The following is a 57,671-nucleotide window of genomic DNA, read 5'->3' as shown; positions in this document are numbered from 1 at the left end:
CGCCGTACAGCTCCTGGGAGATCAGGCCGAAGTCACCGGTGCCCCGGGCCTCGAGCATGCGCACCACCATGCGGTATTCCTTGCACATGCGGCGCATGATCTGCCCCACCGGGTTGAACTGGCCCAGTTGGCGAGTGATGTCGCGCTCGATGTTCTGGAATTCCAGCTTCACCGCGCCGGAGTCGAAGGACAGCGGGCGGCCTTCGTAATAGGCGCGGTCCACCGCCGGCATTTCCTTGCCCTTGGCCTTGAGAAAACCTTTGCGGATGCTCTCGTCCCACTTCACTGCGTCCAGTACGCGGATCGGTGTCTGCGCCAGCACTATGCGATCGGACAAGGTGCGTATCGTCTGCTGGTAATCGTCCACCGGAAATTCCCTCTGTTGAATCGCTCGAAGCTGTTACTGGCGGCCCGCTGAACGCGCACCGCTGCGACGAAGACCTCGTCGGTCCTGAATTGACCTGGTGCCCGGTCGATCCGTTCCCGGCCGGGACTGCTACCTCATACGGAGGCCAGCACCAGATGCATGTAGCGGGTCAGGATGCCGAGCATTTCCTCTTCGGCCAGGGGCTCGGCATCGTTGAGCAGGCCCTGATATTCCATTCGGCCGATTATAGACGTCAACACCTTGGCATCCTGCTGTGGCTCGCGCGACCCCAGGACCTGGAAGAACTGGCACGTGCCCTGTAGCAGGATCTGCTGGTGCGAGCGCACCAATTGCGCCAGGCGCGGATTGAGCAACGCTTCCTGGCGGAATGCCTGCTCGGCCATCAGGTGCTCGCGGCGGGTACTGAGCTGGCGCTGCACGTAGTCGGCGGTCATCCGCGCGATATCGTCGGCCAGTTGCGAGCGGCACGCCGGGCTGCCGTCGCCATAGGCGACCATTTCCCGCAGCAGCCCTTCATTGTTGGCCCACAGCTTGGCCATGAATGCCGCGCTGCGTTCGACATATTGGGCGAAGGTATCGGTGAGCAGGTCATCGATATCCTTGAAGTAATAAGTGGTGGCCGATAGCGGCACACCGGCCTCGGCCGCTACCGCGCGATGGCGCACGGCCCGCACGCCATCACGCACGACGATGCGCATGGCGGCATCGAGGATCTCCTGTCGGCGTTGTTCACTGCCCTGGCGGCTGGCCTTGCGGCCTTGGTACTGAACACTTTCAGCCACCGCGGTGGCGATGCCAGCTGCACCTTCTTGAGCAATTGCACGGTTCACGACAGGTATTCCCCTTATCAGTCACACAGAATCAAAAGCGGTACGTCAGTTCCAACCAGACAATAAAAAGCCGCCTGGTGAAGGCGGCTTCTTGTTCACGACATCTTAGGCTTGCGGCCGCATGTGCGGGAACAGGATCACGTCGCGGATCGACGGCGAGTTGGTCAGCAACATCACCAGGCGGTCGATGCCGATGCCTTCACCAGCGGTCGGCGGCATGCCGTATTCCAGGGCGCGGACGAAGTCGGCATCGTAGTGCATGGCTTCGTCGTCACCGGCGTCCTTCTCGGCCACCTGGGCCAGGAAGCGCTCGGCCTGGTCCTCGGCATCGTTGAGCTCGGAGTAGGCGTTGGCGATCTCGCGGCCACCGATGAACAGCTCGAAACGGTCGGTAACAGCCGGGTTTTCGTCGTTGCGACGGGCCAGCGGCGACACTTCGAACGGGTACTCGGTGATGAAGTGCGGCTGCTCCAGCTTGTGCTCCACCAGCTCTTCGAAAATCATCACCTGCAGCTTGCCCAGGCCTTCGTGGCCCAGCACCTTGGCGCCGGCCTTTTTGGCGATCTCGCGGGCGCGGTCGACGTCCTGCAGGTCGGCAGCGGTCAGCTCGGGGTTGTACTTGAGGATCGAATCGAACACCGACAGGCGGGCGAACGGTTCGCCGAAGTGGAACACCTTGTCGCCGTACGGCACGTCGGTGCTACCCAGGACCAGCTGCGCCAGCTCGCGGAACAGTTCCTCGGTGAGGTCCATGTTGTCGCGGTAGTCGGCATAGGCCTGGTAGAACTCGAGCATGGTGAACTCGGGGTTGTGACGAGTCGAGACGCCTTCGTTACGGAAGTTGCGGTTGATCTCGAACACTTTCTCGAAGCCACCCACCACCAGGCGCTTGAGGTACAGCTCCGGCGCGATACGCAGGAACATGGCCATGTCCAGGGCGTTGTGGTGGGTTTCGAACGGCTTGGCCGCGGCACCACCCGGGATGGTCTGCAGCATCGGCGTCTCGACTTCGAGGAAGTCGCGCTCGATGAGGAACTTGCGGATGTGCGAGATCACTTGCGAACGCACACGGAAGGTGTGGCGGGTTTCCTCGTTGACCATCAGGTCGACGTAGCGCTGGCGGTAGCGCTGCTCGGTGTCGGTCAGGCCATGGTGCTTGTCCGGCAGCGGGCGCAGCGACTTGGTCAGCAGGCGCACGTTGGTCATCTCGACGTACAGGTCGCCCTTGCCGGAACGGGCCAGGGTACCTTCGGCGCTGATGATGTCGCCCAGGTCCCAGGTCTTGACGGCGGCCAGGGTTTCTTCCGCCAGGGTCTTGCGGTTGACGTAGACCTGGATGCGGCCGGTCATGTCCTGGATCACCATGAACGAGCCACGGTTGAGCATGATGCGACCTGCCACCTTGACCGGGATCGCCGCTGCTTCCAGCTCTTCCTTGGTCTTGTCCGCGTACTGTTTCTGCAGGTCGTTGCAGTAGCTGTCGCGACGGAAGTCGTTGGGGAAGGCATTGCCTTTGGCACGCTCCGCGGCAAGTTTTTCCTTGCGCAGGGCGATCAGGGCGTTTTCTTCCTGTTGCAGGTCTTGCGCTTCGGTCTTGAGGTCGCTCATGTCGTCATTCTTTCCATCAGGTGTTCATTGCCCCTGTCGGGCAGGGCGCACGATACCGGCAATGGCCGGTATCGCGGCGGTGGTGTGCGGTTTACAGCCCCTGCTTGAGGCTCGCTTCCAGGTACTGGTCGAGGTCGCCGTCCAGGACCTTCTGGCAGTCGCTGCGCTCGACGCCGGTACGCAGGTCCTTGATGCGTGAGTCATCCAGTACGTAGGAACGGATCTGGTGGCCCCAGCCGATGTCCGACTTGCTGTCTTCCAGGGCTTGCGAGGCGGCATTGCGCTTCTGCATCTCCAGCTCGTACAACTTGGCCCGCAACATCTTCATGGCGGTGTCCTTGTTGGCGTGCTGGGAGCGTTCGTTCTGGCAGCTGACCACGGTGTTGGTCGGTACGTGGGTGATCCGTACCGCCGAGTCGGTGGTGTTCACGTGCTGGCCGCCGGCGCCGGAGGAGCGATAGGTATCGATGCGCAGGTCGGACGGGTTGATCTCGATCTCGACCTTGTCGTCGATCTCGGGCGAGACGAAGACCGCCGAGAACGAAGTGTGGCGGCGCGCGCCGGAGTCGAACGGGCTCTTGCGCACCAGGCGGTGCACGCCGATCTCGGTACGCAGCCAGCCGAAGGCGTACTCGCCCTTGATGTGCACGGTGGCGCCCTTGATACCGGCGACATCACCCTCGGACAGTTCCATGATGGTGGCATCGAAGCCGCGCTTGTCGGCCCAACGCAGGTACATGCGCAGCAGGATGTTGGCCCAGTCCTGGGCCTCGGTGCCGCCGGAGCCGGCCTGGATGTCCAGGTAGGCGTTGTTCATGTCCATCTCGCCACTGAACATGCGACGGAACTCAAGCTGGGCCAGCGCTTCTTCCAGGCCCTGCAGCTCGGTCTCGACGTCGCTCACGGCGCCTTCGTCATTCTCTTCGACGGCCATGTCGAGCAAGTCCTTGCAGTCGGCCAGGCCACCGGACAGCTTGTCCAGGGTCTCGACGACCTGTGCCAGCATGGAGCGCTCGCGTCCCAGGGCCTGGGCGTACTCGGGCTTGTTCCAGACGTTGGGGTCTTCCAGCTCGCGGTTGACTTCGATCAGGCGGTCATGCTTGTGATCGTAGTCAAAGATACCCCCGAATGGACTGGGAACGCTCGGTCAGGTCCTTGATGGTGTTCAGGATCGGGTTGATTTCCATGGATGGCAGCACTCGTTGGCGAACTTTTGAAAGCCGGCGATTATAACGGAATCACAGAATGGCGGCAGCCCGCTTGGCGCCTCAAGGCGGCCGATCCGGCTTTTTTCACTCGATCCCCACCTGATTGCGCCCATTGTTCTTGGCCAGGTACAAGCCCTTGTCCGCCGCCGAAATCAACTGCCGGCAGTGGCTGTTGGGCTGCGGGGTCATGGTCGACAGGCCGATGCTGATGGTCAGGCTGGCCCCTTCCACCGGCGCGATATGGGGGATCTTCAGGGCCTCGACGGTCTGGCGCAGCTTTTCGGCTACCAGGCGTGCGCCACCCGGCGAGGTATTGGGCAGCACCAGCACGAACTCCTCGCCGCCGTAGCGCGCCGGCAGGTCGGATGGCCGGCTGCTGGCCTCGCGGATCGCCGCGGCCACCTTGCGCAGGGCTTCGTCGCCCTCCAGGTGGCCGAAGGTATCGTTGTAGGTCTTGAAATAGTCGACGTCGATCATCAGCAGCGACAGTTGGGTCTGCTCACGCATGGCCCGGCGCCATTCCAGCTCCAGGTACTCGTCGAAGTGCCGGCGGTTGGACAGCCCGGTCAGGCCATCGGAGTTCATCAGGCGCTGCAGCACCAGGTTGGTATCCAGCAGCTGCTGCTGGCTGACCCGCAGTGCCCGGTAGGCGGCGTCCCGCTGCAACAGGGTCATGTAGGAGCGCGAGTGGTAGCGGATGCGCGCCACCAGCTCGATGTTGTCCGGCAGCTTGACCAGGTAGTCGTTGGCCCCGGCGGCGAACGCCGCGCTCTTGATCAGCGGGTCTTCCTTGGTGGACAGGACGATGATCGGGATGTTCTGCGTTGCCGGGTGGTTGCGGTACTCGCGCACCAGGGTCAGGCCGTCCAGGCCCGGCATCACCAGGTCCTGGAGGATCACCGTGGGCTTGATGCGGATCGCCTGGGCAATGGCCTGGTGCGGATCGGCGCAGAAGTGGAAGTCGATGTTTTCCTCATTCGCCAACCCACGCCGAACCGCCTCGCCGATCATGGCCTGGTCATCGACCAGCAACACCATGGCGGCGTTTTCGTCGGTCTTGAATTCGTCGAGCTGTAAATCATTCATGGGTGGTCACCTGAAATGCTACCCGGCCAGGACAGCTGCGTTTATCAGTCATTTGGCGAATATCTCCAGCAAACGTGGAGCGATCTTGTCCAGTGGGCGAATTTCTGCGGCGGCGCCGATGGCAGCGGCCGCCTTGGGCATGCCATACACCGCACTACTGTTCTGGTCCTGGGCGATGGTCAGATAACCCTGATCGCGCATCAGCTTCAAGCCCTGGGCACCATCCCGGCCCATGCCCGTCAGCAACACGCCCACCGCATCGCCGTTCCAATAACTGGCGACACTTTCAAAAAATACGTCGATGGAGGGTCGATAGATCTCGTTCACCGGCTCGGCGGTATAGGCCAGCGTGCCGTTCTTCAACAGGCGGATGTGATGATTGGTGCCCGCCAACAGTACCGTACCGCTCAGTGGCGGTTCCCCCTCCCGGGCCAGGCGCACTGGCAATCCCGATGCACTGCTGAGCCACTCGGCCATGCCTGCGGCGAACACCTGGTCGACATGCTGGACCAGCACGATGGCGGCCGGAAAGTCCTTTGGCAAGCCTTTGAGCAACACCTCCAGGGCTGCCGGCCCGCCGGCGGAGGAACCGATGGCCACCAGGCTCCGGCGCGCCACGCCGTTGCGCAGGGGATGCGGCGCGGAACGCACGCGGCTGCCGCTCTGGCCGATCAGCCAGCCGATATTGAGGATCTTGCGCAGCAACGGCGCCGCCGCCTGCTGGGCGTTGCCCGCCCCCAACGCCGGCGTATCGACCACATCCAGGGCACCATGGCCCATGGCCTCGAACACCCGGTGCACGTTCTGCTGGCGGTCGACGGTGACGATCACGATGGCGCAGGGCGACTCGGCCATGATCCGCCGCGTGGCCTCGACCCCATCCATCACCGGCATGATCAGGTCCATCAGGATCAGGTCCGGAGTCAGCTCGGCGCAGTACTGCACCGCTTCCGCGCCGTTGGTGGCGACCCACACCACCTCGTGGCTGGGGTCGAAGGCCAGCGCCCGGCGCAGCGCCTCCACCGCCATGGGCATGTCATTGACTATCGCTATCTTCATGCCCGCGCACCTCCAATCAGTTCCACCACCGCATCCAGCAGGGCGTCGTCATGGAAACTGGCCTTGGCTAGATAATAGTCGGCACCGGCATCCAGCCCACGACGCCGGTCTTCCTCACGATCCTTGTAGGACACCACCATCACCGGCAACGACTGCAAGCGATTGTCGCGACGCAGCAGCGTGACCAACTCGATCCCATCCATCCGCGGCATGTCGATGTCGGTGATCAGCAGGTCGAAGTTCTCCGAGCGCAGGGCGTTCCAGCCGTCCATGCCGTCTACGGCCACGGCCACGTCATAGCCGCGATTGATCAGCAGCTTGCGCTGCAATTCGCGCACCGTCAGCGAGTCGTCGACCACCAGGATGCGCTTGCGCGCAGCCTGGGCATGCTGCTGATGATGCCGGGCGATGCGCTCCAGGCGACCGGTGTCGAGCAGCTTGTCCACCGAGCGCAGCATGTCCTCGACATCGACGATCAACGCCACCCGGCCGTCATCCAGCAAGGCACCGGCGGAAATGTCCTGGATCTTTCCCAGGCGCTCGTCCAGCGGCAGCACCACCAGGGTCCGCTCGCCGATGAAGCGCTCCACGGCGATGCCGTACATGGCCTCGCGCTCGCGGATCACCACCACCTTCAAGGTCGCAGCGCCATCCTGGGCCGCCGGTCGCTGCAACAGCTGACTGGCCGCCACCAGGCCGACATGCCGGCCCTCGTGCCAGAAATGCTGGCGCCCCTCCACCTGGACGATGTCCTCCGGCTCCAGATCGCGCATGCGCTCGATATGGGCCAGCGGGAAGGCATAGGCTTCGCCCCCCACTTCCACTACCAGGCTGCGTACCACCGACAAGGTCAACGGCACTTCAAGGTGGAAGCGGCTGCCCTGGCCGGTAACCTGTTCCAGCACCACCGCCCCGCGCAATTGGCGCACCATGTGCTGCACCGCATCCAGGCCGACACCCCGGCCGGAAACTTCCGTGACCTTGTCCCGCAGGCTGAAACCCGGCAGGAACAGGAAGGTCAACAGTTCCTCCTCGCTGAGCTGGGCGGCAGTCTCGGCCGGCGATAGATGACGCTCGACGATGCTCAGGCGCAACCGCTCCAGGTCCACGCCATGCCCATCGTCGTTCAACTCCAGCACCAGCAACCCCGCCTGGTGCGAGGCCCGCAGGCGAATCACCCCTTCGGCCGGCTTGCCCGCCAGCAAGCGCTGCTCGGGCAGCTCGATGCCGTGGTCGACGGCATTGCGCAACAGATGGGTCAAAGGTGCCTCGAGTTTTTCCAGCACGTCGCGGTCGACCTGGGTCTTTTCACCCTCGATCTCCAGGCGCACCTGCTTGCCCAGGCTGCGCCCCAGGTCCCGGACCATGCGGGCCTGGCCGCCCAGCACATCGGCGAAGGGCCTCATCCGGCAGGCCAGGGCCGTGTCGTAGAGCACCTGGGCGCGCTGGCTGGCCTGCCAGCCGAACTCATCGAGCTCGGCGGTCTTTTCCGCCAGCAGTTGCTGGGACTCGGCCAACAACCGCCGCGCATCCGCCAGGGCCTCCTGGGCCTCAAGGCCCAGGGCATGCTCCTTCAGATGCAAGTTGAGATTCTCCAGAGCCGCCAGGCTGTTGCTCTGGATCCGCTTGAGACGCTGCAGGGTGGCCAGGTATGGCTTGAGCCGCTGGGTTTCCACCAAGGACTTGCTGGACAGATCCAGCAGGCTGTTGAGGCGCTCGGCGGTGACCCGCAGCACCCGCTCACCGCCATCGGTAACCCTTCGGCCACGGCGCAGGCCCGGGACCGGCTCCGCGGCAGGCTCGTCGGACGCCTGCGCGTAAGGCTCGGGGTCGGCCAGCGCCGGCTCCGGCATCTGCGGCCTGGGCTCGAGCAGTAGCTCCGGCATGCCCGCCGCAACAGGCGCCGGCACCCCAGGCGCTGCCCGCTGCGGCGCGCCAGGTCCCTGGGTCAACAAGCGCTCCATCAGCGCCACATAGGCCTGGATATCCGGGGCCACGAGCTCGGCACCGCCCGGAGTGGCGATGCGCATCAGCAGGTCGGTGCCCTGGAGCAAGGCATCGATGTGCTCGGGTTGCAGATAAAGGCGCCCTTCCTGGGCACTGACCAGGCAATCCTCCATGACATGGGCAACGCTGACACCGGCATCGACCCCGACGATCCGGGCCGCGCCCTTGAGGGAATGGGCCGCGCGCATGCAAGCCTCCAGCTGGTCGGCCTGGGTCGGGTTGCGCTCCAGGGCCAGCAGCCCGGCGCTGAGCACCTGGGTCTGGGCCTCGGCCTCCAGGCTGAACAGTTCCAGCAACGAGGCGTCACGCATTTGGTCAGGTGTCATGTCAGGCTCCGGGTCACGGCCGAGAGCAATTGCTCTTCATTCAGCAAGCGCACGCTGCGCCCTTGCCATTGCAACACGCCACGAGTGTATTTGGCACTGGCCTGGTCACCGGAGGCCGAAGCGTTGTCGAGGATGTGCTCCTCGATGGCATGGATACCAAGCACCTCATCCACCGGAGCCACCACGGGGCCGCCTGCGGCGCCGATGATCAGCATCCGCGGCATCACCCGGGCACTGGAGGCTGTCGCAGGCGTGCTGTCGAGCCCCAGCAACTCGGTCAACGACAGGCAGGCCACCAATGCCCCGCGGACATTGGCCACCCCCAGCAAAGCTCGTGAGCGCTGGTGCGGCAGGGAATGGATCGCCTGCTGCGGCGCCACTTCCAACAGACAGCGGGTAGGCAACCCCAGCCATTCCTCGCCAAGACGGAACATCAACAACGAACAGCTGGCCACATCGCTGTCGGTTTCCTCGGCAACCGAGCGTTCGCGGTCTTGCTGGCGCAGCGAATAACGGTCCAGCAGGCGCGTGGCGGCAGCCGAGTACACCGCACAGTTGCGGCAATGGATGTGCTCGGCCAGCAGTGCACAGGACTTGTCGCCATGGATACCGATGCGATTCCAACAGTCATCGATGACCTGCGCATCTTCACGGGTCACGTCCAACGAATAGGGATGGCTCATCGTTTCAACTCACTGTCGGCGGTGCGCGCGCTGCGGGCGGCGCGCTCCTGCAATCGTTGGGCGGCAGCCGCATCGCCCTGGGAGGCCAGCAACGCCGCCAGGTGGGCCAGGGCCTCGGGGTGCTGCGGCTCCAGGTACAAAGCCTTGCGGTAGAAACCCTGGGCCTCCATGGCGTTGCCGCAGACATCGCTGAGCAGGCCCAGCCAGTAGAACACCTGGGCCGCCGGCTCATGCTGGCGCAGGTAGCGCTCGCAGGCAGCGCGGGCCTCGGCGCTCCTGCCCTCGTTGGCCAGCGTGGCGATGCTGGCCAGCAGGCTGGCGGCACCGCTGGCGGGCGGCACGGGCTCCTCCGTCGGCAACGCTGCCAAGCGGCTGGCGAAAGGACGCTGGCGTGGCGCCGGCGGCACGATATGGCGAGGCGGGATCGGCAGCGGCGGCGGCATCGGTTGCGCCAGCATCGGCACCGGTTCGGGTTCGTTGTGACGCCTGAAGGCGAAGGACTGGGGAATGCCGATCGAGCGCATGCCCAGGCGACCCAGCAGGCTGCCCTCGGCCGGACCGATGAACAACACGCCCTCCTCATGGGTCAGGCGCTTGAGCACCTCGAACACCTGGCGCTGGGTCGGCTGGTCGAAATAGATCAGCAGGTTGCGGCAAAAGACGAAGTCGAAGGCTGGCTCGGAAGCCAGCAACCCGGGATCCATTACATTGCCCACTTGCAGACGCACCTGCTCGCGAACCCGCTCGCTCAGGCGATAGCGCTCGCCCTCGGCGACGAAATGTCGCTCACGAAAGCCAATGTCGTGACCACGGAAGGAGTTCTTGCCGTAGACCGCGCTCTTGGCGCGCTCCACCGACAACGGACTGACGTCCAGGCCGTCGATCTTGAACTGATGGGGCGCCAGGCCGCCATCCAGCAGGGCCATGGCGATCGAATAGGGCTCCTCGCCAGTGGAACAGGGCAGGCTCAACAAGCGCAGGCCACGCAGGCCCTTGAGCTGGGCCAGGCGTGCAGCGGCCAGCTTGACCAGGGTGGAGAAGGATTCCGGATAACGGAAGAACCAGGTCTCGGGAACGATCACCGCCTCGATCAGGGCCTGCTGTTCTTCCCGCGAGCCCTGCAGCCGCTGCCAGTACTCGTCGCTGCCATGGATATACAAGGCATTGCAGCGCTGACGCAGCGCCCGCTCGATGATCGCCGGCCCCACCGAAGCGACGTCCAGGCCGATGCGCTCCTTGAGGAAATCGAAGAACCGCTGTTCGCCGCTCATCGAGGCTCCTCGAGCGCGGCCGGGTCCAGCGGCGGATTGGGAAACAGCAGGTCGCGGACCGGCGCTCCCAGCAGGTCGTCGACCCGCACCCACTGCAGCAGGCCCTGCTCATCCTCCAGCACCGGTCCCAGGTAGGGTGCCTGGGAGTTGTCCAGGCCATAGGGCTGGAACCGCGCCGGGTCGCAGCGCAAGGTGTCGTTGGCCTGCTCCAGCAACAGCCCCAGTACCCGGGCCGGTTGCCCGGCATCGCCGTGATAGTGCACCAGCACCAGCCGCGTGCTGGTGCGCTGTTGTGCCGGACGGCCGAAGGTCAGCTGGCACAGGTCGACGACCGGGACCACCACGCCGCGGTAAGCGAAAACCCCGGCCACCCAGGCCGGGGACTGGGCAATGGGCTTGAGCTGCAGGCGCGGCAACACCTCCACCACGTCCAGGGCGCGCAGCGCATAGCGCTCATCGCCGATGCGAAAGACTAGGAACAGGACGCTCTTGGCCCCGGCAGCGCCATGGCGTTTGTGCGCGAGCTCGTCCATCAGACTTTGAAACGCGAAACGCCGCCACGCAGTCCCACGGCCACCTGGCTCAGCTCATCGATGGCGAAGCTGGCCTGGCGCAGGGACTCGACGGTCTGGCTGCTGGCATCGCCCAACTGCACCAGCGCGTGGTTGATCTGCTCGGCGCCGGTGGCTTGGGCCTGCATGCCTTCGTTGACCATCAGTACCCGAGGCGCCAGGGCCTGAACCTGGTGGATGATCTGCGACAGCTGCTCGCCCACCTGCTGCACTTCGGCCATGCCGCGACGGACCTCCTCGGAGAACTTGTCCATGCCCATGACGCCTGCCGACACCGCCGACTGGATCTCGCGAACCATCTGCTCGATGTCATAGGTCGCGACCGCCGTCTGGTCCGCCAGGCGCCGCACTTCCGTGGCCACCACGGCAAAACCGCGCCCGTACTCGCCGGCTTTCTCCGCTTCGATAGCGGCGTTGAGCGACAGCAGGTTGGTCTGGTCGGCAACCTTGACGATGGTCACCACCACTTGGTTGATGTTGCCGGCCTTCTCGTTGAGGATCGCCAGCTTGGCATTCACCAGGTCCGCCGCGCCCATCACCGAGTGCATGGTGTCTTCCATCCGCGCCAGCCCCTGCTGGCCCGAGCCGGCGAGCACCGAGGCCTGGTCGGCGGCACTGGAGACTTCGGTCATGGTGCGCACCAGGTCCCGCGAAGTAGCGGCGATTTCCCGCGAGGTGGCGCCGATCTCGGTGGTGGTGGCAGCGGTCTCGGTGGCCGTGGCCTGCTGCTGCTTGGACGTGGCGGCGATCTCGGTCACCGAGGTGGTGACCTGCACCGACGAGCGCTGTGCCTGGGATACCAGGCTCGCCAGTTCGCTCATCATGTCGTTGAAGCCGGTTTCCACCGCGCCGAACTCGTCCTTGCGCTCCAGGTTCAAGCGACCGCTCAGGTCGCCGGTGCGCATGATTTCCAGGATGTCGACGATACGCTTCATCGGCGACATGATCGCCCGCATCAGCAACAGGCCGCACAGGCCGGCCGCCAGGATCGCCACCAGCAGCGACCCCCCCATGCTGACCTTGGCGGCAAGCACCGCGTCATCGATCTGCGCGGCGGCCGAATCGGCCACGCCCTTGTTCTCTTCGATGATTTCGTTGAGCTTCATCCGGCCGGCAACCCAGGTGGGGGTCATTTGTTCATTGAACAGGCGGATGGCTTCGGCATTCTGGTTACGCCGATGCAGGTCCAGAATGTTGACGAGGATAGCGAGGAGGTTCTGATGGTGCGTTTCGAACTCGTTGAACTCCCTTAGGTCGCTCTCTCCACGAAGGGTTTCCTTATAGCTGGCCATGTACTTCTGCAGGCGCTGTTCGAAACCCTTGAAGTCGGCCTCGTCCTGCGCCGTGACCCCCTTGCCCTCGTCCAGGCCGAGAATGGCCTGGGTACGCAAGTAGCTGTCGACCCACGAGCCACGGATCATCGAACTGAAATAGACCCCCGGGATGGCATCGGAACGCATGCGCTCCTCTCCGGCCTCGATCTTCAACAGCCGCGAGTACGAGACGACGACCATCAGCAGCATGATGGTGATGATCACCGCAAAGCTCGCCAAAATGCGTTGGCGCAACGTCCAGTTCTTCACAGCCAGCCCTCGAACCCATTCAAAAATGGAGGGAGTATAGCCGAGGACGATCCGGGTTTATGGGTGGTTTAACGACACAGGCAGGACTTTTGCTCAATGGGCTCAGCCGCCCTGGATAGCGATATTGCACGGCCCACCCGCCCTGCACGGGCACTTCGGCAATTCCTTCGGCAAAACCGCCATCCGTGGCCGTTCGTTGCCTCAGGCCACGTCTTGGCGTGCCTGCCGTTCCAGTTCGGCCTTGAGCCCCGGTGCCAACTGCAGTTGGCGCGCCAGCTCCTCCAGGTAGGCCTTTTCCATGAAGTGCTGGTCATCCACCAACAGCAGGCTGGCCAGGTACATCTCGGCGGCCATTTCCGCAGTACTGGCGGCCCGCGCCACATCCGCCGGGTCCAGCGGTTTGTTCAGTTCGGCGTGCAGCCAGCGCTGCAACTGCGGATCATCGTCCAGCTTGCTGAACTCGCCTTCGATCAGCGTCCGCTCGCGCTCATCCACATGGCCATCGGCCTTGGCCGCCGCCACCAGGGCCTTGAGGATCGCCTGGCTGTGCTGTTCGGCCTGCTGCGCCGGCAGGCGATCGAGGGTCTGCGGCTCATTGCCCGGTGCGCCAGCCTGTTGTGCCTGCCAGTTGCCGTAGGCCTTGTAGGCCAGCACCCCGAGCGCGGCCAGGCCACCATAGGCCAGCGCCTTGCCGCCGAAGTTGCGGGCCTTCTTGTTGCCTAGCAACAAGCCCATGGCCCCAGCGGCCAGCGCACCGCCACCAGCCCCGGAAAGCAAGCCGCCCAGGTTGCCGGTCTTGCCGCCAAGCAAGGCGCCCAGGCCCACCGGATCGCCCTGGGGCTTGGCTTGCGGGACCGCCCCTGCCTTGTTCTGCAAAAGCTCCTGGCCCGATTTCAAGAGTTGGTCGAGCAAGCCACGGGTATTCATCTGCCACCTCCCAGGAAAAACGAGTGTACGTCGACATCTGAGGCTGCAAGCCTAGAGAGAAGTGCCCGGTCCCAGGGGACGATAATGCTTCTGGATGTTGCGTCCACCCAGTCTTGCCAGCAGCGCTTTGCCGCGCTGGATTAGCGCCTGGAGTTGCGGCACTATCCGCCGCCATGAACCCCCGGTGCCCATGACCGGCCCTCCTAGACACCTCCGGCAGTAAGGACGTGCCATGTCCCGTCATACCCCCATCAAGGCCTCGCTGGAACGCCAGCGAGCCCGTCGTCTGAACCACGACCACGGCAACCGCGATCAAGTCATCCGCATCGGCATCGGCCTGGCGGTCCACTCGCTGCCGGTACTGCTGTTCTACCTGGCCCACGCCTGGGGCATCCCGCTGTATCGCAAGCTGGTCAATCCAGCGGTGGTGGAACCGATGGCGCAATTCTCGTTTTTCCTGCTGATCCTGGTCAGTGCCCTGCTGGCCCTGCTGCCCAATCGGAAGTTCAAGCTGGGCCTGGTGGCCGCCCTGGTGCTGTTCAATATCTGGGCACTATTTCCCGAGAATCCGGTACGCGGCTCTGTCTACTGCTTCTTGAGCGCAGTGCCGCCACTGCTGGCCGTCTGGCTGACACAAAGGCTGTGCCAACGCTTCGAGCGCCTGGAGCTGGCCCATGCCCATTGATCGCAAGTACGGCCTGGCCGCCCTGGTCCTGGTGCTCGCCTGCGCCGCCCAAGGCCTTCGCGCCGAACCGGTGGCATGCCCATCCGCGGACCTGCCGACCTTCGCCCAGGCCTTTGCCAGCAGCCCCGAGTTGCAACAAGCGTTCAGCCGCTCGCCCATGGTCGAGCAACGCGTGGTCTATGACGAACGAGGCCGGGCAATCACCACCCGACACAAGCTGTACGGCGCCAAGCGTCCGCAACTGACCCTGCTCGCCCCCCAGGCCCAGGCCCGGAGCGACCTGCGGACTTTCTGGGAAGACCAGACCCTGGTGGTGCACGACGCCCAGGGCGATGTGCTCCAGGCCTTCGTCTTCGAGAAGGACAGCTGCTGGCAACTGGTCCGGGTGGAGCAATGGTCCATGGGCGACCTGCTGGACCAGAAGGCACCGCCAGGCGAGACCGAGGTCCAGCGCCAGGTACGCAAGGCCGAGCTGTTCCTGGACTACGGTGCTCGCGAGCAGTATCCGCTGACCGCTTATTTCTTCGAACTGGGCCAGCGCATCTTGCTGGATGCCGCCCGCCACGGTTCCGCCAATGCCGCCGTACAAGCGGTGAGCCTGGGATACTCGGGCATGGCCCCGGAACTCAAGCCAGGGGAGCCGGAGGAGTTGCTGCTGCCCTACGCCCAGAGCGACGCCGAGGCCGCCTTGATGCTGTCCATGTACTACTGCGACCCGCACGCCAATGGCCCGGAAGAAGGCTGCCAGGACCCTATCAAGGCCGAAGCGGTGGTCATGCAGGCACTGCGCAAGCTGGATGCAGGCGTTCTCTACAACACCCTCGGCAGCGCACTGGCCAGCGGACGCTGGGGCACCAGGGACCCGGACCGGGCCGTGGCCTGCTACCAGCAAGCGCTGCAACGCGACTACCTGCCCAGCCTCTCGCCCCTGACCTGGAGCACCAGCCAGGGTCAACTGCCCAAGCAGCCAGTCCAGTGCCTGTCGGAGCCGGCCCGGCAGCAAGGCTGAACGACCTCGAAACCGGGATCAGGCCGATGCCGGTCCCGGGCCTCGTTGACGCTTTTTAACAAGAATTGCATTGCCCGGTACCTGCGCGCCGGAGTTAATTGAGTGGCCGCTCAATTAACTAAAAGGCCCATTGAATGCGTCCCGCCAACCTTGCGCAACGAGAAGCCCGGTGCAACGTGCTGCTCGATGCCGCTGCCCGCTGCTTCGCCGAAAGCGGCTATGCCGCCACCCGCACCGCGGACATCTGCCTGCGGGCCGATATGAGTGCCGGCAACCTGTTTCACTACTTCCCCAGCAAGCAAGCGCTGCTATTGGCGTTGATCACCCGTGAAGGCCAGGAAATCCAGCAGGCCATGGACCAGTTGTTGCTGGAGCAGGCACCGCTTTCGGCCCTGCTGGGGTTTCTCCAGCACGTCTGCCAACTGGCCGAAGATCCGCACTACACCGGCCTGGCCCTGGAAATCGCCGCCCTCAGCCATCGCGACCTGGACATCGCATGGCACGCCCGGCACAACGACCTGGTGCTGCGCGACGGCCTGGCGGCGCTGGTACGCCAGGCCAGCGCACAAGGCCTGACCCGGCCCCAACTGTGCGCCGAGCAGGCCGCCACCTGGCTGGCCGCGCTGATCGACGGGCTGTTCACCCGCATCGCCGTCGACCCACAGTTCTCTCCCCAGGCCCAGGCTCCGGTCTTGAGGCAACTGGCCCTACATCTGCTGCAAGGAGACTGAACATGGCCCAACCCGAAAGCCTGGCACCGACCCGCCTGCAGCACGTGGACGCCCTGCGCGGATTCGCCCTGCTGGGCATCCTGGCGGTGAACATCTGGTCCTTCGCCGACCCCTACTACGCTGCGCCGACCAGCAACCCGGCCTATTCCAGCGCCCTCGATCACCTGGTGCGCTGGCTGGTGTCGGTCCTCTTCGAGGCCAAGTTCTACCTGCTGTTCTCCTTCCTGTTCGGCTACAGTTTCACCTTGCAGATGAGCTCCGCCGAACGCTCGGGGGCGTCCTTCGTGCCACGCATGTTGCGCCGGCAACTGGCCCTGTTGGTCATCGGCCTGGTGCACGGCGCGCTGCTGTTCTATGGCGAGATCCTCTCGCTGTATGCCTGGCTCGGTTTGATCCTGCTGGCGCTGCGCGGGCTATCGGCCAAATGGGCCGCAAGGCTGGCGCTGCTGCTGGTGATCGCCAGCGCGCTGATGTTCCTGCTGCTGGGCGCCGAACTGCTGGAGATCGGCCTCTACACAGGCAAGGCCGACGGTGAATCGCTGCTCAAGGACCTGGCCCTGGGCGGCAGTGCCCTGGACACCCTGGCCTACAACGCTTCGCACCTGTCGGACACCGCCTCGGCCCTGTGGCTGCTGCAAGGCCCCAGCACCCTGGCGATGTTCCTGCTGGGCTACGTGGCCGGACGCAAGGAGCTGCTGGTGGCGCCCTATCGCTTCGGGCCCAGGTTGCCATGGCTGCTGGCGTTCACCCTGCCCCTGGGCCTGGGCGGCGCCCTGCTCTACGGCTACTGGGCCGCTTATGCCCCGGGTGGTGGCCTGGAATTGATCGGCTATGGCCTCAGCCAGTTGACCGCGCCCTTGCTCTCGGCCAGCTACGCCATGCTGCTGCTCAAGGCCTTCGACTCATCCCTTGGCCAGCGCCTGTGCCGGCGCCTGGCGCCCCTGGGGCGCATGTCCCTGAGTAACTACCTGTTGCAATCGCTGATCCTCTGCCTGCTGTTCACCGGTTACGGGCTGGGGTTGATCAACCATTTGCCACCGCTGGCCTTGCCGCCGGTGGTGATCGCCATCTACCTGGTGCAGATGCAGCTCAGCGCCCTGTGGCTGCGCCATCACCAGTACGGCCCCTGCGAATGGCTGCTGCGCGCGGTGACCATCGGCGCCTGGCCGAGCTGGGGCAAACCCAGGCAGATTTAGGCCAGGCGCAGGTACAGGTGAATGTCCTCGGGCTCCAGGCGCAACAGCTCCGGATCCGGGACGTCCAGCAACTGGCAACCCAGGCCCTGGTAGAAATCCACGGTATGCCGCGACGGCGTGGCCGACACGTACAAGCCCTGGCCGCCCATGGCCAGGGCCTGCTCCCGGGCCAGGGCGAACAATTGTCGGCCCAGGCCAAGCCCGCGCCAACCCTGGCTCACATGCAGGAACTTGAGCTGGCGCAGCTGCAGCCCGGCACTGGCGATGGGCAGGCAGTCCACCACCGCCGCCGCCACCAGCCGGGTGTCGTCGAAGGCCCCATGCAGCCAGCCGCCACGCTGGTAACACTGCTGCAAGATCACTTCGTCATGCTCGGCTTCCCCGGCTGGCCAACCGGTCACCACTTCATGCTGGGCATAACGCACCAGCCTTCCATCCTCCAGGCGGTAGAACTCATCGATGAGTTCGGCACGGTCGATGGTCTTGAGCAAGGCGATGTCGTCTTCGACAAGTGGTCGCAGGCACAGCATGGGGCAATTTCCTAGGGCTGGTTAAGTCGTTACCTATGGACACAAGCTAATCATTTTTCTGCCCCAGGCGAACCGATTATTCTACGCGGCATCTGTTTAAGGTCAGACGGGTTCGGCCAACGGCATGGCCGGACCTCATCCACGCGATCCCCCCGAGCGGCCAAGAACGGCTGCGGATCTTTCCCTGTACAAGGCTTACCCATGCATCGTAGGAATCTCCTCAAAGCGTCCATGGCCCTGGCGGCCTATACCGGCCTTTCGGCCAGCGGCCTCCTGGCTACCCGAGCCTGGGCCGGCACTGGCGCCGCCGATGGCGAGGCACAGGCATTCGACTTCGAGCGCCTCAAGGCCCAGGCCAAGCAACTGGCCGCCAAGCCGTACGTGGACACCAAGCAGGTGCTGCCGCCGACCTTGGCGCAGATGACCCCGCAGGACTTCAACGCCATCCAGTACGACGCCAGGCACTCGCTGTGGAATGACCTGAACGGCCAGCTCGACGTGCAGTTCTTCCATGTGGGCATGGGCTTTCGCCAGCCGGTGCGCATGCACAGCGTCGACCCCAAGACCCACCTGTCGCGGGAGGTGCACTTCCGGCCGCCGCTGTTCAACTACCAGAACACCCGCGTCGATACCTCGCAGCTCAAGGGTGACCTGGGTTTCGCCGGGTTCAAGCTGTTCAAGGCGCCGGAGCTGGATAGACACGACGTGGTGTCGTTCCTCGGCGCCAGCTACTTCCGCGCGGTGGACGCTACCGGCCAGTACGGCCTCTCGGCCCGGGGCCTGGCCATCGATACCTACGCCAAGCATCGCGAGGAGTTCCCCGACTTCACCCAGTTCTGGTTCGAGACCCCGGACAAGGACAGCACCCGCTTCGTGGTCCATGCCCTGCTGGATTCGCCGAGCGCCACCGGTGCTTACCGCTTCGACATCGACTGCCAGGCCGAGCGCGTGGTGATGGAGGTCGATGCCCACGTCAATGCGCGTACCGCCATCGAGCAACTGGGCATCGCACCGATGACCAGCATGTTCAGCTGCGGCACCCACGAGCGGCGCATGTGCGACACCATCCACCCGCAGATCCACGACTCCGACCGCCTGGCCATGTGGCGCGGCAACGGCGAATGGATCTGCCGGCCGCTGAACAACCCGGCGACCCTGCAGTTCAACGCCTTCGCCGACAAGGACCCGAAAGGCTTCGGCCTGGTGCAGACCGACCATGACTTCGCCAGCTACCAGGACACCGTGGACTGGTACAGCCGTCGCCCGAGCCTGTGGGTCGAACCCACCACCGCCTGGGGCGAAGGCAGCGTCGACCTGCTGGAGATCCCCACCACCGGCGAGACCATGGACAACATCGTGGCCTTCTGGACGCCGAAGAAACCGGTGGCCGCCGGCGACTCGCTGAACTACGGCTACAAGCTCTACTGGAGCGCCCTGCCGCCGGTCGGCACGCCCCTGGCGCGGGTCCACGCCACCCGTTCGGGCATGGGCGGCTTCGTCGAGGGCTGGGCCCCGGGCGAACACTATCCGCCTGTCTGGGCGCGGCGCTTCGCCGTGGACTTCACCGGCGGCGGCCTCGATCGCCTGCCGGCGGGCACCGGCATCGAGCCGGTGGTCACCGCCTCCAACGGCCAGGTCAAGGACTTCAGCGTACTGGTGCTGGACGAGATCAAGGGCTACCGCATCCTCTTCGACTGGTACCCCACCAACGACAGCGTGGACCCGGTGGAACTGCGGCTGTTCATCCGCACCAACGACCGCACCCTGAGCGAGACCTGGCTGTACCAGTACTTCCCGCCGGCGCCGGAGAAACGCAAGTACCCCTGATGCCCCAACGGCGAGGTGATCCCCTACCACTTCCTTGACTGGCCGGTTTTTCTTGCCTGCAAACGCTCAGTCCCGCAGGTCCGATTCGTGGATCGGCTGGTCCCTGTGGGTCGCCCGCTGGTACTGCGCCGGCCAGGTGGCGTTGCGCCCGCCCAAATCGTCGTCGGCATGCAGCGGCCAGTAGGGATCGCGCAGCAGTTCCCGGGCCAGCAGGATGATATCCGCCTGGCAGGTACGCAGGATGTGCTCGGCCTGGGCCGGCTCGGTGATCATGCCCACGGTGCCGGTGGCGATCCCCGACTCCTTGCGCACGCGCTCGGCGAAGCGCGTCTGGTAACCGGGGCCGGTGGGGATCTCGGCATTGGCCGCCGTACCACCGGACGACACGTCGATCAGGTCCACCCCCAGCTCCTTGAGGCGCCTGGCCAGCTCCACGGTTTCGTCGGGGTTCCAGCCGTCTTCCACCCAGTCGGTGGCCGAGACCCGCACGAACAGCGGCAGCTCCTGCGGCCAGACCCGGCGTACCGCCTCGGTCACCTCCAATACCAGGCGGATACGGTTCTCGAACGAACCACCGTAGCGGTCCTGGCGCTGGTTGCTCAGGGGCGAGAGGAACTGGTGCAGCAGATAACCGTGGGCGGCGTGCACCTCCACCACCTTGAAGCCGGCCTCCAGGGCGCGCTGGGCCGCGGCGACGAAGGCCTGGACGACATCGGCGATCTGGTGCTCGTCCAGTGGCGTCGGTGGCGTGTGCTGGGGGTCGAAGGCGATCCGCGACGGCCCTACCGGGACCCAGCCGCCGTCCTCGGGCTTGACGCTGCCGGACTTGCCGAGCCAGGGCCGGTGGGTGCTGGCCTTGCGCCCGGCGTGGGCCAGCTGGATGCCGGCGACGGCCCCCTGGGCGCTGATGAAACGGGTGATGCGGCGCAAGGGTTCGATCTGCTCGTCGTTCCACAGCCCCAGGTCCTGGGCGGTGATCCGGCCGTCGGCGGTGACCGCCGTGGCCTCGGTGAAGACCAGCCCGGCGCCGCCCACGGCACGGCTGCCCAGGTGCACCAGGTGCCAGTCATTGGCCAGCCCGTCCACCGACGAGTACTGGCACATGGGCGACACGGCAATGCGGTTGATCAAGGTCAGTTGACGCAGGGTATAGGGTTCAAGCAGCAGACTCATGGGGCACCTCTCGGTCAGTGGTCAGGCTCCAGGGATCTGTTTGAACGGTCGACGAGTGACTGCGAAATCGAAGCGCCCGCCCCCGCGGGAAGAGAAAAGGACAAAACGTCACAAGGCCAATCAGACAGTCCTAACAGCCTAGACGACAACATTGGCCGAAGCAGGGTTCCTGATCGCTAGCGGGACGAAAAACCCTGGCGCTGGCCGCGCATCGCTTCGTGTAGCCGCTGCCGCAGGCTGCGCATGACCGCGCAGCGGGCATCGGGCGATCGGCGGCCGCTGCGCGACCGGTCGCAACCTCGCAGGCTCGGCAGCGGCTACAGGGTGCGTCAGCGCGGCTCGATGTGGGCGATCATCAGTTGCACGGATTCCTGGCCACGGAACTCGTTGAGATCGAGCTTGTAGGCCAGCTCCACCCAGCGGATGGTCGGGTTGGGCCAGACCTCGCGGTCGATGCCGAAGGCGATGCCGTCCAGCTTCAGCGAGCCGCATTCGCTGCGCAACACCACCTTCAGGTGGCGTTCGCCGACGATGCGCTGCTCCACCAGCTCGAACACCCCATGGAACATCGGCTCGGGAAAGTGCTGGCCCCAAGGCCCGGCGTGGCGCAGGGCGCGGGCCAGTTCCAGGTGGAACTCCTCCACGGCCAGGGTGCCGTCCGACAGCAGGCGCCCGGTAAGGTCTTCCTCGTTGAGCTGGCGCCGCACCTCCTCATCGAAAGCCTCGGCGAAGGCCGGGAAGTTCTGCTCCGGCAGCGACAGGCCGGCGGCCATGGCGTGGCCACCGAACTTGCTGATCAGGTGTGGATGACGGGCGGCCACCGCGTCCAGGGCGTCACGGATATGGAAGCCCGGCACCGAACGCGCAGAGCCCTTGAGCATGCCGTCGCCAGCGTCGGCAAAAGCGATGGTTGGCCGGTGGTAACGCTCCTTCAGGCGCGAGGCGAGGATCCCGATCACTCCCTGGTGCCAATCGGCATCGAACAGGCACAGGCCGAACGGCATCGATTCCACCGGCAGCTCCTTGAGCTGGGCCAGGGCTTCGCGCTGCATGCCCTGCTCGATGGACTTGCGGTCCTGGTTCAGCTCATCGAGCTGGGCGGCCATGGCCCGCGCCGCCGACGCATCGTCGCTGAGCAGGCACTCGATGCCCAGGCTCATGTCGTCCAAGCGCCCGGCGGCGTTCAGCCGAGGCCCGAGGATGAACCCCAGGTCGGTGGAGGTGATGCGCGAATGGTCGCGCTTGGCCACTTCCAGGATCGCCTTGAGCCCCGGCCGGGCGCGACCGGCGCGAATCCGCTCCAGGCCCTGGTGCACCAGGATGCGGTTGTTGGCATCCAGCGGCACCACATCCGCCACGCTGCCCAGGGCCACCAGGTCCAGCAGCTCGCCGATATTCGGTTGCGGCCGGCTCTCGTAGCGGCCCAGGCTGCGCAGGCGCGCACGCAGCGCCATCAGCACATAGAAGATCACCCCGACCCCGGCCAGGGCCTTGCTGGGAAACTCGCAGCCCGGCTGGTTGGGGTTGACGATGGCGTCCGCCGCCGGCAGTTCCGGGCCCGGCAAGTGGTGGTCGGTGACCAGCACCTTGAGCCCGGCGGCCTTGGCTGCGGCCACGCCATCGACGCTGGAGATGCCGTTGTCCACGGTGATCAGCAACTGCGGCTGGCGCTGCAGGGCCACCGCGACGATTTCCGGAGTCAGGCCGTAGCCGTATTCGAAGCGGTTGGGCACCAGGTAGTCGACATGGGCCGCGCCCAGCAGGCGCAGGCCCAGCAGGCCGACGGTGCTGGCGGTGGCGCCGTCGGCATCGAAGTCGCCGACGATGAGGATGCGCTGGCGCTGATCCAGGGCCGTCACCAGCAGGTCCACCGCGGCATCGATGCCCTTGAGCTGCTGGAACGGGATCAGCCGCGCCAGGCTCTTGTCCAGCTCATCCACCGTCTGCACGCCACGGGCGGCATAGAGGCGGGTCAGCAACGGCGGCAGGTCGCCGAGAAAGGGCAGGACGGCGGGCAATTCACGGGGTTCGATACGCATGGGCTAACGACAGCTTCTCTTGGATACGGTGGATCGATCAGGAACGGGGGAGCGAAGGCTTAGCCACGCTCGCCCAGCAACCATTCCAGCTGCACTTCATGCTGGCCGCGATCGTCGGTGACGAAGAGGGTGCCTTCGCTGATCATCACATCCCACTTGATCACCCGTGGCATGTCCTTGGCCAGGGTCTCCAGCACGTCCTGGGGCACGCCGGCGATGTTGAGGTTCTTCAGGTTCTTCACCGCATCCACCACCCGGGTCTGCCACACCCGCAGACTGCCGTAGGCCAGCAGGCTGGTGCGCTCGGTACGGCGCGAGCACCAGGTCAGGCGCTCGGCATCCGGCTGGCCGACTTCGATCCAGTGCAGCACGCGGTCGTCCAGGCTTTTTTCCCACAGGGCCGGCTCATCCACTTCCGACAGGCCGCGCCCGAACGACAGCTGCTCGTTGTACCAGAGGGCGTAGGCCAGCAGACGCACGGTCATGCGCTCTTCGGTTTCCGAAGGGTGGCGGGCGATGGTCTGCTTGACGCTTTCGTAGACCCCGCGGTCGAGGTCGGTGAGGTTCAGTTCGAATTTATAGGTGGTGGACGGCTGGGCCATGTGCGGGCTTCTTGAGTATGCGAAAAGGCGGCAAGTCTAACCCGAAACCCGCCGCCCTGCCCGACCGCTGACCGGCTCGGCGACCAATTCCCATTGGCCCGCCTTCAACGAGGCGCGTAGCGCTCCCAGAGCTCGTTGAACTCCTTGAGGTAGCTGGCCACCAGTTGCGGGTGGTCGATCACCAGCAGGTTTTCCTCATTGCCGGTGGTGGCGCTGCGGGTCCAGTTGAAGCTGCCATTGAGCAAGGTGCGGCCATCGAACAGGGCGAACTTGTGGTGCATGTGGAACGGCGTGTCGTCGATCCGCACCGGCACGCCGGCTTCCCGTAGCGCGGCGATATCGCTGCCGACATCGAACTGCTTTTCACTGTCGCTGATCACCCGCACCGCCACGCCGCGCTGGTGGCAGGCGCGAATCTCGTCGCTCAGTTGGTCATCGGAAATGGTGAACACGCAGATATCCACCGAGGCGCGGGCCTGGCGGCACAGCTCGCGGATCTTGCGCCGGCAATCCTCGCCGGGGCTGAAGTGGGCGCTGGCCATGTCACGTACCGGGGCGCTGTGGGTGTCCAGGGTCTTGACTACTTGCTCCAGCCATTTCAGCGCCGGCAGCACGTTGGCGCTGTCCGCCAGCGCCAGTTCACGCACCAGATCAAAGGCCCGGTTGCGCAGGTAGCGCACCTGGTCGCTGCCCAATTCGCTGCCCAGCTGGCGCAGCTCGTCCCGTTCTTCGTTACTCAGTTTCAGGTCCTGCAGGCTGTCGCGCAGTTGCTGGTCCAGGTGGGCAAAATCCATGTGCTGATCCTTGGGTGTTCGCCGGCAAGCCGGCTCCTACGGTTGGGGGTCCTTGAGGGTGGGCACATCGCCGTGGCTGAGCATGCGGCTCAACTCATCCACCCGCGTGGCGATGTCGCCAATGCGCTGGTGGCTGTGCAGGTCGACGTCGATCTTCTTGTGCATGACCTTGAGCAGCGGTAGGAAACTCTGCTCCAGGTGCTCGGAGAGGTTTTCCAGCAACTCGCGCACGCCCTGCTGGTCCGCCGGCCGGGCCAGGCCGCGCACGCCTTCCACCAGGTCGTTGAGCTGGGCCACCACGCGGGTGCCGACATCGCTGTCGCTGCCGCCCATGGAGCGATTGCGCACGAAGTCGCGCTTGATCTGCGTCCAGCGCTCGCCCTGCTCCGGGGTCTGGTTGCCGCGCAGCTCGGCGAGCTTGAGCAGGTTCTCCTCGGCGCCGGTGGTCAGCAGCTGGGATTCGCCCTGGTAGTGGTCGGCGATCAGTTGCAGGAGTTCGGCATCGTTCATCACCGCCGAGATCTTTTCCGCCATCTTGTTCATGTTGCGGTAGCTGCCTTGCAGCTTGAACGGCGGCTCGGTGCGGTACTGGTCGGCCTGGGCGGCGCTGGCGATGTACTGCTGGTTGACCCGCAGCACCACGTCGCGCACCTGCATCAGGCGTTGCAGGGTGGTGGTGATCTCGTTGATCTCGGCACCGCTGTAGCTGTGGCTCAGTTCGTTGCTGGAGAAGGCCTTGCCCTCGGCCTTGGCGACGAAACGGTAGACGTCGGCCATGTCGCGAGTGGCCAGCGGCGCCAGCACCGGGTTGGAGGTCAGGCCGTTCTCGATGTAGCTCAGGGCGAAGGCCTCCTGCATGCCGCCCAGGGTGTCGCCCAAGTTATAGATGTCGGCCCGGTTGGCCAGCATGTCGGGGATCTTGAACACCTCGCCGGACTCGGTGTACGGGTTGCCCGACATCACCACGCAGAACTTCTTGCCGCGCATGTCGTAGGTCTTGGTCCCGCCCTTCCATACGCCTTCGATGCGCCGGGTGCCGTCGCACAGCGAGATGAACTTCTGCAGGAACTCGGGATGGGTGTGCTGGATGTCGTCGACATAGAGCATCACGTTGTTGCCCATCTCCAGGGCCAGGTTGAGCTTCTCCAGCTCCTGGCGCGAAGTGGCGTCCGGCGCCTGGGCCGGGTCCAGGGAGCGCACCTGGTGGCCCAGGGCCGGGCCATTGATCTTCATGAAGATCAGGCCCAGGCGGTGGGCCACATACTCCATCAGGGTGGTCTTGCCGTAGCCCGGTGGCGAAATCAGCATCAACAGGCCCATCAGGTCGGTGCGCTTGTTCTCGCCCACGGTGCCCATCTGCTTGGCCAGGTTGTCACCGATGAAGCCCAGGTAGACGTCGTTGATCAGCTTGTTGCGCACGAACGAACTCAGTGGCCGAGGCTTGAACTCGCTCAAGCGCAGGGCCGCACGTTCACCAGCGATGATGCCCTGGCGCAGGTTCTGGTAACGCTGCAGGCCTGGCAGGAAGGTTTCGCGATGAGCGCGCAGGCGGGCAAAGAAACCGTCCACCGTCAGCGCCAGGCTGCGCTCCTCGATGCGTGGGTGCTCGCCCATCAGGTTGTCCACGGTAAAACGCAGGTCGACCTCGGTGAACCGTCGGGCAAAGCCCTCGCCCAGCAGCGACAGCGCCACGGCCTCGGGCACGTAGCCGGCCAGCGGGGCGAACTCGCCCTCGGCGCACAAGGCCGCCAGCCAGTTGCCGGTCAACGCCCACTGCGCTGCGGGGCGCTCGACCAGGCGCGCCAGGGCCTGCTGGTAGTCGTCCCACATCCGCGCGCCATGCAGGCGCAGGGCCAGGGCCTCCTGCAATTGCCGGGCGTACTTGCTGAAGGTGAACTCCACACGGTCCGCAGCCAGCTCCTGTACCAGGTATTCGGCGGCCTCGGGCAACAGCTCGGTGGCCACGGCAAAGCCCTGCATCCGGTGCCAGTCTTCGAGGGCCACGAGGATTTCCGCCTGCAATTGCAGCAACCCCTCGCGCCGACCGAACAGCTGCTGGATGTGCCGGCTGGTACGGGCACGTTCCACCCATTGCCGGGGTTGCGGCTCGGCCTGCTGGCGGTCCCAGTAGAGTGCGGCAAAGGCCCGGGCCGCCGGGCCATGGGCCAACAGTCCGGCACTGTCGCGCAGGGGCAGCAATTGCAGGAGGATCGCCGCCGCGTCGTGGTCGTGGATGCCCTTCTCGTAGCCTTCCTTGTAGCGTGGCGCCGCGAAGTCGCGGATCACCCGGGCCAGCTCCTCTGGGTGGGCCAGCAGCGGCTTGAGGAGTTCCAGGCTCAGGCCTTCCTGGCCACGGTCCGCTGCGTCAAGCACCTGTCCGGCCAGGTATTCGGCGCGATACAACTGTGGCGATTCCGACTCCAGGGCCACCTGCCAGAAGTCGCGCAGGGCGTCCAGCTCGGGGTCTTGCAGGGGTTCGAGGAAATCGGTGCCGGTCAGGTGCAGGTAGAGCTCGTCGCCCCGGGGCATCAGGGTCAGGTCCAGCTCCTGGGTGTTGACGCTGAAACGATGGCGCGGCCCCAGCTTGATGACATTGCCGCCTTCCTCGAACAGCTCGGTCTTGTCCCGCAGGGCGCGCACGGCCTGGTCCCGGGCGCCCTTGAGGCGCGCCTCGACGTCATCGGCCTTGACGCTGTCCTTGAGCTCGCGCAAGCGCTCGGCCAACTCCCGCAGCTTGAGGATCAGCGGATCAGCGGCGAAGAACGCGTTGAGCTCCTCGGCCTGGGTGAAGCGGGCGGTGCGCCGGCCCAGGCTGTCGAGAATCCGCCGCGCCGCGTCCAGCAGGCCCTGGGCCTTGCGCTGGCGCTCATCGAGCAGCGACTGCTTATGGGCCTCGAAGGTCTCCAGCAACTCCTCGCGCTTGCCGAGGATGTCGCCGAGGAACTGCTCATGGTCGCCGAAGCGGCTTTCCAGCTCCTCCAGTTGCACCAGCAACCGTGACAGTTGCTCGTCGCAACGCTCGGGGTCCTGGGCCTGGGCCAGGGCGTTGGTGATGCCCTGGCTGAAGAGTTTGAACTGGGCGCCGAACTGCGCCACGGTCTCGGTCGAGCCCAGGCCCTTGCGCCGCTGTTCGGCGCGGGCCTTGGCCTGGTTCAGCCGGGCGTAGATCTGCGAAATGGATTCGATGATCCGGGTGCGCTGGGTGGCATCGTCGATCTGCAGCGAAGCCATCAGGCTGGAGAGCATGTCCAGGTCGCCGGCCATGGCTTGCAGGGCGCCCAGGGGCTCGCCGAGCTGGGCCACGGTCTCGGCCTTCTGGGCCTGGGCATCGAGGCTTTCCAGCTGGCTGACCAAGGGCAGCAGGGCCTGTTCGCTGGCCAGGAAGGTCGCGGTGCCAGCGGCGGTACGCTCCTGGGCCTTGAGCAGCTCGGCCTCCATGGCGTCGATGCGGGCCACGTCGATGTAGCGATAGTCGCGGATGGTCAGCAGCAGCCCGCGCTGGGCGGTGATGCCGTTCAGGGCATCGACGAAGCTCTGCACCTGGTCCCAGCTGTCCACCAGCAAGCCATCGAGCAGGGCTTTGTGCTTGGCCTCGGCGGCTACCATGGCCTGTTCCGACTGGCGCCGGATGCTCTCGACCTTCTCGTATTCGTCCAGCACCAGTTCCGAGGTGGCGGCCACTTCGCGCAGCAGCGGCGCCAGGCCATCGAGCTCGGCGCTGCCCAGCCAGTGGTACACGTCGAACAGGCGCCGGGTGTTCTGGCACAGCAGCGAGTAGCGCTGGACCGAGACCGCCGGGGTGTCGATCTCGCGGCACAGGTCATAGAGGTCGGAAACGCTGCGCACCAGCTCGGCGTTGCCGATGCGTCCCAGGAAGCCGCTGCGGGCCGGTTGCCGCGCGGCGTATTCCTCGGTAAAGAACGGGGTCTGCCAGACCTGCATCGGATGGACCCGGGTCGGCTCGTCGCCCTCGGCGGCGAAGATCACCATGCGCCCGTCTTCCAGGCGCGCATAACCATGGCCGAACAGCGGGTTCTGCAGCTGGCGGTTGATCATGTTGTAGGTCAGCAGTACCGAGCGCCCCTGCTCCGGGTGGTAGAAGATGTACTGCACATCCTCACCGTTGGGCGAACGGACCGAGCGCTTGAAGCGCATGCCGTCCATGGACTGCTCGAAGGTCTTGTACTCGCCGCTTTGCAGGTAGTAGCCACCGGGGAAGATGATCCCGTGGTCCTCCGGCAGCTGGACGCAGGCCAGGCCCATGGCGTCGATGCGCTCCACCTGGCGAGTCAGGCTGTTGAACACCAGGTAGCGCCACTGCTCTTCGCGATACGGCAGGACCTTGAGCAGGATCAGGCTGCCCAGGCGGGCGAACTCGATCTGCGAGTCGTCCAGGGACTGGGTCTTGTCCAGTACTTCTTCGCGGTAGATGCCCAGGCCCGACTCGGTATTGTTCTCGACCTTGATGGTCAGGTCGCCGCCGATGGTCTCGACGAACACCGTGTCGAGGATGTTCAGGTGCGGGAAACGGCCCTCGACCACCATCTCGCGGGTGGCCTTCTTCCATTCGAAGTCGAAGGGCGCCGGCAGGGCGATGTCTCGCTCACCCCGGTTGTCGATGTAGCGCACGTCCCGGCCATCCGCCGAGATCGACCAGCGGAACACCCGCACATCGGTGACTCGCTCGCCGATCTGGAAACTGGCCAGGAGCTTGCCATCGCGAATCGCCAGCTGCAGCAGGCGGGTGTTCTTGTAATAGGTGTACAGCTCGTTGAAATCGTTGAGGAAGCCCTGGGCTCCCAGGAAGCTGCCTTCCAGGGGCACGGACTCGGCTTCGTAGCCCTCGCCCTCCTCCACCAGCCGGTACAGGGAAAACACGTCGGCGACGCTGGTTTCCTTCTTCAGGCCGATGAACACGTTGTAGCCGAACAGCAGGCAGTCGCCGACCTGGACGATGTCCCGGGCAATGCAGTTGTTCTCGGTACGGATGCGCACCCGCCCGACCACTTCCATGCGGCTGTTGCCGAACTCGTCGAGACGCTTCTGGTTGAGACTGTCCGTGGTGGCACGCAGGCGTTGGCCCTGGTCCTGCAGGCGCTTTTGCAGCACCTCGTAGGCGCCGCCTTCGGCGACAGCCTTGTCCAATACGTCCTGCGGGGGAGTTGCAACTTGAGCGTCCGACATCGTGGCCTTCCTGGATCTACGGCGGTGTGCAAAAAAAGCGGGAGCCTGGAACCCGGCTCCCGGTACCCGGACTCAACCCCTGGAGCCCACCCGGTAGCCGCTGCCCAAGACAGCGGCTACCGGTGCATCAGGAGCTGGGTTCAGGTATTTCAGGCTTCGGCAGAGGGTGCCTCGACCTTGCGCGCGGCGGCGGCAGCCAGCTCGGCGGCTACGGCCGGTGCGGTCTTGCCGTTGAGCAGGCGTGCCAGGACGTCCTGGACCACCGGGCTCTTGCCCACCACGCCCTCGATGGCCTTGCCCACCGACAGCGACTTGGCGAAGGAGTTGAAGAAATCGCCCTCGCCACCGACGATCTCGATCTTGGCCTTGCTGAGGGCGGCGGACAGCACTTCGGCCTGTTCCTTGGCGATGTCCTTGTTGGCGGCGATGGCGGCCATCGCTTCCTCGAAGTTCTTCTCCAGTTGCATGCGGAACTCTTCGTGCTGGCGAGCGCTGTCGCTGAGGGCATCCAGGGCACCGAACTTCTTGCCCAGGCCTTCGGCCTCGGCGTTCAGGCGCTGCAGCAGCACCTCGGCTTCGGCCGAACCCAGGTCCTTGGTGGCCTTGGCCTTGGCCGCGCCCAGTTGTTCCTCGCCGCGTGCCTGGGCACCGAGTTTCTCTTCCAGGACCTTGGCGTCGGCCAGGCCGTCCTTTTCCTTGGCGGCAGCCTGGGCTTCCAGCACCCGGGCGTCGGCCAGGCCTTTTTCCTGTTCGCCACGGGCCTCGGCGATCAACTGCTCGGCACGCACCCGGGCCAGGGCCAGGCCTTCTTTCTCCTGGGCCGCGGCGGAGACTTCCAGTACCCGCGCATCGGCCAGGCCAGGCGCCGCACGTTCGGCTTCCAGGCCTTCGGCCAGGCGCTTCTTGGCCTCGGCCTGCTTGGCCGCGGCTTCCAGCTCGGCCTGGGCCAGGTTGTTGATTTCCACCGCCTTGTGCTTGGAGCGGGTTTCGTCGGCCTCGGCCTGCTTGACCTGGCGCACCAGGTCCTGCTCGGCTTCGGCCTGGGCCTGGATCACCACCACCTGCTTGGCGCGCTCGGCCTCGGACACTTCACGTACTTCCTTGATGCGCTCTTCTTCCTGGGCCACGGTCTTCTCGACCGCCACGCGCTCGCGGATCACCGTGGCGATGTTCTTGCGCTGTTCTTCCAGGGCCTTTTCCTTCTCGATGCGTTGCAGCTCCACTTCGCGCTCGCGGGCCACCACTTCCAGGTCCTTGGCGCGGGTGACTTTCTCCACCTCGATGACCACGGCACGCTGGCGGTTCTGCTGGGCCACTTCGACTTCGCGCTGGTGGTTCTCGGTGCGCACGTCGATTTCCTGCTGGGACTGGATCCGCGCCTGCTCGGCCTTCAGCCGTTCTTCTTCCTTGACCTTGGCGGTCTCGGCTTCCTCGCGGGCACGGATGGTCTCGATCTCGCGCTTCTGCCGGGCCTCGGCATCGGCCTGCTGGCGCTCCAGGGCCAGGGAGGCCTCGCGGGTCTCGACGTTCTTCTTCTGGATCGCCAGCTCCTGGTTGCGCTCCAGCTCGTTGGTGATGACGTTCTGGGTCGCGGTCAGCTCGGTGATCTTGCGGATACCCTCGGCGTCGAGGATGTTGCTCGGGTCCAGGGAATGCTTGGCGGTTTGCTCCAGGTAATCGATGGCCACGTCTTCGAGCACATAACCGTTGAGGTCGTTGCCGATGATCTCGATGATCCGATCGCGGAAGTCCTGGCGGTTCTCGAACAGCTGGACGAAGTCGAACTGCTTGCCCACGGTCTTCAGGGCTTCGGAGAACTTGGCGTTGAACAGCTCATTGACCGCCGAACGATCGGAAGCCCGGTCGACGCCGATGGCCTTGGCCACCTTGAGCACGTCTTCCTGGGTTTCGTTGACCCGCAGGTAGAAAGCCACGGTGATGTCGGCACGCATGTTGTCGCGGCAGATCAGCCCGTCCTTGGCCCGCCGATCGACCTCCAGGGTGATCAACGAGATACGCATGAATTCCTTGAGGTGGATCACCGGGTACACCAGGGCACCGGTGAAATGCACCTTGGGCGTGGAAGACATGTCGTTGACGATCAGGGCCGTGCCCTGTGGGACCTTGATGTAGAAGGCCTTGAACAGGGCCAGCAGGCCGAAGACCACCAGGACGACAAGGCCGAGCCCGAGCAGGATGGGCAGCAGCGACGGTAAGTTCATGCAATCAATCTCCTTTGATTCTGAGGGAGGCCGGGCTCAGAGGCCGCGAAACTCGTCCTCGGTAATGACCCGATAGGCGTGTTGCGCCTCCAGATACTCCAGCAACACGACTCGGTCGCCGCGTTTGAATGCCCGTGCCTCATCGGCACGCACCCGCAGGATCAGCCCCGCGCCACCGTCCTCGAGCACGGCTTCGCCATGCTCCAGGGTGACCCGGCCACTGCGCACTACGGCAGTCTGCCCCAGCACCGACTTGCTGCTGGTGGCTTCCATCTTGTGAAACAGCGGGCGCAACGGAGCGCAGATCGCCGCACTGAGGGGCGCCGCCAGGAACAGCGCGAGCACCGCCAGCAGCAGGCCCAGGGGATAACGCAGCCAACCCAGGGGCAGCTGGCTGAAAATGTAGAGTTCGGTGAAATACGTCAGGAACCAGCTGAAGAACATCAGCAGGGTCAGCACCAGGGTGACCGGTACGCCGTTGAGCTTGAACTTGATCAGCAGCCCGGCCAGGCCTTCGGTGCCGTGGGCGCCGTCGAGCAGCGAGTCGGCCTCGAAATCCAGGAGGTCGACCTCGAGCAAACCCATGGCGACCACGGCCCAGTAGATCACCGCCAGGCAGAGCATGAAGCTGAACAGCACGGTGGGGAACGACAAGACTGTCCGCAGGAAGATTTCCATTGCTTTCCTATCCCTGAAAAAGCCGGGCAAGGCCCATCGGCCCCGCCCCTGACACACAACGATGAATCAGGACTTGCTACGGTCCTTCAAACGCGCCAGAACGTTGTCGGCACTGGTGCTGCCGGCGACGATTCCGGCTTCGCGCAGCTTGGCATCCAGGGCATCGTCGGGGCTGCCAGTGCTGGCCAGTTCGGCCGCGGCTTGCATTTTCGCCGCGCGCTCGGCCTGCTTCTGCTTGATCCGCTCCAGCGACTCCACCGCAGTGTGCAACTTGCTCTGCGAGCCGCCATAGCGCTGGGCCACGGCCTGCTGGGCCTTCTGCACGCTTTCGGTGGCCTTTACCGTATCGACCTGTTGTTTCAAATGCTTAATGTTGCCTTCGGCCTGGGTCACGGCCTTGCGCAACTGGGCGACGCTGGCGGCGAACCCGTCGGCCTGCTCGCGCTCCACCACCAGGTCGTTTTCCAGGTTGGCGATCTTCTGCGCCACTTCCTGGGCCAGGCTTTCATTGCCTGCTTCCAGGGCCTTGAGCGCATAGCTCTCGTATTCGGCGACCTTGGCCGCGGTGGCGTCGGCGCGCTCGGCGGCGAGCTTCTGCCGGGCCATGATCTCGGCCAGGGCTTCCTTGGATTTGCGCAGCTCCTGGTCGGCGTCACGGATTTCCTGATCGAGAATCCGCAGGGCCTGGCTGTCCACCAGGGCCTCGCCCGCCTCGTTGGCGCCACCGCGCAGGGCAGTGAGCAGCTTGCTCCATACGTTCATGTGCATTCCTCCAGGTCAGGCCTGAGCCTTCAGGTAGCCTTCATAGGCCTCGGTGGCCCTGATCACGTTGCCGGCCAGGGTTTCGATCTCGTAGAGCACATTGGAGAGGATCGAGGTGGCGCTCAGGGCGCCGAACATCATGTAGAAACGCTCGCCTGCGGGGCCAGTCTCCAGGCCGATGCTCGACAGCGGGAAGAGCTGGCGGCTGAGCAGCACTTCCTCGTTGAACGCGGCTACGTCGGTGACTTCGCTCTGCGGCCAGAGCAGTGCTTCCACCAGGATCTGCTCGCCGGACACTGCGACGAACAACGGCAGGTCGCCGTATTCGCGCATGGTCACGTGCAAGCTCGGCTCGGCGCCTTCGAGCAGCTCGACGCTGGCTTCACCGCCAGTGAACAACTCGGTGGCCGCCAGGGCCTGGCACAGCGATCGGGCATTCCAGATCTGCGGCATGCTCATTTCTCCATCCTTTTCCACAGGAACCAGCCCCTGGCAGGGCTGGCGCAGTTGGCGTTCAACCGCCAGCAACGCCTTGGCGTTCTCCGGCAGTATCCAGACTTCCTTTTTCACCAGGCCCTGGTCACGCAGGCGCTGGCGGAACAAACGTTGGTAATGGGCTGAGGACTTGTTTTCCATGACGCACAGACTAAAACATCACATGTAATGATCACAATTCATCACATGTAATTTTTGAGTTCGGTATTTGTAACAAGATCATTCAAGATATTGCGACATCTGCGGGCACGACCAACGTCGCCTCGCCGAGCCTGGTTTTCCGAAAAGGACGTCATCAGGCACTGCCCACCAACCCACCGAGAGGCGCAACCGCACAGGGCGCCGACCGGAAAATGCCCGGCAGGAAGCTCCAGGCGCTGCCTTAATGCCGGCCAATGGTCTAGGCTAGGCGGATTTTCCTGCCCTGCGGATGCCTCATGAACAGTTTCAGCAAGCCCCTCGCCGGATTGAAAGTGATCGAACTCGGCACCCTGATCGCCGGCCCCTTCGCCTCACGCATCTGTGCCGAGTTCGGCGCCGAAGTGATCAAGGTGGAATCCCCCGACGGCGGCGATCCGCTGCGCAAGTGGCGCAAGCTGTATGAGGGCACCTCCCTGTGGTGGTTCGTGCAGGCGCGCAACAAGAAATCCCTGACCCTCAACCTCAAGCACCCCGAGGGCCAGGCGATCCTCAAGCAACTGCTGGGCGAGGCGGACATCCTGATCGAGAACTTCCGCCCCGGCGTGCTGGAGAAGCTCGGCCTGGGCTGGGACGTGCTGCACGCGCTGAACCCCAAGCTGGTGATGGTGCGCCTGTCGGGCTTCGGCCAGACCGGGCCGATGAAGGACCAGCCGGGTTTCGGCGCCGTGGGCGAATCCATGGGCGGCCTGCGCTACATCACCGGCTTCGAGGACCGACCACCAGTGCGCACCGGGATCTCCATCGGTGACTCCATCGCCGCCCTGTGGGGCGTGATCGGCGCACTGATGGCCCTGCGTCACCGGGAAGTCAACGGCGGCCAGGGGCAGGTGGTGGACGTGGCGCTGTACGAGGCGATCTTCGCCATGATGGAGAGCATGGTTCCCGAGTTCGACGTGTTCGGCTTCATCCGCGAGCGTACCGGCAACATCATGCCCGGCATCACGCCCTCTTCCATCCATACCAGCGCCGACGGCCGGCATGTGCAGATCGGCGCCAATGGCGATGCGATCTTCAAGCGCTTCATGCTGCTCATAGGCCGCCAGGACCTGGCCAACGACCCGGCCCTGGCCAGCAACGACGGCCGCGATACCCGGCGCGACGAACTCTATGGGGTGATCGATCGCTGGGTCGCCTCGTTGCCCCTGGACCAGGTGCTGGAGCAGCTGAACCAGGCCGAGGTGCCGGCCAGCCGCATCTTCAGCGCCGAAGACATGTTCCACGACCCGCAGTTCCTGGCCCGGGAAATGCTCCTCCAGGCCAGGTTGCCGGACGGCAAGCCCTTCAAGATGCCCGGCATCGTGCCCAAGCTTTCGCAGACCCCGGGCAGCGCCGACTGGGTCGGACCGCAACTGGGCGAACACTCGAGCGAAGTCCTGCAAGGCCTGGGCTACAGCGCGGAGCAGATCCGCGACCTGCGCAGCAGCGGAGCGATCTGAACTGGCCCGCCAGCGCGCGAGCTCCCGCCGGCGGCTGGCGATGCCCCTGGTGGCGCTGCTGCTCTGGCTACCCAGCCTGCCGGGCCAGGCGGCCGAGCTATTGACCTGGCTGCTGCGCGACCTGCCGCCCTTGAGCATTTTCGAAGGCGACCTGAAAGGACGCGGGGTGGTCGACCTGCTCATGCCGCAACTGTTCGCCGAGCTGCCGCAGTACCAGCACGAACTGATGCGGATAAACCGCGCCCGGGGCATGCAGATGCTCCGCGAACCCAGCTTCACCTGTGATCCGTCGCTGATCTGGAGCAAGGAGCGGGCGCAATGGGTGGCCTACTCCATCACCAGCTTGCGGGTCCTGAGCAACGGCCTGGTGATCCGCCGCGCCGACCGCGAGCAGCTGGCGCCATTCGTCCATGACGGCCAGGTCGATTTGCCAGCGCTGCTCGCCAGCGGCAAGCAGCGGCTGGGCATGGTGGCCGAGCGCAGCTACGGCCAGCAGCTCGACCGTCTGCTGCAACAGGCTCCCGCTGACGCCCTCAACGCCCACTATGGCAATGATGCCCTGGGCAGCCTGTTGCAGATGCAGCGCCTGGGGCGCCTGCAACTGCTGCTGGGCTACTGGCCGGAGATCCGCTACCAGGCCGTGCAACAAGGCATCGACCCGCAGCAACTGGTGTTCTATCCGATCCAGGGCATCGACAAGTACCAGGACGTCCATGTCGGCTGTTCCGACACGCCCCAGGGGCGACAAGCCATCGCCCGGATCAACCAGGCCCTGCTCAAGCTGCGTGAAGAGCGGTTGGTGGAGCTCTATGCCGCCTGGCTGGAGCCCGCCCTGCGCGACAACTATCGGGCCGATGCCCGTGCCTACTTCCAGGCCCACCCGAGGCGCTGACGAACGCCGGGCAAAAAGAAACCCCGAGAAGTGGGGAGACGACTCGGGGTTAAACGTGGTCTTCAAGACCCGTACCGGCAAGTTGCAAGCATCGGAGCAAAATGCCTGTTTCTTGCCGGCATAAGGTCTGACTGGAGGGATTGCTGGAAGGTTCCGTAAAAATCAGTTCATGTACGGCGTTCGAAGACCTTGCCCTCGGTGGCATGGCGCAAGGCCGCGAATACACAGGGCTCCAGCCGCCCTTCGGCGATCAGCACGTCACGGTGCAGGCCATCGACCACATCGGTGAGCAAGCGTTTGTCGGTGAGCTGGGCCTGGTTGACCTCGCGCTCCACTACCAGGGCTCCAGCGGCATCGCTCACGCTTACCAGGCACTCGCCGTGGGCGCCCGAAGGGGTCAGGGCCACTTGGTACGGACTGAGTGCCTCGCTCAACAAAAGACTGATACTTTCCATCTAGATCACCACTCAATAGCTCGAATTAAGGTTCGAAAACAAAAATGCCGGTAGCTTTCTGACATTCAAGTGACCGTTGCTCAGAGAGGAAAGTTCGCCAAACCTACCGCTACCGATCTGAGTCAATCGAGCATGCACGGGTAATATGACAAGCAAAAAACGGCCAACCAGGCGCCCGCCATACCTTCCCAGCAATGGAGCCCCGCCTTGATAGCTACGCCGAACAACAGATTGCGCATCATCCTCGCCGACGATCATCCGATCTTCCTGATTGGCCTGCGCGCCGTGCTGGAGCAGGACCACAGCCTGGTGGTGGTCGGCGAGGCCAGCTCGCCTTCGGCGCTGTTCCAACTGGTGCAAGACACCCCCTGCGACGTGCTGGTGACCGATTTCATGATGCCCGAAGAGCAGCAAAACGACGGCCTGCGCCTGCTCGAACAGCTACGCCGGCATCATCCCGGGCTGCCTATCGTGGTGGTGACCATGCTCAACCACGCCGGACTGTTCCGCTCGATCCTCGACCTTGGGGTCATGGGCCTGCTGAGCAAGGCCAGCCTGGCCGAGGAGCTGCCCAGTGCCATCGAGCACGCACGCCAGCACAAGCCCTACGTGGCCCAGGCGATCCAGCGGGCATTGAGCCTGGCCGGCGAGGTGGGCCCCGATCGCCTGGCGTCCAAGGACCAGCTCTCGCCCCGGGAGCTGGAGGTGATCCGCCTGCTCGCCGCCGGCCATGCTGTGGGTGAGATCGCCGCCCAGCTCAACCGCAGCAAACAGACCGTCAGCGCACAGAAAGTCAGCGCCATGCGCAAGCTGGGCCTGGCCAGCGAGGCGGCGTTGTATATCTACGTCCAGGAACACGGCCTGGCCTAGGCACACATCCCGGCGGACCGCACCGCCGATTCCGCGGACTCGCGCTCCAGGGTGCGTGCCAGCCACTGGCGCATGTCGGCGGCGCTCATCGGCGGCGCCAGGAAGCACCCTTGCAGATGGACAGCGCCCATGGTCTGGGCCACCTGGTATTCAGCTTCGGTCTCGATCCCCGCCACCACCACGCCCAGGGCGATACGCCGGGCCATGCCCACCGCACCAGCGACCAGCGCCTGCTTGCGCTCGTCCATGGCCATGCCGGCGACGAATGCCGGAGGAATCTTCAACTCGGTGAAGGGCAATTCCAGCAGGCGTTGCAGACTGGTGCCGCCAACGCCGAAATCCCCGATGGACAACTTGCAGCCGATCATCCGCAGACGCAGCAAGGCTTCCACATGAGCGGTGTCGGTTTGCAAGCACGTGGTATCGACGATCTCCAGGGTCAACAGCCGCGCGGGGATCTCGAAGCGCCGCAGCAGGGCCTCCAATTGGCGCGGGAACAACGGCCGGTCGAGGATGCCCACCGGAACGTTCACCGCCACCGGCAGCGCATGCCCCATCACCAGCCGCACCCCCGCCGCCAGCTCCAGTGCCTGCTCCAGCATGTGCCAGGTGAACACCTCCTGCAGGCCAGCGAATTCGATCAACGGCAAGAACTCGGCCGGCATCAACAGCCCGCGCTCCGGATGCTCCCAGCGCGCCAGCGCCTCGACGCCGTGCAACCCGCCACACCGCTGGATGACCGGCTGGAAGTGCGCCACCCCGTGCCCCAGGATCGCCGCCACGCCTTCCTCCGGGGAGACATCCTCGGGGGCGAACAGGTCCAGGGCCAGCAAGTCCCGGAGCAAGGCCTGGTTGACCGCTGGCGTCTGCCGGGACAGCTGCTGGTAGGTAGTGAGCAGCTCGCCGATCACCGCCACCGACGCGGGCTTGGGCAGGCAGGCGAGGATTTTCAGCCCCAGCTCCCGGGCCATGCCCGCGGCGCCTTCCAGTACATCCGGTTCGGCGTCGCTGAGGATGATCAGGGCCTCGGCCTGCCGTTCCCGGGCCAGTTCGCGGATCAACTCCAGGCCATCGGCCTGTTCCAGGTAGAGGTCGCAGATTGCGATATCCACCGGCCCCTTGCTGGCCAGCGAACGCCGTGCGGACTCCAGGTCCTCGGTAGCCAGCACGTTGTATACGCCATTGGCGTTGAGCATCTGGTGCAGGGCCATCAGCTGGAACGAGTTGTCTTCGAGAATCAGCACTTTAAGCGAATGCATGGGGCAACCTCCGGTACGACACAAGCGGGAACAGTCCACTAAGGGGTCGACACGGTAACCAGACAAACCTTAATCACACATAGGACAAGTCCTAAACGTCCAGGGCCGCCTGGATATCGCCACGCAAGTTGTCGATGGCCTCCCGCAACGCCGGCCATCGGTCCTCGACCCCTTCCCCGGCCTTGATCCGCGCCTCCATCTCGATGCAGGCCTTGGCCAGTGGCAAGGCATCGATCAGGCAACAGACACCCTTGAGCCGGTGCAAGGTGGCGCCCAGGCGCCCAGGATGCTGGTCGTGCATGGCCGCCTCCAGGGCCTGGCGCTCCTGGGCCAGGTTACGCTGCAACTCCTGCAGCATGCGTTGCAGTACCTGTTCGTCGGCCTGGGTCATCGTTCGCAAGGTCTGGATATCGAAGGACGGCGGCGGCAGGAACCGCGCCAGCGTCTGTGCCAGCTGATCCAGGGTCACCGGCTTGACCAGCAGCAGGTCCATGCCCGCCCGCTCGCAACGTTCACGCTCATCCTCGAAGGCATTGGCCGTGCAACCGATCACTGGACAAGCGCCGCCCCCCTGCTGCGCCTCGAACCGCCGGATCGCCTCGGCCAGGGCATAACCGCTCATGCCCGGCATCTGGCAGTCGGTCATCACCAGGTCGAACCCACCGCCCTGCCAGAGCTCCAGCGCTTGCTGGGCGCTGTCGCAGGCCACCACCCGATGCCCGAGGAACATCAACTGCTGGCTGAGGACCATGCGGTTGGCGCTCAAGTCATCCACCACCAGCACTTCGATGCTGCGGCTGGGCGGACGCTCGGCCACCGCGGTCGAAGCTGTGGCGTCCTCCTCCAGCCGTTCCAGCGCCAGTTCGATGGTCACCACCGTCCCGGCCCCCGGGGCGCTGTGCAGCTCGATGCGTCCCCCCATCAGCTCGACCAACTGGCGACAGATACTCAGCCCCAGGCCAGTGCCGCCATGGGCCAGGGAAGTCGTGGCGTCGCCCTGGACGAAGGGCGTGAACAGCTTCTGCTGCTGCTCGGGACTGATCCCCGGCCCGGTATCCACAACGCTGATACGCAGGCTGGCAAGAGCACAGTCCAGCTCCTGGCGCTCGACCTGGATGCGCACCTGGCCTTCGCTGGTGAATTTCAGGGCGTTGCTCAACAGGTTGTGCATGACCTGGCGCAGGCGCAGTGGGTCGAACAGGTAACGGCCCCCGGCCTGTTCGTCGAACACCAGTTGCAGCTGCACACCGCGGCTGCGCGCAGTGGCGTCGAACAACTGGCGAATGCTCTCGAAGAACGGCTTGAGGGCCGTGGCCTCTGGCGCCAGCTGCATGTAGCCGGCCTCGATCTTGGCCAGGTCGAGGCTGTCGCCCATCAGGCTGATCAGCTCCTGGGCGCACTGGTACGCCACCCGCAGGGCTTCGGAAAACGGTGCGCCGCGCACCCTGGCCTGTTCCTTCTCCAGCTCCAGCAGGCCGATGATCGCGGTCATCGGCGTGCGGATCTCATGGCTCATGGTGGAGAGGAAGGCACTCTTGGCCGCATTGGCCTGGTCGGCGGCCTGCCGCGCCTGGACCAGCTGGTTCTCCAGGCGCTTGCGCTCGGTGATGTCGATCCAGCCGCCCAAAAGCCCCTGCAACTGCCCTTCGGCGCTGTAGAACGGCACCGTCCATTGATAGGCATGGATCGGTCCATGGCGGGTTTCCACTTGCCGATCGGCGAACACCGATTCCTCGCAGGCCAGCAGTTGCATGATCTCCTCATGCAACTGGCGGGCGGTGGTTGGCGGCAGCAGATCCAGGTCGATCAAGCGACGCCCCTGGATCCACTCCAGACGAGTGCCCAGTTGCTGTTCGTAGCTCTTGTTGCACGTGATCAGGCGCCCTTGCAGGTCGCGGACGAAAACCGGGTTGGGCATGCCATCGAGCAACGCGCGCTTGAAGGCCAGTTGGTCGTTCAAGCGTTGTTCGGCCTCCAGCCGCTGCTGGATCTGGCGCTTGAGCCGGCTGCTCCAGGCCAGTGACAACAAACCGAACAGCAACGTCGTGCAGATGGCCCAGTAGACCCAGTCCGGCACCCGCTGCCAGACGGGCATGGGCACCGGGGTCGAGCCCAGCCACTTCAGGCGCGTGGCACTGAGCTCGGCCACTGGCAGGGCCTCCAGGGCCTTGTTCAGGATGCTCAGCAATTCAGGCTGGTCCTTGCGTACGGCGAACTCGTCGGCGGACCAGGTCCCCTCGACGCTGCGTCCTACCCGCAAACCTTCATAGGCCAGGTCCAGCGCTTGTACCTGGATCTCGTTCTGGATGGTGGCCAGGGCTTCGCCACTCTTGACCAGGGCCCGGGCCTCCTCGTAGTTGGCCACGCTACGCAGGCGGATATCGGGGTAGTTGCGCCGGATGTAGCTTTCCAGGGTATGCCGGGCCGGCAGCGCCAGCACCTCCCCCGCCATCTGCTTGAGGCTGCCCAGGCGACGATCCTCGGGACGGACGACGAACACCCAGGCGGCACCACCGAAGGCATGGGAGAAGTTCAGGAACAGCCGCCGGTCCTCGCTGTCGGTCAGGGTGGTGTTCATCTGCGCCTGCCCGCTTTCCAGCAACTCCAGGGTCTGGGCGGTGGACGCGCTCTGCTTGTGGACGAAATGCAGCCCGGTCATGCGCGCAATCCGGTTGAGCAAATCGATGTTCAGGCCGACCCAACGGCCTTCCTTGTCCTTGAATACATGGGGCGGGTACTGCTGGGATGCCACCAGGACATGGGGATGCTGCAGAATCCAGGCTTGCTCTTCGGCGCTCAGCTCGATGCGCTCGCCGGAAATGGCCCCCAGGCCCGTGGTCCAGCGCGCCTGGATTTCCCGGCGCAGCGATTCGTCGATGCTCTGCAGCGCCTGTTCCAGCAACTGCGCCAGGCGTTGGTTGTCATCCCGGGTGGCGAAGGCGAAGCCGGTGGGGGGCAAGCGGCTTTGTTCATGGATCTGCACTGCCAGGTAGGGCCGCAGGGCCTTATAGGCGCGAACGATGATCTCGTTGCCGATAAAGACATCGGTATCGCCCTGGTTCAGGGCTTCCAGGCCACTGTAGAGGTTGGGCGAGAGCATGATCTGGCTGTTCGGATAGGCCGCATGGACCTGCGCGGCATTGGCATAGCCATCGAGCAGCACCAGGCGCTTGCCGGCCAAGTCGTCATCGGGTTCCAGCTCGTCACGGCGCACGACCACCACGGCCTTGTCCGGCATGTAGTCACTGGTGAAACGCAGCCCCGGCACGCCACGCTCATACCCGTTGGCGCTGGTGAGGATATCGATGGTGCCGTTGCGCAGGGCCTCGACCGCCTGCTCACGCTCGGAAAACCCCAGCACCTGCATGCTCACCCCCAGCCGCTCGCCCACCAGCCCCAGGTAATCGGCGCTGATGCCCTGGTAGCGGTTGCGGTCGCGGGTGATGTCGATGGGCTGGTAGTCGTCGATGGCGATGCCTACCCGCAGGGTCGGGTGCGCGGCCAGCCATTGGCGCTCGGCTGGCTTCAGGTCCAGCGGCTCGAGGTCGACGAAGGCCGGTACCAGCTTGAAGGGCAGGCTCTGCGCCGCACGGGCCGGCAAGGCATGGAGCATGGCCCAGGCCAGCAGGCCGGCGAGCAGCCAGGACAGCGCGGGGCCACCGCGAGCAGTTCGATGGGACATCAACCGGACCTCCCTGCCCCTGGCGGGCTACAGGTTCGCGAAAAAACAAAGCCCGTCAGGAGACGGGCTTCGTGATCGGCAAGGCCAGGATACTCAGAGCGGCTTGCCACGATTGCCGTGCTGGCTGACAAAAGCCTGCACTGCCTTGAGGTCGTTGGCCAGCACCGTGCAGCGTTCTTCGCGCTGGAACAGGTCGGCCAGGTGCGCCGGCAGCTCCAGGGCCTTGCCAACGCCGGCCTTCTGCACCGCATCGGGGAACTTGACCGGGTGTGCGGTGCCGAGGGTGACCATTGGTGTATCGAGGCTGCGCCGGCATTCGCGGGCAGCGCGCACGCCGATCGCCGTGTGCGGATCCAGCACCTCGCCAGTCTGGGCGAAGACTTCGGCGATGGTCTGGCAGGTTTGCTCGTCAGTGACCGCCAGGGAGTCGAACAGCTTGCGCGCTTCGGTCCAGCGGTCCTGCTCGACGCTGAAGCCACCACCTTGCTTGAAGCTGTCCATCAGGCCGGCCAGGGCCGCGCCGTTGCGACCGTGCAGGTCGAACAGCAGGCGCTCGAAGTTCGACGAGACCATGATGTCCATGGACGGCGACAGGGTCGCGTGCAGGGTTTCCTTGACGTACTGGTTGCCGCTCATGAAGCGGTGCAGGATGTCGTTGCGGTTGGTGGCGACGATCAGCTGGCTGATCGGCAGGCCCATGTTGCGCGCCAGGTAGCCGGCGAAGATGTCGCCGAAGTTGCCGGTGGGCACCGAGAACGCCACGGAGCGAGCCGGGCCGCCCAGCTGCAGGGCCGCATGGAAGTAGTAGACGATCTGGGCCATGATCCGCGCCCAGTTGATGGAGTTGACCGCCACCAGGCGCGTGCCCTTGAGGAAGCCCTGGTCGGCGAAGCTGGCCTTGACCATCTCCTGGCAGTCGTCGAAGTTGCCTTCGATGGCGATGTTGTGGATGTTCTCGCCCAGGATGGTGGTCATCTGCCGGCGCTGCACTTCCGAAACCCGGTTATGCGGGTGCAGGATGAAGATGTCGACGTTGTCGCAACGCTTGCATCCTTCGATGGCCGCCGAACCGGTATCGCCGGAAGTGGCGCCGATGATCACCACGCGCTCGCCGCGCTTCTCCAGGACATGGTCCAGCAGGCGACCCAGCAGTTGCAGGGCGAAATCCTTGAACGCCAGGGTCGGGCCGTGGAACAGCTCCATCACCCATTCGTTGCCGTTGAGCTGGCGCAGCGGCGCCACGGCGCCATGGGCGAAGACCCCGTAGGTTTCCTCGAGGATTTTCTTGAAATCGGCGTCGGCGATGCTGCCGCTGACGAATGGGCGCATGACCCGGAACGCCAGCTCGTGATACGGCAGGCCAGCCCAGGAGGCGATTTCCTCCTGGGTGAAACGCGGCAGGTTCTCCGGCACGTAGAGACCGCCGTCGCTGGCCAGACCGGCCAGCAGTACATCTTCGAAATTCAGGGCCGGTGCCTGGCCGCGGGTGCTGATGTAGCGCATAAGAGCAAACCTTCGGTTTGAGCTGCAAATTGCAAGCTACAAGCGACAAGTCAAAGCAGATCCGCTTCTGACTTGTCGCTGGCTACTTGCCGCTTGCCACTGCATTAATTGAGATGTTCGACGCGGACACGCACCACCGGGCCGACGACGCCCTGCAGGGCCTCCAGCGCGGTGATCGCATCGTTGATGTGCTGCTCCAGGACCCGGTGGGTCAGCAGGATCATCGGCACCAGGCCGTCCTGTTCCTCGACTTCCTTCTGCATGATCGACTCGATGTTGATCCCGCGCTCGGAAAGGATGCTCGCCACCTGGGCCAGTACGCCCGGATGGTCCTTGGCCTGGATGCGCAGGTAATAGGCGCTCTCGCAGGCTTCGATCGGCAGGATCGGATGGTCGGACAGCGAATCCGGCTGGAAGGCCAGGTGCGGCACGCGGTTCTCCGGATCGCTGGTCATGGCGCGGACCACGTCCACCAGGTCGGCCACCACCGAGGAAGCGGTAGGCTCCATGCCGGCGCCGGCGCCATAGAACAGGGTCGAGCCGGCGGCATCGCCGTTGACCATGACTGCGTTCATCACGCCGTTGACGTTGGCGATCAGGCGATCGGCCGGGATCAGCGTCGGGTGGACCCGCAGCTCGATGCCGGCCTCGGTGCGCCGGGCCACGCCCAGGTGCTTGATGCGATAGCCCAGGGCCTCGGCGTAGTTCACGTCGGCGGTGGTCAGCTTGGTGATGCCCTCGGTGTAGGCCTTGTCGAACTGCAGCGGGATGCCGAAGGCGATGGACGCCAGGATGGTCAGCTTGTGCGCGGCGTCGATGCCTTCCACGTCGAAGGTCGGGTCGGCCTCGGCGTAACCCAGGGCCTGGGCCTCGGCCAGCACGTCTTCGAAGGTCCGGCCCTTCTCGCGCATCTCCGAAAGGATGAAGTTGCCAGTGCCGTTGATGATCCCGGCCAGCCAGTTGATGCGGTTGGCCGACAGGCCTTCGCGGATCGCCTTGATCACCGGGATGCCACCCGCCACCGCCGCTTCGAAGGCGACGATCACGCCCTTCTCCCGGGCCCTGGCGAAGATCTCGTTGCCGTGGACGGCGATCAGCGCCTTGTTGGCGGTGACCACATGCTTGCCATTCTCGATGGCCTTGAGCACCAGCTCGCGGGCCACGGTGTAGCCGCCCACCAGCTCGATGACGATATCGATCTCGGGGTTGGTGGCCACGGCGAACACATCGTTGGTAATCGCAATACCGGTCGTTTGGAACTGAGGCTTGGGCGTACGGGTAGCAATCTGCGCTACTTCGATTCCACGCCCGGCACGACGGGCAATCTCCTCGGCGTTACGCTGAAGTACGTTGAAGGTACCGCCACCGACGGTACCCAGCCCACAGATGCCTACTTTGACCGGATTCACTCTGAACTCCCCATAAAACGGCCGACTCGAAGGCCGGCCGTGGAAATCAGCCGCAAACAGCGCGGCTCTCTATTAGATGACCCGGTGGCAGCAACCGCCGGGGCATGATCGTCAAAGGCTAGCGTGACGATGCAGGATTATTTCGCACCCAGCGCCAGTTTGGCGATCTGCGGTGCAGGCTGATAGCCCGGAATGACCTGGCCGTCGGCCAGGACGATGGCTGGAGTGCCGTTGACGCCGATCGACTGGCCCAGGGCGAACTGCTTGGAAACCGGGTTGGCGCACTTGGCCGCCTTGATTTCCTTGCCGTCGACCATCTGGTCCATGGCCGCCTTCTTGTCCGCCGAGCACCAGACCGCCTGCAGCTGCTCATCGCCCGGCGAGCCCAGGCCCTGGCGTGGGAAGGCCACGTAGCGCACTTCGACGCCAGCCTTGTTCAGCGCCGGGATCTCGGCGTGCAGCTTGTGGCAGTACGGGCAGGTGGTATCGGTGAACACGGTGATGTGGGTCTTGGTCTCGCCGATCGCCGGATAGACCACAGTTTCCGCGACTGGAATACCGTTGATCAACTTGGAAATCCCCAGGCGCTCGGTTTTTTCCGTGAGGTTGACCGGCTTGCCGTCCTTGAGCTGGAACAGGTAGCCCTGGACCACGAACTGGCCGTCGGCGCTGGCGTAAAGCACGCGGCTGCCCTTGAGCTTGACTTCGTACAGGCCGGCCAGCGGACTGGCGCTGATGCTCTCTACCGGAACCTCGAGCTGCAAGGTCTCGAGGCTTTTGCGAATAGCTTTCTCGGCACTGTCATCGGCCATGACGAAAGTGCTGAGCAACGCCAGGGAAGCGGCGGCAATAATCTGGGTCAAGCGCATGGGAACTCCTGAAGGCGGGCAAATAGGCAAATGGGAGCGGTCGCGGTGGCGACGGCTCGCAACAGCCGTTTTGCGAACCGGCAAAGCCTAACACATCTGTTTGCCTGCACCGACTACGGGCGACGCAAAGCGCCACCGCCAGGTCGCTCAGCCTCGCGGATGATGCCTGGCGTGCAGATCCTGCAGGCGGGCGCGGGCCACATGGGTATAGATCTGGGTGGTGGACAGGTCGCTGTGGCCCAGCAGCATCTGCACCACCCGCAGGTCGGCACCATGATTGAGCAGGTGGGTGGCGAAGGCGTGGCGCAGGGTGTGGGGCGACAGGGCCTTGCCGATGCCGGCGACCCTGGCCTGGTGCTTGATACGGTGCCAGAAGGTCTGCCGGGTCATCTGCTCGCCCCGCAGGCTGGGAAACAGCACATCGCTGGGGCGCCCGCCAAGCAGCTCGGCCCGGGCATCGCGCAGGTAGCGCTCGACCCAGGCGATGGCCTCCTCGCCCATGGGCACCAGGCGTTCCTTGCTGCCCTTGCCCATCACCCGCAGCACGCCCTGGCGCAGGTTGACCTGTTCCAGGGTCAGGCTCACCAGCTCGGTGACCCGCAAGCCGCAAGCGTAGAGGACTTCCAGCATGGCGCGGTCGCGCTGGCCGATGGCTTCGCCCAGGTCCGGCGCCGCCAACAGCGCCTCGACATCCGCTTCCGACAGCGACTTGGGCAGCGGGCGGCCCAGTTGCGGCATGTCGACTTGCAGGGTCGGGTCCACCTCGATCAGCTTCTCGCGCAGCAAGTAGCGATAGAACCCCCGCAGCCCGGAAAGAAAGCGTGCAGTGGAACGCGGCTTGTAGGCCTGCTCCACACGCCAGGCCAGGTGATCGAGGATCAGTTCGCGCCCGGCCCGCGGCAACTCCACCCCCTGCTCCTGCAACCAGCCGTTGAACAGCGCCAGGTCGCTGCGATAAGCGCCCCGGGTGTTGTCGGAGAGGCCTTTTTCCAGCCACAAGGCGTCGAGGAAACGGTCGATGAGGGGGTGGTCGATGGCAGGCATAAAGACTCGAACGGCATGGCTGGCGAGGCGGCGGAAAAAAATAGTGAACTGCGCGCAGGGTCGCTAGTCTTTCATAGCCAGCCATTTCAAGGAACAGGGCAATCCCATGACTGAACAACAGATCCTGCTGGCCTTCGGTGGCATCGGCGCGGCAGCCCTGGGCTGCCAGTGGCTGGCCTGGCGCCTGAAGCTGCCGGCCATCCTGTTCTTGCTGCTCAGCGGCATTCTCGCCGGACCGGTGCTGGGGTGGCTCGATCCCCAGGAGCTGTTCGGCCCGCTGCTGATGCCGCTGGTGTCCCTGGCGGTGGCGTTGATCCTGTTCGAAGGCAGCCTGACCCTGCACCTTTCGGAGTGGCGCGAAATCGGCAGCGTGGTGCATCGCCTGGTAACCCTCGGCGCCCTGTCCACCTGGGCGGTGATTACCCTGGCCACCCACTGGCTGCTGGGCTTCGACTGGATGCTGGCGCTGCTGTTCGGCACCCTGACCCTGGTTACCGGGCCGACGGTGATCGTGCCGATGCTGCGGGTCGTGCGGCCCAAGGCCTCGATCGCCAACATCCTGCGCTGGGAAGGCATCGTCATCGACCCCATCGGCGCGCTGCTGGCGGTGGTGGTCTATAGCTTCATCATCGCCAGTGCCGAGGGCGCAGGCCTGAGCCACAGCTTGATGACCTTCGGCGGCGTGATCCTGTGCGGCAGCCTGTTCGGTATCGCCGGCGGCTGGATCCTGGGCAGCATCATGCGCCGCCAATGGCTGCCGGAGTACCTGCACAACCTGGCGACCCTGGCCGGAGTGCTGGGCATCTTCATCGCCTCCAACCAGGTGATGCACGAGTCCGGGCTGCTGGCGGTGACCTTGATGGGCATGTGGCTGGCCAACATGAAGGACGTGGATGTGCGCCATATCCTGCACTTCAAGGAAAACCTCAGCGTGCTGCTGATTTCCGGGCTGTTCATCCTGCTCGCCGCGCGCCTGGACCTCAAGGCATTGATCGCCCTGGGCCCGCTGGTGCTGATCCTGCTGCTGGTGATCCAGTTGGTGGCCCGGCCGCTGAACGTGCTGCTGTCCACCACCGGCTCGAGCCTGAACTGGCGCGAACGCGCCCTGCTGGCCTGGATCGCTCCCCGGGGGATTGTCGCGGCGGCGGTCTCGGCGATCTTCGCCATCCGCCTGGACCAGGCTGGCCATGAAGGCGCCCTGCTGCTGGTGCCCCTGACCTTCGCCGTGATCATCGGCACCGTGGTCCTGCAAAGCGCCACCGCCCGGCCCTTGGCCCGCCTGCTGAAAGTGGCCGAACCGGCGCCCAGCGGCTTCCTGATCGTCGGCGCCAACGGTCCGGCGCGGATCATTGGCAAAGCCTTGCAGCAGCTGGGCAGCCGCGTGCTGCTGACCGATTCCAGCTGGGAGAACATCCGCGCGGCACGCATGGAAGGCCTGCCCACCTACTTCGGCAACCCGGCCTCGCAACATGCCGACGCGCACCTGGACCTGGTGGGCCTGGGGCACCTGCTGGCGCTGTCGCCCTCAGGCGAGCTGAACACCCTGGCCGCCATGCGTTTTCGCCATGACTTCGGCCACCAGCGCCTGTACGCCCTGGCCAACAGCCAGGAAAGCCGGCGGACCGACAAGCACCGCGCCAGCCATGAGCACCGCGGGCAGTTGCTGGGCAGCGAGGCCCTGACCTACACCAAGCTCGCCAGCCTGCTGGGCCAGGGCGCGGAGCTCTACAGCACCCACCTGACGGAGGCCTTCGCCTGGGACGACTACCAGGCGCTGCATGGCGACCGCGCGACCTTGCTGTTCGCCCGCGACACCGGCGGCTGGGTCCATGTCCTGACCCCGGACAGCAGCCTCAAGCCGGCGCCAGGCTGGACCTTGCTGGCGCTGGTGCAGCCACAGACGCCTTGAGCGTCAGGCCGCGAACCCGGGCAATACCGGAACCGGGCGCTTGTCGTCATCGATGGCGACGAAGCTGAACAGGCCATGGATGGCCTTTTCGCGACCGTCGCAACTCATGCTCTCGACGAAGACCTCCACTTCGACCTTGAGGCTGGTATTGCCCACCTTCACCACCCGCCCGACCAGTTCGACGATCGACCCGGCAGCGATCGGGTGATTGAAGTCGATACGGTCGGTGGACACCGTCACCAGCGGCAGCCGGCAAAAACGCGTGGCCGCGATGAACGAGACTTCATCCATCCAGGCCAGGGCGGTGCCGCCGAACAGGGTGTTGTGATGGTTGGTGGTGGAAGGGAATACAGCCTTGGTCACGCGGGTTACCGAAAGCTCGGTACGGCGCTGGATTTCTTGCTCGCGAGGGGACATGGATCTACTGCCTGGAACACTGATAAGGAATAAATGACGGGCAACAAAAAAGCAGCCCGTAGGCTGCTTTTTTCTGCATCGGAAGCTGGACTCAGGCCAGTTTTTCCTTGATGCGAGCTGCTTTACCCGACAGGTCGCGCAGGTAGTACAGCTTGGCTTTACGCACGTCGCCGCGACGCTTGACAGCCATGCTGTCGATCTGCGGGCTGTAGGTCTGGAAAGTACGCTCTACGCCAACGCCGTTGGAGATTTTACGTACGGTGAACGCGCTGTTCACACCGCGGTTGCGCTTGGCGATAACTACGCCTTCGAACGCCTGCAGACGGGAACGATCGCCTTCCTTCACTTTCACCTGAACGACTACGGTGTCGCCCGGGGCAAAGGCTGGGATCTCTTTGCTCATCTGCTCTGCTTCGAGTGCAAGGATGATTTTGTTGGTCATGCTGTGCTCCTAAGGTAAATCGTCGGATCTACCATCGATACGTTGTTAACTATCGTCCCGCTCGCGGAGATATTCCTCGAGCAGCTTCTTCTCTTCTCCAGAAAGTGAGCGACTTTCCAGAAGATCGACGCGTCGTTCGTAGGTCCTACCAAGGGACTGCTGCAAACGCCAACGTCGGATATGTGCATGATTGCCACTTAGCAACACGTCGGGAACACGCTGATCCGCATACACCTCAGGTCGGGTGTAGTGCGGGCAATCCAGCAGACCATCCGTGAAGGAGTCTTCCTCCGCGGAGTCCACATGCCCCAAAGCTCCGGGCAGCAGCCGTGTAACCGCATCGATCAGGACCATCGCCGGCAGCTCGCCACCGGACAGTACATAGTCGCCAATCGACCACTCTTCATCTACATGAGCGTCGATGAAACGCTCGTCGATGCCTTCATAACGACCAGCAATCAGGATCAATGCATCCTCATTGGCCAACTCGCGTACCGCCGACTGCTTCAGTTGACGGCCCTGGGGCGACAGGTAGATCACCTTCGCACCCTCCCCGGCTGCATTCCTGGCCTGAACCAGCGCATCTTCCAGGGGCTTGATCTTCATCACCATGCCCGGACCACCGCCAAACGGGCGATCGTCCACAGTGTGATGTCGATCCGTGGTGTAGTCTCGCGGATTCCAACAAGTGAGTTGCAACAACCCCTGTTTCACCGCGCGGCTGGTTATGCCGTACTCGCTGATGGCGGAAAACATCTCGGGAAACAGAGTGATCACTTCTACGCGCAAGTTAGCCACGCTTAGAAATCCGCGTCCCAATCCACCTTCATCTCGCCCGCGACCAGGTCGATGGCCAACACGCATTGCTCGGTATAGGGCAACAAGCGTTCGCGATCATCCAGGCTGCCAGCGCAAGGCTTGACCACCATTACATCGTTCGAGCCAGTCTCCAGCAGGTGATCGATCTGCCCGAGCAGTTGCCCGAGGGTGTCGATGACCTTGAGACCTTGCAGCTGGTACCAGTAGTACTCGCCGTCGGTCAGTTCAGGGAACAGGTTGCGCTGCACGCAGATCTCGTAACCGGCCAGAAGACGAGCTTCCTCACGATCATCAAGACCCTTGAGCTTGGCGACCAGGAACTTGTCGTTCCCGCGTCCACTGACCAGCTCTACCTGTTTCACGCTGCCTTCGCGCTTGAGCGTCCAGGCTTTGTACTTCAACAGGTTTTTAATCGGATCCGTAAAGGAAAAGACCTTCACTTCGCCGCGAACGCCATGAACAGAATAAATTTTGCCGACGACGATCAAATCATCAGCAGGGGCTGGCGTCGCGTTCATAGGGTTCAGGCTGCGGCCTTGGCCGATTCCTTCAGCAGCTGAGCAACGCGCTCAGATGGCTGTGCACCCACGCTCAACCAGTAGGCTACGCGCTCTTGGTTCACGGACAGGCGAACTTCTTGACCACGGGCAACCGGGTTGAAGAAGCCAACTTGTTCTTTGTGCGAACCGTCACGTGGGTTACGGCTATCGGTTACGGTCAGGTGGTAAAACGGGCGCTTTTTGGAGCCGCCAAGGGCAAGACGGATTGTTAGCATGTGAACATCGTTCCTGTAGTCGGTGCTGCAAATCTAAATGCACAGCGGGCATGGGTGCCCGAAAGGCCGCATATTCTAAGGAATATCCGGACTTTTGCAAATGACTTTTTCCGGCGCCCGTCGGCTGCCATCCAGATTCGCCATGGAGCCGCCTTAAGCGGCAGCGGGGAGGACAGGCCCCGATCGGAGACCCGTCCCGACTTCCACGTCCCCGTGGAAAAAGCGCCGGCATGGTTGCCGGCGCGGATTCTCAGATCTTCGGCATGCCGCCGCCGGGCAGCATGCCGCCCATGCCGCGCATCATCTTGGCCATCCCACCCTTGGCGGAGAACTTCTTCATCATTTTCTGCATCTGCTTGTGCTGCTTGATCAAGCGACCGATGTCCTGCACCTGGGTGCCGGAACCCATGGCGATCCGGCGCTTGCGCGAGCCGCTGATCATCTCGGGATCGCGACGCTCGGCCGGGGTCATGGAGTTGATGATGGCTTCCATCTGCTTGAACTGCTTTTCCGCAGCGTTCTGGGCGTTGCCCATCTGGGACAGGTTGACCCCACCGATGTTCGGCAACTTGTCCATCAGGCCGCCCAGGCCGCCCATGTTCTTCATCTGTTGCAGCTGGTCGCGGAAGTCCTCGAGGTCGAAGCCCTTGCCCTTCTTCAGCTTCTTGGCCAGCTTGTCGGCCTTTTCCTTGTCGAGGGTCTGCTCGGCCTGCTCGATCAGGCTGAGCACGTCGCCCATGCCCAGGATCCGCGAAGCGATACGCTCGGGATGGAAAGGGTCCAGGGCCTCGGTCTTCTCGCCCATGCCGATGAACTTGATCGGCTTGCCGGTAATGGCCCGCACCGACAGCGCGGCACCGCCACGGGCATCACCGTCGACCTTGGTCAGGATCACGCCGGTCAGCGGCAGCGCATCGCCGAAGGCCTTGGCGGTATTGGCCGCGTCCTGGCCGGTCATGGCGTCGACCACGAACAGGGTCTCCACCGGCTTGATCGCGGCGTGCAGCGCCTGGATCTCGTCCATCATCTCGCTGTCGACGTGCAGGCGACCAGCGGTGTCGACGATCACCACGTCGATGAACTTGAGTTTGGCTTCCTTTATAGCCGCTTCGGCGATGGCCACCGGCTTCTGGCTCAGGTCCGACGGGAAGAAGGTCACGCCGATATCGTTGGCCAGGGTTTCCAACTGCTTGATCGCCGCAGGACGGTAGACGTCCGCCGACACCACCATCACGCTCTTTTTCTTGCGTTCCTTAAGGAAGCGCGCCAGCTTGCCGGCAGTGGTGGTCTTGCCCGCGCCCTGCAGGCCGGCCATCAGCACCACCGCCGGTGGCACCGCGCTGAGGTTCAGGTCTTCGTTGGCCGCGCCCATCAGGCTTTCCAGCTCGGCCTGGACGATCTTCACGAAGGCCTGGCCCGGAGTCAGGCTGCGCGACACCTCGGTGCCGACCGCACGTTCCTTCACCGAGTTGACGAAATCCTTGACCACCGGCAGGGCGACGTCGGCCTCGAGCAACGCCATGCGCACTTCGCGCAGGGTGTCTTTGATGTTGTCCTCGGTCAGCTTGGCCTTGCCGGTGACATGGCGCAGCGTCTGCGAGAGACGTTCGGTTAGGTTTTCAAACATGCTCGATCCTTTCAGGCCCAGGGTAGACCGGGGTAATGGCGGCCCAGAGCATGACAAACAAGTGCTCGATGAGCCCGCGGCGTGGGCAGGCGGCGGATTATAGCGAAGACTGTGCGTGGCGCACACCTCGCCGTCTGCTTGCCTGGTCTTTCAGGGCTGTGGGTTCTATGCCAAACTCAGCGACTTTCGGGCTTGCCTAACAGGACTTATGCTCCCCTTGTCACCCAGTTTGCTCCCCACCCTCGCCGCCGCCATTCTTTACGCCGCTGCGACCCTCTACCAAGGTTCCCGCCTGGCCAAAGGCGCCAAGGCGAACAAGCGCCTGCTGGTTACGCTCGGCATCCTGGCCCTGCTGGCCCACGGCGCCAGCCTGATGACCCACCTGCTGACCCCGGTCGGCCTGGGCCTGGACTTCTTCAGTGCCGCCAGCCTGATCGCCGCGGCGGTCATCGGCCTGACCCTGCTGGCCTGCTGGCGCATCCCCGTGGAAAACCTGCTGGTCCTGTTGTTTCCCCTGGGCGCCCTGACCACGCTGCTGGCCCAGTTCGCCCCGACCGGCACCGTACCGGTGATCGACGAAGAACCGGGGATCCTGGCCCACATCCTGCTGTCGATCCTGGCCTACGGCATGTTCACCATCGCGGTGTTCCAGGCCTTGTTGCTACTGGTCCAGGACCATCAACTGAAGAACAAGCACCCTTCCGGGCTGATCAGGAACTTCCCGCCCCTGCAGACCATGGAAAGCCTGCTGTTCGGCTTTCTCTGGGCCGGCTGGACCCTGCTTTCGCTGTCGCTGATCTCCGGCTGGCTGTTCGTCGAGAACCTGTTCGCCCAGCATTTGGCGCACAAGACCCTGCTGGCCTGCCTGGCCTGGGTGGTGTTCAGCGTGCTGTTGTGGGGCCGCAATCGCCTGGGCTGGCGTGGGCACAAGGCGATCCGCTGGACCCTGGCGGGGTTCTGCCTGCTGATGCTGGCGTATTTCGGCAGCAAGCTGGTCCGCGAATACATCCTGCACATCTGACCACCGGCCATGACCGACTCCCTGCCCACCGGCCCGATGCTCGCGGTAATCGCCCTGCTGATCGTCTGGTCGGGACTGTTCACCGCCATCGATGCCGCCCAATTGCACCTGCTGGCCCTGCGCAGCAGCTCGCGCTCAGGTGACAAAGCCGCAGCCCGACTAGCCTTTCCCAAGGAAAGCCTGATCCTCTGCAACACCCTGTGCCGGGTACTGGCAGTCATCATCAGCACCGTGCTGGCCCTGTTTTACTGGGCAGAGAACGGTCCGTGGCTGGCCTGCCTGGCCAGCACCTGCGGCCTGCTGGTATTGGCCGAATATCTGCCGCGAGCCGTGGCCACGCGCTACCCGCAGGGCACCTTGAGCTTCGGCAACGGCCTGCTGGCGGTCCCCATGAAGCTCGTCTACCCCCTGGCCTGGCTACTCGACGCCATCGGCCAACTGCTGCTGCGCCCCTTCGCCAGCAAGGCCAGCGCGGTCAAGCACAGCGATGACGACCCCGCCTTGCTGGACGACGAGCCAGTTCCTCAGGAACAGCACGCACTGCCTGGCATCCACGCCCTGGACAACATCACCGTCAACGACATCCTGGTGCCCCGCAGCGAAGTCGACGGCATCAACCTGGACGAGCCGATCGAGCAGATCATCGCCCAGCTACGCCTGAACCGACGTACCCGCCTGCCGGTGTTCCACAGCGATATCAACCAGGTCGAGGCGGTGCTCAATACCCGCCAGATCCGCCACTTGCTGCCCGACGCCAGCCTGACCAAGGAAGCGCTGCTAGCGGCCTGCCACGAACCCTATTTCGTTCCCGAAAGCACCCCACTGCAATTGCAGTTGCTCAATTTCCACAAGCAGCAACGACGCCTGGGCATGGTGGTGGACGAGTACGGCGAGGTGCAGGGCATCGTCACCCTGGAAGACATCCTGGAAGAAATCGTCGGCGAATTCGAAAGCGAGCACAGCCTCGACAACCCGCACATCCACCCCCAGGCCGACGGTCGCTACGTGGTGGAAGGCGCGGCCTCGATCCGCGAACTGAACAAGAGCCTGGGCTGGCACCTGCCCAGCGACGGCCCCAAGACCCTCAACGGCCTGGTCACCGAAGCCCTGGAAACCATCCCCGACAGCGCCGTGTGCTTGAAGATCGGCCGCTACCGCCTGGAAATCCTCGAGACCGAGGAAAACCGTGTCAGCCGGGTACTGATCTGGCACACCAGCAGCGTTCCCTCCATCCGCTGAACACTGCACCAAACGCCATCGAACCCGCCTTCAGGTCAGGCCTATCCAGCCGGAAACACCCGCGACAACTCCTTGTTGGATCGTTAGCAGCCTTTCTATAATCCCCTGGCTTACCCAAGCCCCCGCAGCCTCGCGTGCTACCCGCACTCCGCGAGATCCTGCCCGCAACCACCGCGTCCGTTCGACGTCGCTCCCATCCCGAGCCACGCCCGCACCAAGCCCACATCCCTGGGTGCTCGACCATAATAATTCGCTCCACTGGAGCAATGACTGTCAGGGATAACCGTATGACGACCAGCACGACCTACAGCACCGGCGCCACCGACCACCCCGGTAACTCCGCCAGCCGGGTGGCCACGGCCAGCTTCATCGGCACCGCCATTGAGTTCTACGATTTCTATGTCTACGCCACCGCCGCCGCCCTGGTGATCGGCCCGGTGTTCTTTCCCCAGAGCTCCGGCACGGCCCAGATGCTCTCGGCATTCCTGACCTTCGGCATCGCGTTCCTGGCCCGCCCCCTGGGCTCGGCGCTATTCGGCCACTTCGGCGACCGGATCGGGCGCAAGTCGACCCTGGTGGCCTCGCTGCTGCTGATGGGCATCTGCACCACCCTGATCGGCGTGCTGCCAGGCTACGACAGCATCGGCGCCTGGGCCCCGATCCTGCTGTGCCTGCTGCGCTTCGGCCAGGGCCTGGGCCTGGGTGGCGAATGGGGCGGCGCGGCACTGCTGGCCACCGAGAACGCTCCGCCAGGCAAGCGCGCCTGGTTCGGCATGTTCCCGCAACTGGGGCCCTCCATCGGTTTTCTCGCCGCCAACGGCCTGTTTCTCTGCCTGGCCATGGGCCTGGACGACCAGCAGTTCCGGGCCTGGGGCTGGCGCATTCCGTTCCTGCTCAGCGCGGCGCTGGTCATGGTCGGGCTGTATGTACGCCTGAAGCTGCATGAGACCCCGATCTTCGCCAACGCCGTGGCCCGCCACGAACGGGTGAAGCTGCCGCTGATCGAGCTCTTCAGCCAATACTGGCTGCCGGTGCTGCTGGGCGCCGCCGCCATGGTGGTGTGCTACGCGCTGTTCTACATCTCCACGGTATTTTCCCTGAGCTACGGCGTATCGACCCTGGGCTACAGCCGGGAGACCTTCCTTGGCCTGCTGTGCTTCGCCGTCTTGTTCATGGCTGCCGCCACGCCCCTGGCGGCCTGGGCCAGCGATCGCTTCGGGCGCAAGCCCGTGCTGGTCGTCGGCGGCATCCTGGCGATTCTCTCGGGCTTCACCATGGAACCGCTACTGACCCAGGGCTCCACCGCCGGGGTGGCACTGTTCCTGTGCATCGAGCTGTTCTTGATGGGGGTGACCTTCGCGCCCATGGGCGCCCTGCTGCCGGAACTGTTTCCCACCCACGTGCGCTACACCGGCGCTTCGGCGGCTTACAACCTGGGAGGAATCGTCGGCGCCTCGGCGGCCCCGTTCTTCGCCCAGAAACTGGTGGCGATGGGCGGCTTGAGCTGGGTCGGTGGATATGTCTCGGGGGCGGCGATCCTGAGCCTGATCGCGGTGTTGTGCCTGAAGGAAACGCGTAACAACGACCTGAATCGGGTCGCCTGACAGGACGTCATCGCGGGCAAGCCTCGCTCCTACACAGGTTGCACCGACCTGTAGGAGCGAGCGGGCGGCGATCCGACTTGCCCGCGATGTTCTTTTACAGTTCCACAACGACTGCCTGGGAGGCGCGGGTCGCCTTGGCGCGGGCGGCCTCGATGGACTCATCACGGGCCAGAGCCACGCCCATGCGCCGCTGGCCGTTGACTTCCGGCTTGCCGAACAGGCGCAGCGCGGTATCCGGCTCGCTCAAGGCCGCCCCCAGGTTGGCGAAGGCGGTCTGGGTGGACTTGCCCTCCACCAGGATCACCGCCGAGGCCGAAGGACCGAACTGGCGAACCAACGGGATCGGCAGGCCGAGGATCGCCCGCGCATGCAGGGCGAACTGCGACAGGTCCTGGGAGATCAGGGTCACCAGGCCAGTATCGTGGGGCCGTGGCGAGACTTCGCTGAACCACACCTGGTCGCCCTTGATGAACAGTTCCACACCGAACAAGCCACGCCCGCCCAGGGCCTCGGTCACCGCCTTGGCGACCCGCTCGGACTCGGCCAGGGCCTTCGGACTCATGGCCTGGGGCTGCCAGGATTCCTGGTAGTCGCCCTTCTCCTGGCGATGGCCCACGGGTGCGCAGAAGGTGGTGCCACCGGCATGGCGCACGGTCAGCAGGGTGATTTCGTAGTCGAAGTCGATGAAACCCTCGATGATCACCCGCCCCTTGCCCGCCCGGC

The 57,671-nt window shown here is 64.6% G+C and carries 48 protein-coding genes (1 of these 48 running past the window's edge); 12 read left to right on the top strand and 36 right to left on the bottom strand.

What is annotated here, in order from left to right; translation table 11 throughout:
• The 12 genes from ACK6AU_RS12230 to ACK6AU_RS12175 form a co-directional block, all read right to left on the bottom strand.
• A protein-coding gene (locus ACK6AU_RS12230; protein ID WP_409299473.1) for a flavohemoglobin expression-modulating QEGLA motif protein crosses the window boundary here: on the bottom strand, window positions 1-367 show its 5' end (the start). Its footprint begins 911 nt before the window's first position; 367 of the gene's 1,278 nt are visible here — the first part of the coding sequence; the start codon lies at window positions 365-367; its stop codon lies beyond the left edge, outside the window.
• Window positions 368-501: 134 nt separating this feature from the next.
• Complete coding sequence (locus ACK6AU_RS12225) at window positions 502-1,218, bottom strand: TetR family transcriptional regulator (protein WP_185700041.1); 717 nt, start codon at window positions 1,216-1,218, stop codon at window positions 502-504.
• Between the two features lie 105 nt (window positions 1,219-1,323).
• A complete protein-coding gene (gene lysS, locus ACK6AU_RS12220; RefSeq protein ID WP_185700040.1) occupies window positions 1,324-2,826 on the bottom strand; it encodes a lysine--tRNA ligase in 1,503 nt (500 codons plus the stop codon).
• A 91-nt stretch (window positions 2,827-2,917) separates the two neighbouring features.
• Window positions 2,918-4,013 (bottom strand): peptide chain release factor 2 gene (gene prfB / locus ACK6AU_RS12215; RefSeq protein WP_185700039.1). Its coding sequence is split into 2 segments (ribosomal slippage): window positions 2,918-3,940 and window positions 3,942-4,013, totalling 1,095 coding nucleotides; the frame shifts between segments, so codons are not numbered across the junction.
• A 105-nt stretch (window positions 4,014-4,118) separates the two neighbouring features.
• Entirely contained in the window at window positions 4,119-5,120 is a 1,002-nt protein-coding gene (locus ACK6AU_RS12210; protein WP_053134414.1) for a PleD family two-component system response regulator, read from the bottom strand.
• A 48-nt stretch (window positions 5,121-5,168) separates the two neighbouring features.
• The gene (locus tag ACK6AU_RS12205; RefSeq protein WP_185700038.1) at window positions 5,169-6,179 is read right to left on the bottom strand and encodes a chemotaxis response regulator protein-glutamate methylesterase; all 1,011 of its coding nucleotides are present in this window, start codon (window positions 6,177-6,179) and stop codon (window positions 5,169-5,171) included.
• A complete protein-coding gene (locus ACK6AU_RS12200) occupies window positions 6,176-8,512 on the bottom strand; it encodes a hybrid sensor histidine kinase/response regulator (protein ID WP_185700037.1) in 2,337 nt (778 codons plus the stop codon). Before ACK6AU_RS12200 ends, ACK6AU_RS12205 begins: the two co-directional genes overlap by 4 nt.
• Entirely contained in the window at window positions 8,509-9,195 is a 687-nt protein-coding gene (locus ACK6AU_RS12195; protein ID WP_185700036.1) for a chemotaxis protein CheW, read from the bottom strand. Before ACK6AU_RS12195 ends, ACK6AU_RS12200 begins: the two co-directional genes overlap by 4 nt.
• Window positions 9,192-10,466, bottom strand: a complete 1,275-nt coding sequence (locus ACK6AU_RS12190) for a protein-glutamate O-methyltransferase CheR (RefSeq protein WP_185700035.1) — start codon at window positions 10,464-10,466, stop codon at window positions 9,192-9,194. Before ACK6AU_RS12190 ends, ACK6AU_RS12195 begins: the two co-directional genes overlap by 4 nt.
• Entirely contained in the window at window positions 10,463-10,999 is a 537-nt protein-coding gene (locus ACK6AU_RS12185) for a chemotaxis protein CheW (RefSeq protein WP_409299472.1), read from the bottom strand. Before ACK6AU_RS12185 ends, ACK6AU_RS12190 begins: the two co-directional genes overlap by 4 nt.
• Complete coding sequence (locus ACK6AU_RS12180) at window positions 10,999-12,561, bottom strand: methyl-accepting chemotaxis protein (protein ID WP_409299477.1); 1,563 nt, start codon at window positions 12,559-12,561, stop codon at window positions 10,999-11,001. Before ACK6AU_RS12180 ends, ACK6AU_RS12185 begins: the two co-directional genes overlap by 1 nt.
• 261 nt (window positions 12,562-12,822) lie before the next feature.
• Window positions 12,823-13,548, bottom strand: coding sequence for a tellurite resistance TerB family protein (locus tag ACK6AU_RS12175; protein ID WP_185700032.1), 726 nt, complete (start codon window positions 13,546-13,548; stop codon window positions 12,823-12,825).
• Window positions 13,549-13,780: 232 nt separating this feature from the next.
• Between ACK6AU_RS12175 and ACK6AU_RS12170 the strand changes: the two genes are divergently transcribed.
• The 4 genes from ACK6AU_RS12170 to ACK6AU_RS12155 all read left to right on the top strand — a co-directional run bounded on the left by ACK6AU_RS12170 (window position 13,781) and on the right by ACK6AU_RS12155 (window position 17,169).
• The gene (locus ACK6AU_RS12170) at window positions 13,781-14,233 is read left to right on the top strand and encodes a hypothetical protein (protein ID WP_260498026.1); all 453 of its coding nucleotides are present in this window, start codon (window positions 13,781-13,783) and stop codon (window positions 14,231-14,233) included.
• Window positions 14,223-15,242, top strand: a complete 1,020-nt coding sequence (locus tag ACK6AU_RS12165; protein WP_409299471.1) for a hypothetical protein — start codon at window positions 14,223-14,225, stop codon at window positions 15,240-15,242. The genes ACK6AU_RS12170 and ACK6AU_RS12165 overlap by 11 nt, the downstream gene beginning before the upstream one ends.
• A gap of 134 nt (window positions 15,243-15,376) precedes the next feature.
• Window positions 15,377-15,973 (top strand): TetR/AcrR family transcriptional regulator, encoded by a 597-nt coding sequence (locus ACK6AU_RS12160; RefSeq protein ID WP_185700030.1) that lies wholly within the window; start codon window positions 15,377-15,379, stop codon window positions 15,971-15,973.
• Between the two features lie 2 nt (window positions 15,974-15,975).
• Window positions 15,976-17,169: a DUF418 domain-containing protein gene (locus tag ACK6AU_RS12155; RefSeq protein ID WP_185700029.1), complete on the top strand. Its 1,194-nt coding sequence runs from the start codon at window positions 15,976-15,978 to the stop codon at window positions 17,167-17,169.
• Here the strand turns inward: ACK6AU_RS12155 and ACK6AU_RS12150 are convergent.
• Window positions 17,166-17,699, bottom strand: coding sequence for a GNAT family N-acetyltransferase (locus tag ACK6AU_RS12150; RefSeq protein WP_185700028.1), 534 nt, complete (start codon window positions 17,697-17,699; stop codon window positions 17,166-17,168). The two genes, ACK6AU_RS12155 and ACK6AU_RS12150, sit on opposite strands and share 4 nt — an antisense overlap.
• Before the next feature lie 201 nt (window positions 17,700-17,900).
• Here ACK6AU_RS12150 and ACK6AU_RS12145 point away from each other — a divergent pair, with 201 nt between their 5' ends.
• Window positions 17,901-19,526 (top strand): glucan biosynthesis protein D, encoded by a 1,626-nt coding sequence (locus ACK6AU_RS12145; protein ID WP_409299470.1) that lies wholly within the window; start codon window positions 17,901-17,903, stop codon window positions 19,524-19,526.
• Window positions 19,527-19,592: 66 nt separating this feature from the next.
• Here the strand turns inward: ACK6AU_RS12145 and ACK6AU_RS12140 are convergent, their stop codons facing one another.
• The 9 genes from ACK6AU_RS12140 to ACK6AU_RS12100 form a co-directional block, all read right to left on the bottom strand.
• Window positions 19,593-20,699 carry an NADH:flavin oxidoreductase/NADH oxidase gene (locus ACK6AU_RS12140; protein ID WP_409299469.1) on the bottom strand — a complete coding sequence of 369 codons (1,107 nt, stop codon included), beginning with the start codon at window positions 20,697-20,699 and terminating at the stop codon, window positions 19,593-19,595.
• A gap of 329 nt (window positions 20,700-21,028) precedes the next feature.
• Window positions 21,029-22,738 carry a single-stranded-DNA-specific exonuclease RecJ gene (gene recJ / locus ACK6AU_RS12135; protein ID WP_409299468.1) on the bottom strand — a complete coding sequence of 570 codons (1,710 nt, stop codon included), beginning with the start codon at window positions 22,736-22,738 and terminating at the stop codon, window positions 21,029-21,031.
• 59 nt (window positions 22,739-22,797) lie between these two features.
• Window positions 22,798-23,340, bottom strand: a complete 543-nt coding sequence (locus tag ACK6AU_RS12130; RefSeq protein ID WP_185700024.1) for a YaeQ family protein — start codon at window positions 23,338-23,340, stop codon at window positions 22,798-22,800.
• 104 nt (window positions 23,341-23,444) lie between these two features.
• Window positions 23,445-24,134: a phospholipase D-like domain-containing protein gene (locus ACK6AU_RS12125; protein ID WP_185700023.1), complete on the bottom strand. Its 690-nt coding sequence runs from the start codon at window positions 24,132-24,134 to the stop codon at window positions 23,445-23,447.
• A gap of 36 nt (window positions 24,135-24,170) precedes the next feature.
• On the bottom strand, window positions 24,171-29,318 hold the full coding sequence (locus ACK6AU_RS12120) for a DNA repair ATPase (protein ID WP_409299467.1): 5,148 nt from the start codon (window positions 29,316-29,318) through the stop codon (window positions 24,171-24,173).
• A 149-nt stretch (window positions 29,319-29,467) separates the two neighbouring features.
• Window positions 29,468-31,540, bottom strand: coding sequence for a flotillin family protein (locus ACK6AU_RS12115; RefSeq protein ID WP_185700021.1), 2,073 nt, complete (start codon window positions 31,538-31,540; stop codon window positions 29,468-29,470).
• 36 nt (window positions 31,541-31,576) lie between these two features.
• On the bottom strand, window positions 31,577-32,218 hold the full coding sequence (locus ACK6AU_RS12110) for a hypothetical protein (protein WP_409299466.1): 642 nt from the start codon (window positions 32,216-32,218) through the stop codon (window positions 31,577-31,579).
• Between the two features lie 66 nt (window positions 32,219-32,284).
• Window positions 32,285-32,980, bottom strand: coding sequence for a PspA/IM30 family protein (locus ACK6AU_RS12105; RefSeq protein WP_185700019.1), 696 nt, complete (start codon window positions 32,978-32,980; stop codon window positions 32,285-32,287).
• A 15-nt stretch (window positions 32,981-32,995) separates the two neighbouring features.
• The gene (locus tag ACK6AU_RS12100) at window positions 32,996-33,616 is read right to left on the bottom strand and encodes a YjfI family protein (RefSeq protein ID WP_185700018.1); all 621 of its coding nucleotides are present in this window, start codon (window positions 33,614-33,616) and stop codon (window positions 32,996-32,998) included.
• Between the two features lie 296 nt (window positions 33,617-33,912).
• On the opposite strand from ACK6AU_RS12100, the gene ACK6AU_RS12095 reads away from it, so the two are divergent.
• Both ACK6AU_RS12095 and ACK6AU_RS12090 read left to right on the top strand, forming a co-directional pair.
• Complete coding sequence (locus ACK6AU_RS12095; RefSeq protein ID WP_185700017.1) at window positions 33,913-35,112, top strand: CaiB/BaiF CoA-transferase family protein; 1,200 nt, start codon at window positions 33,913-33,915, stop codon at window positions 35,110-35,112.
• 40 nt (window positions 35,113-35,152) lie between these two features.
• Window positions 35,153-36,004: a TIGR02285 family protein gene (locus ACK6AU_RS12090; protein ID WP_185700016.1), complete on the top strand. Its 852-nt coding sequence runs from the start codon at window positions 35,153-35,155 to the stop codon at window positions 36,002-36,004.
• A 167-nt stretch (window positions 36,005-36,171) separates the two neighbouring features.
• Here ACK6AU_RS12090 and ACK6AU_RS12085 read toward each other — a convergent pair whose 3' ends face one another.
• Window positions 36,172-36,459 carry a DUF3509 domain-containing protein gene (locus ACK6AU_RS12085; RefSeq protein ID WP_053134369.1) on the bottom strand — a complete coding sequence of 96 codons (288 nt, stop codon included), beginning with the start codon at window positions 36,457-36,459 and terminating at the stop codon, window positions 36,172-36,174.
• A 207-nt stretch (window positions 36,460-36,666) separates the two neighbouring features.
• Between ACK6AU_RS12085 and ACK6AU_RS12080 the strand changes: the two genes are divergently transcribed.
• Window positions 36,667-37,329: a response regulator transcription factor gene (locus ACK6AU_RS12080; protein WP_185700015.1), complete on the top strand. Its 663-nt coding sequence runs from the start codon at window positions 36,667-36,669 to the stop codon at window positions 37,327-37,329.
• On the opposite strand, the gene ACK6AU_RS12075 is transcribed toward ACK6AU_RS12080, so the two are convergent.
• From ACK6AU_RS12075 to xerD, 6 genes are all read right to left on the bottom strand, one after another.
• Entirely contained in the window at window positions 37,326-38,588 is a 1,263-nt protein-coding gene (locus ACK6AU_RS12075; protein WP_409299465.1) for an EAL domain-containing protein, read from the bottom strand. The two genes, ACK6AU_RS12080 and ACK6AU_RS12075, sit on opposite strands and share 4 nt — an antisense overlap.
• Window positions 38,589-38,679: 91 nt before the next feature.
• A complete protein-coding gene (locus tag ACK6AU_RS12070) occupies window positions 38,680-42,201 on the bottom strand; it encodes an ATP-binding protein (RefSeq protein WP_409299476.1) in 3,522 nt (1,173 codons plus the stop codon).
• A gap of 162 nt (window positions 42,202-42,363) precedes the next feature.
• A complete protein-coding gene (gene thrC / locus ACK6AU_RS12065; RefSeq protein WP_185700012.1) occupies window positions 42,364-43,773 on the bottom strand; it encodes a threonine synthase in 1,410 nt (469 codons plus the stop codon).
• Window positions 43,774-43,877: 104 nt separating this feature from the next.
• A complete protein-coding gene (locus ACK6AU_RS12060; RefSeq protein WP_185700011.1) occupies window positions 43,878-45,182 on the bottom strand; it encodes a homoserine dehydrogenase in 1,305 nt (434 codons plus the stop codon).
• Window positions 45,183-45,319: 137 nt separating this feature from the next.
• Window positions 45,320-46,051: a thioredoxin fold domain-containing protein gene (locus ACK6AU_RS12055; protein WP_185700010.1), complete on the bottom strand. Its 732-nt coding sequence runs from the start codon at window positions 46,049-46,051 to the stop codon at window positions 45,320-45,322.
• A gap of 147 nt (window positions 46,052-46,198) precedes the next feature.
• Window positions 46,199-47,095: a site-specific tyrosine recombinase XerD gene (gene xerD / locus ACK6AU_RS12050; RefSeq protein ID WP_185700009.1), complete on the bottom strand. Its 897-nt coding sequence runs from the start codon at window positions 47,093-47,095 to the stop codon at window positions 46,199-46,201.
• A gap of 106 nt (window positions 47,096-47,201) precedes the next feature.
• On the opposite strand from xerD, the gene ACK6AU_RS12045 reads away from it, so the two are divergent.
• Window positions 47,202-49,004, top strand: coding sequence for a sodium:proton antiporter (locus ACK6AU_RS12045; RefSeq protein WP_185700008.1), 1,803 nt, complete (start codon window positions 47,202-47,204; stop codon window positions 49,002-49,004).
• A 3-nt stretch (window positions 49,005-49,007) separates the two neighbouring features.
• On the opposite strand, the gene ACK6AU_RS12040 is transcribed toward ACK6AU_RS12045, so the two are convergent.
• The 6 genes from ACK6AU_RS12040 to ffh form a co-directional block, all read right to left on the bottom strand.
• Window positions 49,008-49,421, bottom strand: coding sequence for an acyl-CoA thioesterase (locus tag ACK6AU_RS12040; protein ID WP_022642499.1), 414 nt, complete (start codon window positions 49,419-49,421; stop codon window positions 49,008-49,010).
• 91 nt (window positions 49,422-49,512) lie between these two features.
• The gene (rplS, locus tag ACK6AU_RS12035) at window positions 49,513-49,863 is read right to left on the bottom strand and encodes a 50S ribosomal protein L19 (protein WP_053134351.1); all 351 of its coding nucleotides are present in this window, start codon (window positions 49,861-49,863) and stop codon (window positions 49,513-49,515) included.
• Between the two features lie 45 nt (window positions 49,864-49,908).
• A complete protein-coding gene (gene trmD, locus ACK6AU_RS12030) occupies window positions 49,909-50,661 on the bottom strand; it encodes a tRNA (guanosine(37)-N1)-methyltransferase TrmD (protein WP_185700007.1) in 753 nt (250 codons plus the stop codon).
• Window positions 50,662-50,663: 2 nt separating this feature from the next.
• Window positions 50,664-51,200 (bottom strand): ribosome maturation factor RimM, encoded by a 537-nt coding sequence (gene rimM, locus ACK6AU_RS12025; protein WP_409299464.1) that lies wholly within the window; start codon window positions 51,198-51,200, stop codon window positions 50,664-50,666.
• A gap of 5 nt (window positions 51,201-51,205) precedes the next feature.
• Window positions 51,206-51,457 carry a 30S ribosomal protein S16 gene (gene rpsP, locus ACK6AU_RS12020; protein WP_003198088.1) on the bottom strand — a complete coding sequence of 84 codons (252 nt, stop codon included), beginning with the start codon at window positions 51,455-51,457 and terminating at the stop codon, window positions 51,206-51,208.
• A gap of 250 nt (window positions 51,458-51,707) precedes the next feature.
• Window positions 51,708-53,084: a signal recognition particle protein gene (ffh, locus tag ACK6AU_RS12015; protein WP_185700005.1), complete on the bottom strand. Its 1,377-nt coding sequence runs from the start codon at window positions 53,082-53,084 to the stop codon at window positions 51,708-51,710.
• Window positions 53,085-53,292: 208 nt separating this feature from the next.
• On the opposite strand from ffh, the gene ACK6AU_RS12010 reads away from it, so the two are divergent.
• From ACK6AU_RS12010 to ACK6AU_RS12000, 3 genes are all read left to right on the top strand, one after another.
• Entirely contained in the window at window positions 53,293-54,105 is an 813-nt protein-coding gene (locus tag ACK6AU_RS12010; protein WP_409299463.1) for an inner membrane protein YpjD, read from the top strand.
• Window positions 54,106-54,114: 9 nt separating this feature from the next.
• On the top strand, window positions 54,115-55,344 hold the full coding sequence (locus tag ACK6AU_RS12005; RefSeq protein ID WP_185700003.1) for an HlyC/CorC family transporter: 1,230 nt from the start codon (window positions 54,115-54,117) through the stop codon (window positions 55,342-55,344).
• A 287-nt stretch (window positions 55,345-55,631) separates the two neighbouring features.
• A complete protein-coding gene (locus tag ACK6AU_RS12000) occupies window positions 55,632-56,948 on the top strand; it encodes an MFS transporter (RefSeq protein ID WP_409299462.1) in 1,317 nt (438 codons plus the stop codon).
• A 94-nt stretch (window positions 56,949-57,042) separates the two neighbouring features.
• On the opposite strand, the gene ACK6AU_RS11995 is transcribed toward ACK6AU_RS12000, so the two are convergent.
• Window positions 57,043-57,671: ATP-grasp domain-containing protein (locus ACK6AU_RS11995; protein ID WP_409299461.1), on the bottom strand; the 629-nt coding region annotated here is incomplete at its 5' end.

The organism is Pseudomonas sp. KCJK8993, from assembly GCF_046230915.1.
GTDB classification, from domain to species: domain Bacteria; phylum Pseudomonadota; class Gammaproteobacteria; order Pseudomonadales; family Pseudomonadaceae; genus Aquipseudomonas; species Aquipseudomonas piscis.
The sequence above is the reverse complement of the archived record's forward strand: the minus strand, read 5'-3'. Positions and strand labels throughout refer to the sequence as shown.

Bases quoted from the DNA above. Each gene is read 5' to 3' on its own strand.
- ACK6AU_RS12055 (WP_185700010.1), bottom strand. From the start codon at position 46,051: ATGCGCTTGACCCAGATTATTGCCGCCGCTTCCCTGGCGTTGCTCAGC.
- ACK6AU_RS12090 (WP_185700016.1), top strand. From the start codon at position 35,153: ATGCCCCTGGTGGCGCTGCTGCTCTGGCTACCCAGCCTGCCGGGCCAG.
- ACK6AU_RS12075 (WP_409299465.1), bottom strand. From the start codon at position 38,588: ATGCATTCGCTTAAAGTGCTGATTCTCGAAGACAACTCGTTCCAGCTG.
- ACK6AU_RS12010 (WP_409299463.1), top strand. From the start codon at position 53,293: ATGCTCCCCTTGTCACCCAGTTTGCTCCCCACCCTCGCCGCCGCCATT.
- ACK6AU_RS12175 (WP_185700032.1), bottom strand. From the start codon at position 13,548: ATGAATACCCGTGGCTTGCTCGACCAACTCTTGAAATCGGGCCAGGAG.
- ACK6AU_RS12140 (WP_409299469.1), bottom strand. From the start codon at position 20,699: ATGAGTCTGCTGCTTGAACCCTATACCCTGCGTCAACTGACCTTGATC.
- ACK6AU_RS12200 (WP_185700037.1), bottom strand. From the start codon at position 8,512: ATGACACCTGACCAAATGCGTGACGCCTCGTTGCTGGAACTGTTCAGC.
- ACK6AU_RS12125 (WP_185700023.1), bottom strand. From the start codon at position 24,134: ATGGATTTTGCCCACCTGGACCAGCAACTGCGCGACAGCCTGCAGGAC.
- ACK6AU_RS12205 (WP_185700038.1), bottom strand. From the start codon at position 6,179: ATGAAGATAGCGATAGTCAATGACATGCCCATGGCGGTGGAGGCGCTG.
- ACK6AU_RS12000 (WP_409299462.1), top strand. From the start codon at position 55,632: ATGACGACCAGCACGACCTACAGCACCGGCGCCACCGACCACCCCGGT.
- ACK6AU_RS12185 (WP_409299472.1), bottom strand. From the start codon at position 10,999: ATGGACGAGCTCGCGCACAAACGCCATGGCGCTGCCGGGGCCAAGAGC.
- xerD (WP_185700009.1), bottom strand. From the start codon at position 47,095: ATGCCTGCCATCGACCACCCCCTCATCGACCGTTTCCTCGACGCCTTG.
- ACK6AU_RS12155 (WP_185700029.1), top strand. From the start codon at position 15,976: ATGGCCCAACCCGAAAGCCTGGCACCGACCCGCCTGCAGCACGTGGAC.
- rplS (WP_053134351.1), bottom strand. From the start codon at position 49,863: ATGACCAACAAAATCATCCTTGCACTCGAAGCAGAGCAGATGAGCAAA.
- lysS (WP_185700040.1), bottom strand. From the start codon at position 2,826: ATGAGCGACCTCAAGACCGAAGCGCAAGACCTGCAACAGGAAGAAAAC.
- ACK6AU_RS12145 (WP_409299470.1), top strand. From the start codon at position 17,901: ATGCATCGTAGGAATCTCCTCAAAGCGTCCATGGCCCTGGCGGCCTAT.
- ACK6AU_RS12160 (WP_185700030.1), top strand. From the start codon at position 15,377: ATGCGTCCCGCCAACCTTGCGCAACGAGAAGCCCGGTGCAACGTGCTG.
- ACK6AU_RS12115 (WP_185700021.1), bottom strand. From the start codon at position 31,540: ATGAACTTACCGTCGCTGCTGCCCATCCTGCTCGGGCTCGGCCTTGTC.
- ACK6AU_RS12070 (WP_409299476.1), bottom strand. From the start codon at position 42,201: ATGCTCCATGCCTTGCCGGCCCGTGCGGCGCAGAGCCTGCCCTTCAAG.
- ACK6AU_RS12045 (WP_185700008.1), top strand. From the start codon at position 47,202: ATGACTGAACAACAGATCCTGCTGGCCTTCGGTGGCATCGGCGCGGCA.
- ACK6AU_RS12040 (WP_022642499.1), bottom strand. From the start codon at position 49,421: ATGTCCCCTCGCGAGCAAGAAATCCAGCGCCGTACCGAGCTTTCGGTA.
- recJ (WP_409299468.1), bottom strand. From the start codon at position 22,738: ATGCGTATCGAACCCCGTGAATTGCCCGCCGTCCTGCCCTTTCTCGGC.
- ACK6AU_RS12100 (WP_185700018.1), bottom strand. From the start codon at position 33,616: ATGGAAAACAAGTCCTCAGCCCATTACCAACGTTTGTTCCGCCAGCGC.
- ACK6AU_RS12195 (WP_185700036.1), bottom strand. From the start codon at position 9,195: ATGAGCCATCCCTATTCGTTGGACGTGACCCGTGAAGATGCGCAGGTC.
- ACK6AU_RS12105 (WP_185700019.1), bottom strand. From the start codon at position 32,980: ATGAACGTATGGAGCAAGCTGCTCACTGCCCTGCGCGGTGGCGCCAAC.
- rpsP (WP_003198088.1), bottom strand. From the start codon at position 51,457: ATGCTAACAATCCGTCTTGCCCTTGGCGGCTCCAAAAAGCGCCCGTTT.
- thrC (WP_185700012.1), bottom strand. From the start codon at position 43,773: ATGCGCTACATCAGCACCCGCGGCCAGGCACCGGCCCTGAATTTCGAA.
- rimM (WP_409299464.1), bottom strand. From the start codon at position 51,200: ATGAACGCGACGCCAGCCCCTGCTGATGATTTGATCGTCGTCGGCAAA.
- ACK6AU_RS12085 (WP_053134369.1), bottom strand. From the start codon at position 36,459: ATGGAAAGTATCAGTCTTTTGTTGAGCGAGGCACTCAGTCCGTACCAA.
- ACK6AU_RS12180 (WP_409299477.1), bottom strand. From the start codon at position 12,561: ATGCTGCTGATGGTCGTCGTCTCGTACTCGCGGCTGTTGAAGATCGAG.
- ffh (WP_185700005.1), bottom strand. From the start codon at position 53,084: ATGTTTGAAAACCTAACCGAACGTCTCTCGCAGACGCTGCGCCATGTC.
- ACK6AU_RS12150 (WP_185700028.1), bottom strand. From the start codon at position 17,699: ATGCTGTGCCTGCGACCACTTGTCGAAGACGACATCGCCTTGCTCAAG.
- ACK6AU_RS12005 (WP_185700003.1), top strand. From the start codon at position 54,115: ATGACCGACTCCCTGCCCACCGGCCCGATGCTCGCGGTAATCGCCCTG.
- ACK6AU_RS12110 (WP_409299466.1), bottom strand. From the start codon at position 32,218: ATGGAAATCTTCCTGCGGACAGTCTTGTCGTTCCCCACCGTGCTGTTC.
- ACK6AU_RS12095 (WP_185700017.1), top strand. From the start codon at position 33,913: ATGAACAGTTTCAGCAAGCCCCTCGCCGGATTGAAAGTGATCGAACTC.
- ACK6AU_RS12130 (WP_185700024.1), bottom strand. From the start codon at position 23,340: ATGGCCCAGCCGTCCACCACCTATAAATTCGAACTGAACCTCACCGAC.
- ACK6AU_RS12190 (WP_185700035.1), bottom strand. From the start codon at position 10,466: ATGAGCGGCGAACAGCGGTTCTTCGATTTCCTCAAGGAGCGCATCGGC.
- ACK6AU_RS12210 (WP_053134414.1), bottom strand. From the start codon at position 5,120: ATGAATGATTTACAGCTCGACGAATTCAAGACCGACGAAAACGCCGCC.
- ACK6AU_RS12170 (WP_260498026.1), top strand. From the start codon at position 13,781: ATGTCCCGTCATACCCCCATCAAGGCCTCGCTGGAACGCCAGCGAGCC.
- ACK6AU_RS12165 (WP_409299471.1), top strand. From the start codon at position 14,223: ATGCCCATTGATCGCAAGTACGGCCTGGCCGCCCTGGTCCTGGTGCTC.
- ACK6AU_RS12120 (WP_409299467.1), bottom strand. From the start codon at position 29,318: ATGTCGGACGCTCAAGTTGCAACTCCCCCGCAGGACGTATTGGACAAG.